A 42444-nucleotide genomic window follows, 5' to 3' on the forward strand; every position below is an offset into this window, starting at 1 on the left:
AACGGTTACGCTGACCTGGCGCGTCCTGATGCTGCTTTCGCGGCGGCGCTCTTTTTCAGTCCGAACCGTGTAGTAGATCGCCCGTTCCGTCACCTTGAAGCGCGCCGCAAGTGCCTTTGCGGAAACGCCTTTTCCGCTCTCGCGGACGATGACGAGCCGTTCTTCACGGGTTAGACGGCGGCGCGACGACATACTGAACATACACTCCTTATTTCCTGCCACCTTCATACAGACGAATAGGCTTCGACGCAATCCGGGGATTGTGTCGAGTGTCGAAGCCGTTAAGTTCGGCTGTATTCCGCATTAGGCACGGCTAGCCCGTGCCGTGATCGAACCCTGGTTCGATCTGGGCCGCTCCGGCCCACCCCTCTAAAAATGCCCCGTGAGGCGCTAGAAGCGCCTCTCCGCACCCCTCCCCCTCAGAAGCCTCGGAAGCACCCTCAGCGAGCCGCTGCGGCGCTCCTGTGCGCCATGCCGTCCCCGACCGAAGCAGACAGTCCCAGCGAAAGGTCTGATTGCGATGAAGAAGAGAGGCAGCACGCCGGCCCTTTCGCCTCCTTAACGCTCCGCCCCGCACGCAACACGCAACACGTAACACGTAACAATGAACAGTTGCCACGCGACAAACAACACGCAACACGGAACATACCACAGGCAACAAGCGGCACTGGACACTGGACACTGGCCACTGGACACTGGATAATTAACACTTGACCCGCAACACGCAACAAGGGACAAGTAACAGGCGACAGTTGAAACGCGACAAGCGACAAGCGACAATCAGCCCGGAACACCGGACAAGCAACACTGAACATGAGGCCGAGCAATGCCGAACGAAAACATGAAAGTCATCACGGTCATGACACGCAAAGGCGGCGCCGGAAAGACGATGCTGACCCGTGCCCTGGCGAGTGCAGCTATGAACACAGGCAAGAAATGCCTTGTCCTAGATGCTGACCCGCAACAAGCCTTGTTTCGATGGGCTGAGAAGCTGAAGATCGAAGATCCGAATTTCACCATCGAAGAGCTGAAGTCACCCGAAGCATTCGAGGCGCGGGTGGATGCTGCCTGGGAAGAAGGGTCAACGGATTTCATCTTCGTTGACACGCTCGGGGCCGCTGGTGCTTGGGCCGACGATCTCGCGGCCTTCAGCGACATTCTTGTGGTGCCCATGATGCTGTCCAACGACGATATGGAAATCACGCAAGACACCCACAAATGGTATGTTGACCTCCGGGGAAGGACCGAAGATCCCGAAAACCTGCCGACCTTCCATGTCGTTCTTTCCAGCGTTCCCGCACGGATGAGTAAAACCGAACAGCAACTTGAGCTGGAAGCGGTTCAATCCTTCCCCGTCGTCCAGAACTACTTCATGGAGCGCAAACAGCATAAAGACGCCGCCAGCCTCGGATTTCTCCACTATCTCGCTGAGGCACGGCGCAACGATCCGAACCCTCTGCTCCGCACCCACGCAAAGCACTATGAAGAGGCTCTGGACGAAGCACTGGCGATCCTTCAGGACATTGGAGGGATCGCATAATGGCCCGAAAGCAACGCCCGAACATCAAGGGCTTCAACCCTGAATACACCACCAATTTCGGAACCACTCGCGAAAGCACCGGAACCTTCGCAGCGGAAATCCCGAAACCCTCCGCTCCGGCGGAACCGGCGGCTAAACAAACGCCAACTCCTCCGAAGCCCGATCCTGAAACCGACACGCCCTCTGCCAGCAAGCCTAAAGCTGACAAGCCCGCTCGCCCGCGCGTGGAGAAAGAGCGACAACCGCAGGCCCCAAAGGCACCAAAGCCCGCCGCAGAAAAACGGGAAACGCGCCTCGACGCTGCTGTGAAGGTCGATCAGGGCAAGAAACTCGATGCTCTGGAAGGGCAGGGGATCGCGGCCCGCGATGTGATCGTGCTTGCCGGACGCCGAGCAACGGCCAGGTTCGAGCTGAAGGCCAAATACATCGAAAAGCCCGAGGCAGATCGCCTCCCGATGCGTGAAGGCTACCACACAACGAAGCGGCTCCCCGCGAACATCCTGGACGATCTGCGCGAAAAGCATGATCCGCTTCGTCTCCAATCCGATAGCGCGATGGTGCGGGGCCAGTTCGAACCAGTGTTCTGGACCTGCCTTGATGAAGTCATCGAAGAGCTTCGACAGAAGAAAGATTAGAAGACGCGGCAAGCCGCGTCACGTTATTGCGTAGAAGGGGGAAGGAGTTTCGGCTTCCTTCCCCCTGAAGCAAAATAGACAGGGCCGTGTCCTCGGCTGCGCCTGCGGGCCGCACCACCCCTGTCGATTTTGCTTCACCCCCATCCTCTCACGCTCGCCGCTCGGCAGGGGTAAGCGAGCGCTTACCCTCCCTTCAATGATGAAGAAGGCGCGGGAACGGGGCGCTCCGTGGATCAAAAAAACGGAGTGAAAACCATGCCGAGGCAAAAAAGACTGGAAGCGAAAGCAATCAAGCGCATCCTCGATGCCAGGACGCGCGAAATCGTCGGATGGCTCTACGAGTGGAACACCGGCGAGATACTTCCGCGCTGGAAGGACGGGCGTAGGGAAAATGTCATCTATGAGTAAGACACCAATGTTTTCGCTGTCGGCCGAGGAAGACGGGCGAAGCCTTGGCACGGTCTACTCGACCAGCTCGAAGACCCTGCGCGAGTTTGGCGCGGCTTACATGCGCGATCCGAAGACGCGCGGGGAAATTACCTTGAAGAACCCCGAGGGGCGCGTGGTTGCCTCTTTCGACGTGTGGCAAGACAAATGGTCGGAAACCGCCGAAACCTTTGAATAATCTTCCCTTTTTGTTCTCAAAATGCTAGGCTGGCTCCCAAAAGGAGGCAGCCTATGCAGTTTCATAAAGCATTGATTTGCAGCACAATTATTCTGACGGCATCGCCCGCTGTGGCAAGTGCCTGGGAACATGAGCATGAACGCGGGGTCGATCTCTACCGCACGGAGAATGCGGGCATGGTGGTCTCGCTGGTTTGTGATCCGAACACGGTTTACGGGACCTCGGAAAGCGCCGTCCTGATCGAAGCCGGCAACAACCCCGACCTGTCGGCCGAGGTGGGCTTCAGCTTTCCCGATGGCAACAGGATCGGCGCGGCAATGGTGCATGGGCGCTACGGAAAAGCGACGGCCAACCCCGTGGAATGGGAAACTCTGATCGCCGGATTCCGCGCGCATCAGACAGTCACGGTTATGATTGGCGACAGCTCGACCGAGGTTGAGCTTGGCGATCCCATGCCCTTCACCTGCCTCTGACCTTGCGCCTGCGAAAGCAGGCTCGGCGCGAAGCGCCGGGCGGGGCCGGGGCCGCGCGCAAGCGTGGCCCCGGCCCCGTCAAACATAGCACCAGGGCAAAGGAAACCCCCGCCGGGGGCAGGGGCTGACAGGTTCAAAGCTCGACGCCGGGGCGCAGATTGCCGTCTTGGTCCAGCCATTGCCGCGCCTCGGCGCAAGCGTAGCAGATGCAAGAGCCCTCGCCCTCGATCGCCACCGGCGCGAAATAGACCGGCGGGTTTATCCTGCCGCATTTGCGGCAGGACAGGCGGGGCAGGGTGTGGGGGCCGCTCATGCGGCCACCTGCTTTTCACCCTCGGATACGCGGGCCTTTTCGTTGATGTAGTCCACGGCCTTCTGTGCCTCGGCAGCAGCCTTGAAAATCATTTCCTTGTCGGATTTCAGGGCCTCAAGCCATCCTTCGACATAGGCCGCGCTCTGGTCAAACTGCGGCTCGACGCCAAGCTGAACGGCAAGGAAACATGCGCCGATCTCCGCGACCAGCTCGTCAAAGGCGTATTCCTTCCGGTTCGCACGGGCCTTCTGAGTGGCAAGGCGCTTTTCACCGCAAGCCCAATGGGTCAGTTCGTGGGCAAGTGTCCCATAGTATCCGGCGGCGCTGTAAAACGTCGCAATCGGAGGCATATGGATGTGGTCTTTCGTCGGATGGAAATAGGCGCGCGGTTCCTCCGTGGTGATGATTTCCGCCCCGCTGCGGGCAAAGAAAGCGTCAAGTTCGGCGTCGGCCTCGGTGCCAAGATCGCGGGGCGGTTCCGGGCGGATGTAATAGGCTTCCGGCAAGCCCTCGATCTGGTCGGCATTGAAAACATTGTTGGTCTTGGCAAACCGGATGCGGCGCTTGCCGTCCTCGCCCACTGCCGCGTTCTCGTCCTCGCGTTCAATCGAGCCATAGAAAACAGATTTCGTCGCCTTCTCGCCCTTCTTCACGCAACCGCCAAGCTCAAGGGCCTGTTTGAAGGTCATCCAGCGCGCGGAATTGTAGCCGCGAACATGCGCCGTCGCCCAAAGCATCAGAATGTTGATGCCTTGATAGGAATCGCCATTGTGCCGCAAGGGAAAGCTCGCGCCGCTCATGTCGCCCGTCCACGGCTTGCGCCACGGCGGGGTGCCCGCCTCGATCTGCGCAATGATCGTGTCGGTGACGTGCTGCTTGATGTCAAAACGCTCTTTAGCCATATCTGGCCTCCTTGTGGTGATGCCCTATCGGTCTGGTGCCGAAAATTGGGGCGGGGTTTCTGGCGAGGTCCGCTGCAAGCGGCCCTCTCCTGAAAGCCTGCCTCCCGGCGAGGGCAGGAGGGGGGCCCGCGCAAGCTCCATGACAAGGAAGGGGGGGAGGGGGATCACCCGGCCACGCAGCTCGGCCCCCGGCCGAGACCGTGGTTGGGGACACCCCCCCTGACGCCGCTCATGGGGCTTGCGTGGGGGAACCGGCGGTTCCCGATACGGACAGGGCGCGCTCGCGCGGCCTGGCCCAAGGATGCAGGGGGCGTTCGGCTTGCCCGAATCCCCCCTGCCAGTGTGATCGCCGCGCAAGCGCGGGGATCTCCGAACCCCTGTCTATCCATTGGGCGCCTGCGCGGCCGGGGGGCTGTCTGCCCCCGCGCCTTGCGGCGCTCTCCCGAGGATATTTAAGGTAAGATGAAAGGGCGGAGCTGTCGCCCATGAGCTGACGTTAGATCAGGCCGCAAGCTGAAGGCGTAGCGTCGTCTTATCACCGGCGCGAAGCGGGAAATGCACAGCGGCGAAACCGCAATCGGAAAGAAAGGAGATAATCCCGGTAGCGGTCTTGAACTCTCTCACCTTGAACCCGCCCCGCGTGGCATCCATCCGGGCAGTCACCAGCATCTGAACCTCGCCGGACGGATCGATACTCTTCATGAACCAAAGGCCGTGCCAGCTCGGCCCCTTGCGGAATGGTTCTTCACGACATTCAATTTCGAGCTGGCCTCCATGTTTTAGGCTTAGCCGTAAGCCCTGCTCGTTGATGACATTCGGGGTAAGCTGGATCTTATCGGCCACGGAAATTCCTCGTCTGCTTCATCGCAATATTATAGCATCGCTGACATTAAGCGCATCATCGAATGGCGGTTTCCTGCCACTGGAATGTGCAGGCTAGGAAGGACGTAGGGGGCTGTCTGCCCCCGCGCCTCACGGCGCTCCCCCGAGGATATTTTCAGGAAGATGAAAGAGGCTAGACCAGATCGCTCTTGATCGGGTCGGTTCGCCCTGTCGGCCGCCAGCCTGAATCGAAAAGGGATATGCGGCCATAGATCGGCCATGCAATTTTGAGGCGGGCAATACGGCGAAGCCGTGTCGCCTGCTCGGTGATGAGCTGTGCCACGTCGCTAACCGATGCGCCGTCTCGAAGGATATACCATTCCCGATTGCGGGTCCGGTCTCGTCCAGCCAGACGCCCCACCTTGGCGTGACAACGGGCCTCAAGAGCGAACGCATGGGGCATTCTCACGGTCTGGACAATGACCATTCGGCCTTGAACGCTGCGCGAAAGCTCCTTCCTCCGATCAACTGTCTTGCGCTGCGTGAAGCCGATCTTGATGCGGCAGGGGTCTTCCTCGTCACAGGTAAGATAGACTGTTCCCCAAGCCACATTGCGCCGAAACCAGCGGATACGGGTGAAGCCCCGAGATCGGCGGGCCATCAGGCCCGCTCCGACTCGGGTGCGATGCCGTAAGGGTATGCGGGACCGTAGCGAACGCCGCCCTGTTCAAAAAAGCCCATGCTCCCGAGTAGCCATGCGCGGTGAAACTCGGTTCCGGCGATCAGGCGGCGAATCGAACGGGGGATATGCCGGCCCGCGTAGCCTGCCAGATAAGCGCGAAGATAAATGCTCTGCATCATGTCGAAAATTCCTTTGTAGCCAGAATACTAGGTGGAAGGGCGGGCCGGAAGGCCCGCCCGACGATCAGGCGCGGGGCTTGTAATAGACACAGTATCCGGTGGGGATGTTCGTGCCGGAGCTGGCGAAGCTGCCCACAGGCAGATCGCGCCAGTCGCCAATTGTGGTGCCGTGGTCGTAGTAGGCGGACGCGGGCAGGATGCAGACCAGACAGCCGCCGGGCTTCAGGAACTTTACCGCATGATCGAGGTGTTTCTTGTAGTGCCGCCCATAAAAAGGGGGGTTCATGACCACCTTATCAAACCGCGGATCGGGCGCGACCTGAAGGAAATTCGCGGTCATGACGTGATGGCCCTTCGCGCGGGCCAGGTCGGCACGGGCGGCGTCGTATTCAACGCCTGTGACGGACACGGCCCCGCTCATCCGGTTTTCGCGCAGATCGGCGTTGCGCCGGGCCAGCTCGTCCATCAGTGCGCCGTCGCCACAAGACGGTTCTAGGATTTCCTCGCCGCCGCTAAGGTGCAGGGCGTCGATCACGGTTTCTGCCACGGGCCGGGGGCTGGCATAGAATTGCAGATCGCGGGCAACATCTGTGCTTGGCCGCTTCGCTTCGGCCTCGTTTGGCGCGTCGGGCAACACTTCGCCATAGAACTCGGCCAGGGCGTGGTTGATGTCTTTTCGGCCCTCGGGGTCGAAAATCAGGTGGCCGTTGCCATTCTTGAAAACGCGGATGATGCCACCGCAGAAATCAGCCTCGCCGTGGCGCTGCACCTCGTCCATCGTGTCTTCAAACTCGCGGTAGGTATAGCGCGGCTGGCTTCGATAGACGCGCAGGGCGTTAAGGGTATCTTTCACCCGCTCCCGGCCCCAACTGTTCCAGCCGGTGACATAGGAAACGATGATCCGTTTCGGCAGGCCCTCAACGCCGATTTTCACTTTGGAATGGCTCTTATAGGCCGGGTCCAGATCGGTGAAGCATTCGGCCAACCCCTTGAGGACGTGAAAGCGTTGATCGAGCAAATAGCTCCCGAACACCTCAGCGATATTTTCCAAGGTGAAGGGCAGGGGTTTGGTCAGCTTCAAGTCGAGCTGCTGCCGGTCCTTGGCGCTGGCGATGTTCTCGATATTCAAGCCTTCGTAGACGTGTTTCCATGCGGATCGCAGCAGGGTCAGGCGCACGTCGCGCTCGTATAGACTCGGATCGGTCGCAAAGACGCGCCCGCCGTAGGTGCCGCCGATGCAAGCGGCGGCATTGATCGCGGTTTCGGCCCTCTTGAAAGCCTCGATGGCGCCGGGGATGCTTTCGGCCTTTGCATCATACTCCGCGACGATCTCGGACAGGCTGCGCCGGATTGCCGGTGCGCCGTGGTCCTTCTGGTCGGTTTCGCCAATCTTTGGAAATTCGCTGTGAAATGTCATGCTCTCGTCTTTCATCCTTGGCCCAGGAACCGCTCGCCAGCGTTCGGGCCATATTCGATCACTTCCCAAACCTCGTGCCCGGTGCGGCTGGCGTAGCGCCATGCCGTTGCCTCGTCCTTGTGGACGCGGGGCAGGTCGTCGGGGTGTTCGCGGGTCTCGAAGGTGCGCCAGCTCATGCCTCGGTTCCCCGAGGCATGGCTGCGAAAAGGTCGTCGTTGTCCCAAGCCGGGTGCGACTTGGCGGCGGGCAGGGGATCGACACCCTTGGTCTCGATCACAAGGCGGGCCGTGCGCTCGCAGGGACAGCCATAATCGTTGCGGTAGTGCTCGCGGATTCGGACTTCGTAGCGGTTCGTCGTCTCCGGGATCGGCGCGACGGTGTATCGCTTGGGCGAAGATTTCCGGCCCAGCCAATCCGCGCCCCATGTGGCGGGATGCTTGTCGCGCTGATACTCGATGCAAGCCAGAATATTGCGCTTGTCGGAGGCGGTCAGGTGCCGCCCCTCGATGAGTGAAATCTGCGGTTTCATTGGGCCTTCTCCTGAAGGTAGGTGCGATACCCCTTCTGATCCGTGCTGCCGAAACAGATCACATGCTGATCGGCCAGATGGCGCAGGTCGCAAAGCGCATACTCCATCAGATCGGCTACCTGGCCGGAGGCGTCAGGATAGAGCGCGGTCAGTGCATCAAGGATGCGCGCTGCCTGAATGTCGGGGGTGTTGTTGGGGGCACTCATGCCCCCATCTCCGTCCAGTCAGTCGCCCAAGTATCCATCGTTGCGACGGTTTTGCCTTCGGGATCGAGCAAGCGTAGATCGGGCTTGTGCGTGGCGGCTGCGTGATGATCGCGGCCCATCTTGCGCAGCAGGTCGGGATTGGCGGAATAGACCACTTCCGCGCCGGGCAGACCGTCATATTCGGACCATAGAGAAAAAAGACGTGCGGACATAAATCGTCCTCCTTGTGGTGATGCCCTATCCGGTCTGGTGCCGAAAATTGGGGCGGGGTTTCTGGCGAGGACCGCTGCAAGCGGCCCTCTCCTGAAAGCCTGCCTCCCGGCGAGGGCAGGAGGGGGGCCCGCGCAAGCTCCATGACAAGGAAGGGGGGAGGGGGATCACCCGGCCACGCAGCTCGGCCCCCGGCCGAGACCGTGGTTGGGGACACCCCCCTGACGCCGCTCATGGGGCTTGCGTGGGGGAACCGGCGGTTCCCGATACGGACAGGGCGCGCTCGCGCGGTCTGGCCCAAGGATGCAGGGGGCGTTCGGCTTGCCCGAATCCCCCCTGCCAGTGTGATCGCCGCGCAAGCGCGGGGATCTCCGAACCCTCTTCCGCCAGAGCTTTCCAGACCGCCCCGGCCAGGGGGACGGGGCAGGGGCCTTGCAGGCGACCTGTGGTAAGGTCTGGCGCTGCGAAAGCGACCGTTACCCGGATGGGCCGAGACTGGCCCCCTGACAGGACCATGCGCCGCGCTGCCCGGTGGCTCGGGACGAGACGGCGGGCGGCGCACCTTGGCGCAGGGACGAGCAGGGGGGAAGGCTCGGGGCGCAGGCCGCTTGCCGGCCGAAGCCTAGGGCGCGGTCCTGGGCGGGCGTGTCCTCGAGCAACCGCACGAGGTCACGAACGACCGGGATTCGCCACGAAATTCAACAATCGAAGATACTAGCACTTGCGGGATATACTTTTCGGCTATATTGTATATCCTGAAAGGATATGCACATGCCCCTCTACATCAAAGACCCGGACGTAGATAAGCTCGTTGACCGCTACCTTGCTGCCTCTGGCGCAAGGAACAAAACCGAAGCGGTTCGCACGGCCTTGCTCAATAGTATAGCGGCGTTGGAGAAGCAGGAAACCCTCGCGGAACGTGTAGCGAAGGTTCAGCGAAAGGCAGCCGAGGCAGGTCTGAAACCGCGCGAATCCGACGACAAGCCGTTCATGGATGAGCTGTGGGGTGATGACTGATGTTCATCGACGCCAGCGCGCTTTGCGCCGTGCTGCTGAATGAGCCGGAAGCCCCGGCGATGCTCAAAGCAATGGAACAGGCCCGAGGCAAGCTGATGATTTCGCCGGTTGTGCGGGTAGAAACGACGCTCGGGATCGCACGGGATCTGAAGGAAAAGGATGGCGTAACGCATATCAGCGAGGCGCACTTCGACAAGGCGAGCGAGCTTGTCGCAGACCTGCTCCAATCACTCGGCGTTCGTGAAATGCACCTCACCGAAAGCATGGGCTCGGCGGCGATCGCGGCGTTGAGGAAATACGGCAAGGTGGCCGGTCATCCGGCGAAACTCAACATGGGTGACGCCCTCGCCTACGCCGCCGCTAAGGCGTTTCATGCCCCCTTGCTCTACAAGGGCGATGATTTTGCGAAGACCGATCTCGCATGAGGTCGGAAGAAAGGAGCTTTCGATGAAACTGATAGCGGCAAACGTGATGCGCAGCCTGCCAGCGGCGGCATACCTGGTTGGCGCAGCAGCAGCCCATGCGCAGGAAGGCTCGGCTGACGATTGCGAGCTTGTGAGCGCGGCCATGTCGCAGATGGTGCAGGCGAACATCGCCAACATCGAAGTGACCGGCAACATGCTGCAAAACCAGGCCGCCATGCTGGCGCATCTGGCGACGAGCGGCGATGGCGACGCCTTGGCGGCGGCGGCGGCCGTGACCGAGAACCTGGGCCAGCTTCAGGTGCCCAACGGCCCGGCCATTACGGATGGAATGGCCGCGCTGCGGCGCATGTGCCCGGAGCGGTGAGGGGGCTGTCTGCCCCCGCGCCTGGCGGCGCTCCCCCGAGGATATTTCAGGGNCCTCGCATGAGGTCGGACGAAAGGAGCTTTCGATGAAACTGATAGCGGCAAACGTGATGCGCAGCCTGCCAGCGGCGGCATACCTGGTTGGCGCAGCAGCAGCCCATGCGCAGGAAGGCTCGGCTGACGATTGCGAGCTTGTGAGCGCGGCCATGTCGCAGATGGTGCAGGCGAACATCGCCAACATCGAAGTGACCGGCAACATGCTGCAAAACCAGGCCGCCATGCTGGCGCATCTGGCGACGAGCGGCGATGGCGACGCCTTGGCGGCGGCGGCGGCCGTGACCGAGAACCTGGGCCAGCTTCAGGTGCCCAACGGCCCGGCCATTACGGATGGAATGGCCGCGCTGCGGCGCATGTGCCCGGAGCGGTGAGGGGGCTGTCTGCCCCCGCGCCTGGCGGCGCTCCCCCGAGGATATTTCAGGGAAGATGAAATGCAGAAAGGCCAAGCCCCGGAGGGCCTGGCCGTTGCAGCCGCCCTACTCGGGGCGGCGCTTGAGGGTGATCCCGACCTTCAGGAAGCCGAGGTTGATCGAGATCGTAAGGCTGAGGTCGATTGCGCGCAGCAGCTTGCGGATGGCTCGGAGCCGGCGAGCGGCGATGCGACGAAGTTTGATGGAACGCTTGCGAATGAATTTCATGGTCTGTCTCCTGATTGAAAAAACGAGGCTCGGTGACACGGCGGGAAAGGCGGGCCGTCAACACGCGCGCAGCGCCCCGAAGGGCTTGGTGTTGACGGCTCGCCGCGCCGTGTAGAGTGGCCGCTGTTTTTCAAGGAGGCAGACCCTGCACCTTCGCAGGGGTCCAGTGTCGCATTGCCGCTTGTCGGCGGTTCGGAGCTGAAGGCTGTGAAGCGCGATCGGCCGCCCTCTCGATGGGGGCGGCCGATTGGTCGGGGCGCAGCGCCGCGCCCGAAGGGCAGGCGGGCCGTGAGGCCCGCCCGGGCGGTCAGCCCGCCTGTTGCCGCTCCATCTGCTTGCGGATCATGTGGGCCAGGTTGGCGAAGTTGTCGCAGGCCAGTTTCACGCCGTGGCGGGTTTCGCCGCTATTGGTCTCGTAGCTCTCGGAGCGGATGGTGCCGGTCGCGCGAACCAGGTCGCCTTTGACGGTGTTTTCCTTGACCCATTTGATGACGTTCTCGTTGAAGATACTCACGTCGTTCCAGAAGGGTTTCGACTGAAAGTCGCCGTGATTGTCCTTGCGGCCATACTCGGCGGCGATGGAAACCCAGAGGACGCCGTTGCCTTCCTTGATCTGACCGACCCGACCGATGATTTCAAACTCAGCGAAGGTATTCATTTTTTGTCTCCTTGGTATCTTAGTGTTTCGATGAAAAACGGTCATGCTGGTCCTCGATGCGATCAAGCCAAAAATCGGAGGGTCCGCAAAGCGGAAACCGATTTTTTGATTGAAGGGCGGGGCGTTAGCCCCGGACGGTCGCTAAGAGAGGAACAAGCAATGTTCCGTTTGAGAAACCCGGACCAAGGAGACGGGTGAATACCTGGGTTGCACGAATTTCAGTGTCGGTTCCAGATCAAGGAAGGCAGCGGCGTGTGGATCTCGACAGGGGCTCGATTCATACTGCAAGGACAATCACGGCGACGGTCGAAACCTGGGGCGACGGATGCTCATCTGCGCAGCGGCAAATGGGTCAAGGGAAACCCGATGGCGGCCTAGCGACAACCGGCACAGGAACAGAAGAGGGCAGAGCGGCTTGCGAAACTGGCTGCGAGAAACTGGATCGAGACGCGGACAACATGCGCGACGCAGGCGCTTGTTTGGAGTTGCGGCAACAGGTGCGATGATCGTCGCGGCCTTGCTGTCGATCGACACCGGGACGGCGGCAGAGCCGATCAATCCGGCTTCAGTCTATGTGATCGACGGCGACACGATTGACCTGGGCGGTGAGCGGTTCCGGCTGGTCGGTCTCGACACGCCGGAAACCTACGATCCGCAATGTGCATATGAAAAGGCGCTTGGTGACGAGGCGACGAGGCGCTTGCGCGAGCTGATCGGCTCGGGCGAGTTGGTGGAACTGATCGTGTTGCCGGGCCGCGACCGAAATGACCGAGGGCTAGCGCGGCTTTACATCGGTCGTGCGGACGTGGCCGGTATCCTGATCGGGGAAGGGCTGGCGCGGGAATACAATGGGGGCAGGCGGCAGGGTTGGTGCTGACGGCCAAGCCGCGCAGCGGCCCCTGCGCGGGTAGCGCAAGGCCGGTGCGTCGGGGCGCAGTCCCGGCGCACCGGGCATCACCCTCGGCGCGGTCCCTTTCGGAACCAGCCCATGACGATAATCGTGATGCCGATGGCGAGCAGGTAGAGAACGGCAATCATCCAGATCAGCATGAACGCCTCGCCAAGCTGCCGGGTGAATGTCCGATCCGCGCCGAACAGGAAATGCTCGGACCCGCTCATGGCCCATCCCATGACGATGCCGAATCCGAGGGCAGGCAGGAACACAGTCAGGAAGGCCAGCATATAGCGGTTGATCGTCGGTCGCCCGCCACGCCAGCAGGCCCGGACGACACGGCCCGGACAAAAGACGATCTCGGCCATGCGATACTGAACCAGATCGAGCCTATCCTTGAAGGTGGTTTCGTCGTCGTCGTGCATGATCGTCCTGAATGTCGGTCCCTGGAAAAAAGAGGCCCCGCGCGAGCGGGGCCAGTGTTATCCTCACCACAAGGATATTCTCAAAAAGCTGGCCTGCCCGGCGTCAAAGATGCGCGCGGCGGCTCCGAATTTCGTTCGACAGATTGGCGGCTTGTGCGAAGCACCCGAAGGCGATGGCTGTGCCGATCCAGTAAATCAGATTGGGGACGTTGACCCCCGCGAAGAACGCGATGCAAGCGGCGATCACGATAGCCGCGCCAGCAGCTCCGATAAAGAACCAGTTCCACATCTTGCCGATCAGTTCGGCAATGATTTCTTCAGCGTGAGCGCGGCGATCAAACATCTAAGTTCTCCTTTAGTTCCAGTCGTAGCACAGTCGATCAGTTCTCGCCAGCGCCATGAATATCCCTCAGAACAAAGCCAGTTGCTCGGGCTGAGGCCGAATGCCGACGCGCCCGCGTGGATCAATGATCCATCCGTCGCCGTCGCGCAGGATGCTGGCGTCAGGTCCGTGCTGGTCGATGAAGACGCGATCCGCCTCCACCTTGCGACTGTGATGAAAGTCGCTCGCCATGTGGCCGCTCGGGCGACGGCACCAGACGCCGGGCGCTCTGCCGCAATCGGGGCAGCGCACGGCAAGGACCGGATGACGGTGGGCGGTGAAATCAGGCATGGGCGTTCTCCAATTCTCCGAGGCGAAGGAATAGCTGCGAGGCCAACACGCGATTCTGGGCGGCGCGGTCGCGATCCTTGTTCTTCGATGCCGCCAGTTGAAGATGGTGATAGGCTGCGTGACGTTCCGCCAGCGGGTGACGGTCAGGATCGGCGGCAATCTCCCGCGCCTTGAGGATCGTCACGAACAGGTCAGATGAAGCGAACAGGTTCGCGATCCTCGCGCCCGAGGCGTCGGTGCGCGACAGCGGGAAAGGCGGGCTTTTCAAGTCGATCCTGCCTTGGCTGTAGCTGTGCAGGACGCTCAACAGATAAGACGGGTCGGCGGGGTATGGGGCGCAGTCCCATGCCCGCCGCACAGCGCGGCGCTCATCTTCGGGCAGGGCGTCGATCTGGCGGCGGGCTTCATGCCACTTCTCTGCCCGAGCGCGACGGTCCCTGATTTCCTGTTCGGACCATGCCAGTGCGCGGTCTGCCATAACACGGTCCTCGCTCGGCTGTGCCTCGGCAATCTGATCGGCCAGCAACGGAAGGGCCTCGCGCTCAAGGCGCTGTTTCCGGCGCAGTGCGGCCCGCTTGCGGGGCGTGTCGGTGAACGGGTGTCGGGGTGAACGCTTGAATCTCATGGGAACCTCCATCGGTGGGCGGGGCGCTGCCGCCCCGCCCTCGATCTCACTTCATGCCTTCGGGCAGCCATGCCCCGATCTTCGCGGCCTGCTCGTCGGTGACGCCAAGGGCGCTGCGCAGATCGTGGTCGCCACGGAACAGGGCTTCCAGCTTGTCGGCCTTCTCGCCCTTTTTCAGCTTGGCGAAGGTCGTGGCGGTCGGGTGATCGTCGGACAGGTCCAGCAGATCGCGCCACAGATCGTTGAGGTAGGGGCCTCCGACGCGAGAAAAGAAGTTCGCCGCATTGGGGGTCCAGACTTCGCGGATATTCGGCTGCGTCTCCTTGTCGATCATCGCGGACAGCTTCTCGTCGCCGCCCCGATATTGAGCGGCAAGGAACCGGACCAGTTCACCGCGCACATGCTCCGGGCCTTTCTTGCGAAACGCGCGGAAGGATGCGCCAAGGTCTTTCGCATCCCACATATCGCGCGGCGGGTTGCTGGTCAGGCGCTCGTCAAGGGCATAGCCCTCGGCCTCGGTCGAAGGCCAGTTCGGAACCTCGGTCGTGGCGATGCCAAGCGGATCGTTCCAGCGCAGGGCGTGGCTCAACTGGTAGGCCAGAAGGTCAATCAGCAGATCGGGATCGCGCAACACCGCATGTTGCCGTGCGCCCTGTGCGACACGGGACAGGTCGTCGCGCAGCTTCTGGCTGATGGGGGATTTCGGCTCGGCCTCGGCGCTCGAATGGCTGGACTTGCGCAGGAACCCGGCCTCGATGGCGGCGGCCCGGTCCTCACGCCTCACCAGCCCCTCGGCGGTCTGAACCTCGCCGCTCTGGTTGACGTAGACAAGGACGCCCGAAACGGCCTTCTGCTCGGCGCTGAATGCACCATCCAACACGGCTTGCAGCGCCGCCAGTTCGGCCTCGCCCTCGGCGTCCAGAACCTCACCTTCGGCCAATTCCGCCAGTTCGTCGTAACGCTCTGACTGCTCTTCGGTGAGCGTCCCTTCATCCCGATAGATGCGGTCCAGCTTCCGTTCCTCGATCTCGTAATAACCAAGATAGGTGGTGTCCATCGCCTCGGCCCATTTCCAACCGTCGCCGGTCATGGCCTCGGCGGTGGCGTTCAGCTTCGCCTTGAACAGTTCGTCCAGCAGGGCAACATCATCGAAATAGGTCTGGTCTGCGAAAAGGTCGCCAGTGACGCGCCCGCCCTCGGCCTCGTAAGCCTCAAGGCCAACAAACTTCACGCGCCGATCCGTGCTGCGCACCGAGTCCGGTTTGAGCATCTGCTTGATCTGGTGATCGCTGTAGCCCTCGCCCCGCACCTTTTCCAGCACGGCCAGCGTGTTCGCCTCGTCCTCGCTGACGGTGAAGGCGGCGGCGTTCGACAGGGTGATTTCCCCGGCCTTCAAGGCGTCCAGAACCGACACCGGCAGGCTTGCCAGCTTCAAGCGGCGATAGACGTGCTTTTCATTGACGCCGAACGCGATGGCGATGGAGGGAACCGGAACGCCCCGCTCGGCCATGCTGCCATATTCGCGGATTTCATCGGCGGCATGGGGTTGTTCGCGGTGGTGGTTCTCGCTCGATGCCCAAATCTCGGCGGTCGCCTGATCGGGCGCGATCTTCACGGAAACCGTAGCGAAGCGCGGATCGTCTTGCAGCAAAGCCAGGGCGCGAAGCCTCCGGCCTCCGGCCACGATGCCAACCTTGCCGGTTTCATCGCGCAGCCCGGCGAGGTTCTGGATCAGGCCAAGCTGGCGGATATTCTCTGCCAGTGCCTCGATCCCCTCGGGGCTGAACACGGTGCGCGGGTTCAGGTCGGAAACATACAGATCATCGAAGGGAACCTGTTCGATGGGGGCGATGATCGTCTCTTGCTTTGTCATGGGTCTTATCCTTGTCGTGTGGTGAGTTTTTGTGTTATCGGTGCCCCAGCCCTGACGGGCTGAGGCGAGGGGGCTTAGATGGCCCCGTGCTGGATCAGGAAGCGGCGTCCGATGCCAAAGTGATCGCCCTTCCTGAGAAGCGCCCAAGCCTCGGCAATGCGGCGCTTCATGGTTTCATTGCTCATTGATTTCACCTTCCTTTCCGTTGTGGTGAGGGGGTGGGAGAGGCGCTTGCCGCCCCTCCCTTGGGCCTGCTCGACAGGCCAGCCTCGGCGCGGGGCAGGGAGAGACCCCGCAACCGAACTCAGTATTCCTCGGGCAGAAGGATGGTCAGCACGCGGCGGGTCTTAGTGGTGTCCGCGCAATCGTCGGAACCGAACTCATAGCCCGCGTCGTAGAGGTCGATTTTCCAGTAAAGCCGAACCTCGCGTTCGCCTTCGGCCACGGTGAAGATGCCGAAATCGTGGGTGCCGTAAGGGTCGTTGTCCTCGGTGAACTCGGAAAACTGCATGACCGCGACCATGATCGCCACCTGTGCCTCGTGCGACAGTGCGGCCACGCCGCGCGTCATGACAATCTGGCCGGGAACGGTGAAGTCAGCGCCCCATGTGGTGCGGAACCGGTCGTTCTGTCTTGCGATAAGCGCGACCCGCGCTGCCTCGACAGCCGCCTCTGCGGTGTTTTCCGAATGAATATCAGCCATGTCTGGCCTCCTTGTGGTGATGCCCTATCCGGTCTGGTGCCGAAAATTGGGGCGGGGTTTCTGGCGAGGACCGCGAAGCGTCCCTCTCCTGAAAGCCTGCCTCCCGGCGAGGGCAGGAGGGGGGCCCGCGCAAGCTCCATGACAAGGAAGGGGGGGAGGGGGATCACCCGGCCACGCAGCTCGGCCCCCGGCCGAGACCGTGGTTGGGGACACCCCCCCTGACGCCGCTCATGGGGCTTGCGTGGGGGAACCGGCGGTTCCCGATACGGACAGGGCGCGCTCGCGCGGCCTGGCCCAAGGATGCAGGGGGCGTTCGGCTTGCCCGAACCCCCCCTGCCAGTGTGATCCCCGCGCGAGCGCGGCGATCACAGATTATCGTCCAAGGCCCAAAAAAAGGCCAGCGCGAGGCTAGCCTAGTCTGCGGGGATTTCCGCACAGGAAGTTCAATTGAACGAGGCGTCGGGGCAAACTACGTGCCTCAGGACAGTCCTCAAGCAAGCATATCCTTCAACGCCGCCACCACCAAATCTGCATGCTCGACTGTGATCTTGTTGGATGACAACCGCACTCCCTCTATATGTCCTCTGGGAAGCATATAAAGCGGGGTATGAGACCCCTTTATGCGCCAGGCAGCAATCCGGTGCTCTCTGAGGTTCCTCACCACCTCTTCGGCGGGAATCTTTTTATGACGAAACGAAAATATACCTCCACGGTTCCTACCAGGATCGATCGGTATGACCCCTTCAAGAGCGGAAACGCCTTCGCGAATTCGGAAAATGCCATCGTTTAGCCGATCCCCGCCATGCAGAGCCTCCTCGATGGCCCGTGACAAGCCGATGATGGCCCCGCAATTACGCTCCCCCATTTCGAGGAAGCGCGCATTTCCCATGTCTTTTTCGATCCGGCCATCGGCTTTGATATCAGAAAGGTGAAGATCGACAAATCCGGGAGACATCCTGGCTCTCAGCTGTGCTGAGACAAAGGCAAACCCGGTGCCCCGGGGGCCGCACAGGAATTTACGCCCGGCACCAGTGAGCACATCGCAACCGGTTGCGTGGACATCAATCTGAACCTGACCAACAGCCTGGCAGGCATCCACGATGTAGACAGCTTGGTATCCCGAGAGGATTTCACCGATGGTCGCAACAGGATTTATGATGCCACAGCAAGATGGAACATGCACGACGGACACGAGCCCAACGTCATTTCCCATGTTTGATTGCAGCCATTCTAGGTCGATTTCACCTTTATCAGTACAGGGTATCGTGATCAGTTCGAGTCCTTCCCGTTCCGAGAGATCCTTCAGATACTGAAGGTTCCCAGCGTATTCGTATTCGGTTGTAAGGATGCGGCGCGCGCCTTTAAACGAAAGTCGGCTCACGACTTCCGTCCACGCCCGGGTAGCGTTGTCGAAGATCGCGATGTCAGCCGCAACGCACCCTAAGAGGGTGCCAAGATTTTCGTAGACGCGCTCGTCAAGCTCGACGTGATGATCGAGCTCAGTGTCATAGGCCCCGACCTGCTGCTCGATTTTCAGGTATGTCGTAGTTGCGGCCAGAACCTCATCAGAAACGGGCCCCGATCCGGCCATGTTCAGATATGCGGTTGGAACGCGCGGTGAGGTGAGTGCCGTCATCTTCAGTAGTCCGCGCCGAAGACAACCCGGTCTGGGTTGTAGAAATCTGCCAGCGCCTGCAGGGCATTCGGCGGATGCTCGGCAAGCCGGTGCAAGAAATGAAGAAGCCATTCTTCCCCGTAAACGCCGGTTATGCGGCACCGATGCCCCTCGTTGTTCAGTGTGTGGAAAAGACTTGGGTTACATCCATGTAGCCCCTCCAGCTCTTCGGCCGCATCCAGGAGGCCGCGGGCATTCAACATGTCGATGATGGCAGGGTCATGCGTTGCGACAGCGAAACGAGACCCGGCCTCGGCGAGCTTCTCGATGCATTCCACATATCGAACATCCAGCTCTTTCCCGCGCGGCAGCGTCAGCGACGAGTGCTCATCATAGACACCCTTCACAAGGCGGATCTTACGCCTGGTCTTGATTAGCTTGGGCAGATCAACCTCGGTACGATGCATGTAGGCTTGGATAGTCAGACCAAGATTTTCATGCGAAGGGGCCAGCTGGTGAAAAGCATCCAGAATGGTGTCGGTCTGGGTGCTGCGCTCCATGCTAATCATAATCGTGGCACCTTGCTCGGCAGCCACCTTCGCAATGCGCGCCGTATTCGTCATCGCGAGTTCGCGGCTTATAAGCATGCCGACACTGGAAAGATCAAAGCCAAGCTGTAGCCCATCCGAAAACGGGCGCCCGCGCGCATGTAAGAGGAAGCGGATGTTTTCCTCCACAACCTGCTCGACCTGACCGCCATCGGATATCTCCTCACCAACAAACTCGACGCCGGCGAGGTATCCCTTTACTGACAAAACGTCGAACTTATCGGCGGCTTCGGACATTGACTTGCCGATGATGTATCGCGCCACCGTTTCGGTGAAAAACTGCTTGATGAATGGGTCGGCCGAGAACTTCTCACGGATTACAGGGTGAGCAGCGATTTTCCTGAGACCCTTTGCGACATCCTGATGCAAAGCATGAAGATTTTGCGATGAAGCTTGACGGAATTCTGGCTTGGTCATAAATCAGGCTCCTTGTGCCAGCGGATGTTGGAGAAGGATGCGCTGAGCAAAGCTCGGTCGATTTGGATCGCGTTCCTCGCGCGAGATTTCATCCTTGTACTTTCTGACGTAGGAGATCAGCGTCTCTTCTTCAGGATGTCTCCGCGTGAAGATGCCGCCCCACATTGCATCCCACTACCGATAGGACGGGTCCTCAAGGAGCACTTCGTGCGCCCTCTTGAGGTTGTAGAAGGGGATCGTCGGAAAGATGTGATGCACCAAGTGGTAGCGATCATAGTGCCGGCCGAAGAGGAAATTCTCGACTGCCCAACCATGGCGGTTACGCGTCATGAGAAGGCGCTTATTCTCTGCCTCCGGCAGCGGGTAGTGCTCCGCGAGTTCAGCACACCAACCGATCGCGATGTAGGTTGTAAAACACGGTACGATCCAGAAAAGTAGGAATTCGAGCCAGATGTTGAACCAGGTCACCAGTCCTAAGACGACGATCCAGGTCGCAGCAAACATGATCCGGTCGCTCGTGACCGAGATCGGCATGCGGATGACAATCTTGTCCTTCGTGAAGAGAATGCGGTCCTGATAGATATACTTGATATACTCCCAGGATCGATACCCGATCAGAGCCAGAACGAGGTTCTTCAAGATGAACCGGCTGTGGCTTTCTTTGGCCTCGTATAGGCCCAGCAGAATGTGAAAATTGTAATCTGGGTCATCTTCCGGGTCGCCGAAATGACGATGGTGAAATCCCACGTGAGAATTTCTATAGGGCGTAAACATGTGGAAGATCAGGTAAGACGTCAGAACCGTCCCGCCCAGGAAATTGAGCAGTTTGTTCTTGGCAAAGTGAAAATGCGCAGCCTCGTGAAGAATATTGGCAAAGGTGCGCTGCGCAGACCCGATGATAATGATGGCAAGCGGATAGAACCAATAGGATACTCCAACGCACAGATAAATCGACCCTGCGATGAGAGCATATTCAAACGCGAGGGTGCGGACGGCGGCGACGTTGCTGGGCTCAGAGAAATGCTTGAGCTGGCGAAGAACATCCTTGCGTATTTCAAAATCGTGTTCGGCGTAGTCCATCATAGCCTCCGAAAGTATTTTTTTACAGTAGGTTACTGACCAAAGCGAAAGTGATGACGCCCCCGATCATGGTCAGCACGACATTGTTGGTGTAAATCGCGATCATCAGGGTGATCGCCGCAGCCAGCCATCCAACTTGAGTGATGCTGGACAGGGATGAGGCAACGAGCGCCACAATCAAGAGCCCTGGAAGCTCATCGAGCACCCAAGCGAAGCGGGACCTCTGGATCATGTTCCCCGTGACCAGGCCAAGCACGCGGATCGCATAGGTAGCGACTGCCAGCCCCCCAATCAGATACAGAATGTCATGGTTCATGGTTCTGCCTCCTGACGAAGCGCAGTAACTGCATGAAAAGCAGTCCCCCGATCGTTGCGATGACGATGGAATTCGCTGTCGCAAATCCCAATCGGGAAGCAAAAATAGCAATCGCGAACGTGACAGCCCAAGGGGCTAGGTCGGACCGGCCCCGCCACATGCCTCGGCCCATAGCAATGAACGCAGCCGTAAAGGCGAAACCCAGGCCAAGTTTCTCAAGATCCGGCACTGTGGAACCAGCGATGGCACCCATAGTCGTCGATGTCACCCAGGTCAGGATCATTACCGCCCCGGCTTCAACCAGGAAGCGTGCGCCGATAGATCGGTCTTTGTTTGCTTCGGAGACCGTTAACGCCCAGCTTTCATCACTGGTGATATGGATAGAAATGAGCTTCGCCCAAAGCGGCATCCCCTTGAGCATGTCGGCAATGGAAGCAATGATTCCGATGTAGCGCAGATTCAAAATAGCCCCTGCGAAGACTGCCCCCACGACACTTGATGTCGCAGCATACTGGTCAACTGTGACTATCTGCGCCGATCCGGCATGGACCAGCCCGCTCATGACAGGGACTGACCACCAAGGTACGCCTAACTGAACAGCTAGGAACCCGAAGGCGAACCCGTAGAGGGCGGCACCCACGGCCAGGGGGAGGATGGCAACGAAGCCAGATTTGGTGACTGCTGCGGTGTACATAAACCGCATAATTTGGTGGATTATATCAATATCATATAGCTTTTTTCCCCCAATATCGATTTTTCATTACACTTTATATGTGGCATGTGATCATACTCGATCATGGATGGTTTGGATCGAAAAATTCTTGCTCTTGTTCAAAGCGACTCACGGATCACGATCCAGGAACTCGCGGAAAGAACGGGCGCTTCCACCGCTTCTGTTCAGCGCCGACTTCGCGCCATGCGCGAGGCCGGTACCATCAAACGGGAGGTCGCATTGCTCGACCAACAGGCCCTCGGCCTTGGGATTACGGCAGTTGTCTCGGTGGATCTTGAGCGGGACAGCGTCGAACAGACGGAAACCTTCAAGCGGAAGGCCAAAAACGACCCTCACGTCACAAATTTCTATTGTATCGCAGGGGACTCGGACTTCGTCATGATCGTCGTAGCGAAAAACATTCAAGACTATGAAGCCTTTACGCAGCGGTTTTTCTTCGCTGATAAGAATGTCAGGAAATTCCGGACTTCCATCGTTGTCTCCACAGTCAAGGCCACTTTGGAGATGCCGCTTTGAATGGATAGTCACTTTCGCTGCTGCGAAAGCGACCGTTACCCGGATGGGCCGAGACTGGCCCCCTGACAGGACCATGCGCCGCGCCGCCCGGTGGCTCGGGACGAGACGGCGGGCGGCGCACCTTGGCGCAGGGACGGGCAGGGGGAAAGGCTCGGGGCGCAGGCCGCTTGCCGGCCGAAGCCTAGGGCGCGGTCCTGGGCGGGCGTGTCCTCGAGCAACCGCACGAGGTCACGAACGACCGGGATTCGTCATGAAACTACCCTTTCTCGAAGAATCCCGGATGATCCTGATGCACCCCATAGCTGACGACTCTCTGACCAAACCGGCGATTGATCCGGTCAATGGTTTCCGCCAGCTTTTCCCGCTTGTTCGCCTCACCCGGCGCCAGCGGCAGAAACAGCTCGCCCGGCCGTTCGGAAAGCGGGATGACTTCGCCCAGGTGAACGCCGATTGACAGCACATAGCCGTGACGCTCGTGGCGAAACTGCACCCATTCGGCTTCGAACAGCTTCAGGAAAATCGCGGAATCCTGACTCGGCGTCAGGGTTTTCGCGCGAGACCAACCGCGGCCTTCAGGAAGACGGATCATAAGGGAAAACCGCCGGGCGCAAAATCCGTCACGGCGCATTCGCTCGACCGCTTTTTCAGTCAGCCATCGGCCAACCGGTCGCGCGGCATCGGGCCGACGATACTGCGGAGCGAGAACCTTCGAGTTGCCGTAGCCGTTTCGCTGCGTCGGCAAGAGCGGAATCTCCATGCCCTGCAAGGCTCGAACGAAACGCTCACCTTCGACGGAGCGCCAAATCTGCCGGGCGTGGCGAGGATCGAGCGCATAGAGTTCCGCGACGCCCCAAACGGCTGCACGCTGCAACCGGGCTTTGATGCCGTGCGAAATCCCCGGCAGATCGTCAAGCGACAGATGCGCGATACGGTCGGGCATGTTTTCCGGGGCAAGCCATTGCAACCCGTCCGGTTTTTCGAGCTTGCCCGCGATCTTCGCAAGCAGGTGGTTCGGCCCGATGCCCACGGAACAGCGCAGCTCCGATCCGACCTGTTCGCGAATTGCGGCCTTCAACCGGCGGCCGAGATCGAGCGCGGCCGACAGCTCCGCTGTCTGGCCGCCGAGGGCGACCTGAAATTCATCGACGGAGCGGACGGCTTGAAGCTCTGCGATCTGGTCGATGACGCCGGCGATCTTCTGGTTCACGCGAACGTAGAGGCGGTGGCGGCTCGGGCGGAAAATGATGCCTGGGCACAACCGGCGCGCGTCGTAGACGCGCGTTCCGGTTTTGACGCCGAAGGCTTTGGCCTCATAGGACGCCGCGACACAGGCTCCCGATTCGGCGCTGATAGCGGTAATGCCGACAGGTTTACCGCGCAGCGACGGATCGGCCTGCTGCTCCACGCTGGCGAAAAAGCTATTCATATCAATGTATAGAGACCGCATCGGGGTCATGCGTCACGATCCTGCTTGTCGAGAAATGCCATATGTTCTTATTTTGTTCTCATGGTAGAACGCAAGGATCAGCTTCGGAACGTGGCCTTCGGCGGCAATTGGTCAGAAGAAATTCTGATCGTGGGCGAGCTGCGCCAGGTGCTTGCCCTTGTCGAGACGGCCGCGGCCGATTGCGCGGATCGAGATGTGGAAACAGAAGAATTTCTCGCGGCCATGCTCTATGTTCGGAAGAACATCGAGAAAGGGCCGATGCTGACAGGTGCCTTCTTCAAGGCGCTGCGGATCGAAAATCAAAGCCTGCGCCGGGCCGAGGCCCTGCGCGTGGCGAAGATGATCCGAGGATGGGCCGGACTGTAGGGGCGCGGAATGTGCAATCTCTATGCGAACATCGCCACGGCAGAAGCCATGCGTCGGCTGTTTCAGGTCTCGGCCGACCTTGATCGGCTCGGCAACGCCGAACCGAGGCCGGCGATATTCCCGAAGGGGCTGGCGCCGGTGGTGCGCCTCGATGCTGACGGAAAGCGCGAGCTGATCGAAATGCGATGGGGATTTCTTACGCCGCAGGTGTCGAAGAAAACCGGCAAGCCGATCAAGCCCGCCGCCTGGAACAATGCGCGCGACGACAAGCTGCGAAAAAGCGGTCTCTGGCGAGGCAGCTATGAGGATCGGCGTTGCCTGGTCCCAGTCACGAGCTTCAACGAGACCAAGGGCAGGCAGCCGGCGACGGATTACTGGTTTGCGCTCACCGGCGAAGATCCCGATGGACGGCCACCCTTTGCTTTCGCGGGGCTCTGGCGCGGGGAAAACCCGGAGCTGATCGAAGAGGATGAGACGGAGCTTCGGCATACCGTGGTCACGACCGAAGCGAACGAGCTGATCCGGCCTATCCACGCGAAGGGGCGAATGCCGGTCATCATCGAAGCTCCCGATTATGAGACGTGGTTGTCAGGCGATCCGGATCAAGCCGCCGCGCTGATCCGGACCTTCCCGGCTGACAGGATGCGGATCGCTCTGCAAGGTGTCGGGGAAAAGGCGGATCGCGGCTCAGACGGTTGACCGAGCCGCAAGCTGATCGTCGCGGAGTCGCGTAATGGTCTCGCGGCTGACCGCCAGCCGCTTCGCGATCTTGGAAATGGATTCGCCCGCCGCCAACGCGGCCCGCGTTTACTCTTCGGCTTTGGCCGAAAGGGCGCGAGGGTGGCCGAGACGTTTGCCCTTAACCTTCGCAGCTTCCACCCCGGCATGTGTTCGCCCCCGCGCCTTACGGCGCTCCCCCAGAGGATATTTCAGGAAAGATGATGGGCAGCCGAACCGCTTTGTCCGCTCATGCTTAAGTGGTACCGTCGGGACTATTGGTTGGAACGGGAGCAAGGGGAACTAGATGCAAATTGGAACGGGCCAAGCTTGTCCTATTATCGTTGGACGTGAGGGGGCGCTGATCTTGGTTGGCGCGGCCGTAATACTGCTCAGCATCTCGTCCCACATAGAAATTCCGATGGTACCCGTCCCTATAACGGCTCAAACCTTTATGGTATTGACTGTGGGGGCCGTTTTGGGACCGCTACTCGGCGCTGTCGGGACCGTTATATGGCTACTCTGCGGCGCTATCGGTTTGCCTGTGCTTGCGGGTGGCGCAAGCGGCATCGGTCATTTTGCGGGACCGACCGCCGGATTTCTCTTCGCGTTTCCCATTGCCGCCCTCACTGTCGGCGTCCTGGTTTCCAGACGGCAGGGCCAGGGGTTTGCCTATCGGGCATGGTGGGTATTCCTGGCAGGTATCGCAGGGCACATCATTTGTCTCGGGCTCGGCGTGCTCTGGTTGAGCACGTCGATCGGCATAGGCGCAGCGCTCGAAAATGGCTTCTTTCCTTTCATCCTGGGGGGCATCATCAAGTCGGCCGCTGTTGCCGCCGTGGTGATCGGGATTGAGCACCAGAGGGGCAAGGCATCGTGATCGAACTGCGCGCGCACCATTTGCTGTGCATGCTGACGTTTGCTGGAAAGGGCTACTCACCAGGGTTTGTAGCCAAATTTCACTCTGTTGCCAGAGCCATCAACCAGGGAACCCCGGTCAAAATCATCGCAGGCCCCGATGAACTCTGCGCGTGTGTGATCGCGGAAGACCCCGAGCCACATTGCCATAACGCGTCCGTCACGGCCCGAGATCTGACCGCTGCGCGAGATGTCGGTGACAAGCTCGGTATCGTAATCGAACCCGGTACCATTCTCAGCTTCGACAACCAAACCATTGCTTTGATGCGATCATGGTTTCGCAGCGGAATAACACGAAGGGCCTGCATTGAATGCCAGTGGCATGAACTCTGCACGCGGCTGGCAGAAGACGACTTTGCCGGCTGCGAACTGGAAGGAACGCGCGGCTAAAGCGGCGACCGTGCCTGGATCGCCTCGGCGATTTCATCCCCAGTTTTTAAAGTCCGGACGACCAATGGGACAAGGAGAGCCTTCACGCTACGATCAAGGCCCCGGGCCTTCTGCGCCATGCGCACCTCGTCCAGCGTTGCGCGCACCAGTGGGATGAATCGGAGCGCAAGGGATATGGCGAGGGCGATGTGATCGGCCGGCACCCAGGAAGGAGCATGTTTGAGCCCCGCTTGAATGCCGTCGACAAACTCGCTCGTTTTCGTCGTCATGGTGATGAGCGACGCCGCGAGGATCAAGATTCCAAAGCGCACGACAACGAAAGCAGCAAGTTCGAGCCCCGCGAGAATGATTTGCGCGATGAAAATGATGGCAAGAATCCACAAGGCAGGACGGATCGCCCGATAGGCATGTGAGAACCCGATTCCAGCCAGCCAGTAACCTATGGCGACCAGGATCGCGCCCACAGCCAAGGGCACCCATCCCGACAAAACGAATAGAAGGGTGCAGAAGAGCACGAGCGCCAGGATCTTATAGCCGGGCGATATGCGATGAAGTGGGCTATTCCCGAAGACATAGAGGTCTACGATCATGCTGATCTCGCGATATAGTCTTCGATGACGGCGTTCGGCTCGCCATCCCCAACGATACGACCTGCCTCGATGTGGATGACCCGATCAAACTCGCGCAACAAATCCAGATCGTGCGAGACGAGAACAACATGCTCCTTGAGGTCCGTAATCGCTCGCATGAGGCGCTTTTTGTTCCAGAGATCGAGCAATGTGGTCGGCTCATCGAAAACGATCATCTGAGGCTGCATGACCAGGACCCCGGCGAGCGCAACCATCTGCCGCTCTCCGCCGCTCAGTTGATGTGTGAGACGATCTTTCAGGTGTTCGATCCGGAAGCGCGCCATCACCTCGGCTATGCGTTCTTTGATCGTCGCGCTTGGCAGCTTCAGATTTTTCAGGCCGAAAGCGAGGTCTTCGTCCACGATCGGATAGACGATCTGGTTGTCTGGGTTCTGGAACACGAACCCCACCTTTCGGCGCAACTCCTTCAGCTCGGTCGATCCTTCGAAAGTAATCGTACCCGAGCTGGGCTTTTCCAGTCCATTGAAGAGCCGGGCAAATGTGCTTTTGCCCGACCCGTTCCGTCCGATGATCCCAATGCGCTTTTCGTTGAGATCTATGTTGATATCGCTCAGGATCGGCCGGTCGCCTTTCTCGACAACCACTTGCGAGAAGGAGAGCATTGCTGATGTGCCCCCTACTCGGTCGTAGCGGCCTGGCGCTTGCGGGGCGTAATGATCGGATAGGACTTCTTTACGATCACGATCACGGCAGCCGCGATAAGGCATTTGATGATGTCACCGACGAAGAACGGGAGGGAACCGACGAAGGCGGCCCAAACAGAGATTTGGGCAACGAACGCGCTCCAGGGAATACCGATCGCATAGAGCACGACAATTCCCCCCACCACCGACGCCAGGAAGGCGTTGAGGTAGTTAAGCTGATGCCAGAAGCGCTCCACGAGGAAACCGACCACGAAGGCAGTGAAGATCCAGCCAATCAGATATCCCCCCGTAGGGCCAAGGAAAACACCAAAGCCCCCACGGCCTCCCGGAAGCAGGGGAAGCCCGATCGCAACGAGCAAAAGGAACAGAATCATCGACAAGCCGCCGCGTGTGGCCCCCAACACGCCGCCGGCGAGCATGGCGCCGAGAGATTGAGCGGTGATCGGAACGCCGACAACGGGCAGGGTGATCGGCGGAAAGACCGCCAGCGCGGCCATGATGGCCGCGAAGAGTGCGATAAAGACGATATCACGCGTTTCCATGTTTGCCCCCTTAAGCCAACTCACGTCGCACGAAGCGCTTGTCCCGGTCCGTAAAATACTCGCTGTCGGTCAACAGCGAGCCGTCTGGCAGACCGATTTCCATATGGGACCGCGTGAAGGCTTTGTGACCGTATTTTTCTGCCGGATATTCCAGGTTCCGGGCGCGTTGAAGATCGTAATGCGACCCGTCCTCGACGAAGCGCATCACAAAGGCAGCTCGCTTCGGCAGTGGTCCATCCTCCAGCATTATACTGCGGTGAACAACATATTTGTTGAACACGAGAACATCGCCCGGCTCGAAGTCATCCTCGACCTGATGATATTTGAGGATTTCGGCCATGGTGGGCGAATTGAGAATGCCCGAGCGCATGGCAAAATAGTCATCCATGGTCGTCTTTTCGCCCGCCTGTTCCTTGGCTTCGAGCGTGGAAATCATGGCTGGTTCGATCTGGTCATAGATGAACTTGCCAGATACGACCCGCTCAGGCACGTAGGCCATACCACCACGTTGGCCTGACTTGTGAACGGGATGGAGTGCTGCCCATATCGTGCAGCCAAATTCATCGGCAACCTGATAGCCAAAGCTTTGAACGCCGACATGCCAGGGGAATCCTTTGCTGATGTTCTTTTCCAATTCGAAGCAGAGCTCGAAAGTCAGGAACAGGTCCTTCTGCACGAGCGCCGTCAATGCCTTGCGAAAATACGGCCGGGCGATCAGCTCATAGATATCCGTTTTTTCGGTCTCGAAATCGTATTTGAGGCGGCTGAACTCGCTTTTAAAGTTCTCCGGCGCTCGGCTCATTTCCACCTCAACCCGATTGAGCAGGGTATGCACGACGTCAGGATTGAAGAATCCGTCCAACTTTACAAACCCGTCACGTTGAAATTGCTCAACCTGCTGGGGCGTTACATGAAAGTCGTTATCAAAAGGGTGTTCCTGCATCGCTGCCTCCGCTCTAACACCATGCTCGCGTCAGACTGCACCATTTCAAAGCTGAATGCTACCGGAGGATTACACGCCCAACTACTAAGGATGTCGGGCTGAGACCCGGTTAAGGGGCGATCCAGATCAAGCCTTGGCACTTATCCGAACCTTCTCGGCCGACAGGATGCGGATCGTCCTGCAAGGTGTCGGGAAAAGGCAGATCGCGGCTCAGTCGGTTGATTGTGCCGCTAGCTGATCGTCGCGGAGTCTCGTGATGGTCGCTCGGCTGACTGCCAGCCGTTTAGCGATCTTGGAAATGGATTCGCCCGCTGCCAACGCGGCCCGCGCATCCTCTTCGGCCTTGGTCGAAAGGGCGCGGGGGCGGCCGATGCGTTTGCCTTTGGCCCGCGCGGCAGCAAGCCCGATCTGGGTTCGCTCTCGAAGCAGGTCACGCTCGAACTGAGCAACGGCGTTGATGACATTCATGGTCAATGTTCCCGATGCACTTGTAAGATCCAGCCCAGGAAATGCGAGACAGTGAACGCGAACGGGAATTTTGGCCAACTCCGCAACTGTCGATGACACGTCGATCGCATCGCGGCCGAGGCGGTCGAGCTTCGTCACAACCAGTATGTCGCCCGGTTCCAGCCGATCGACCAGCCGCGCGAACTGGGGGCGCTGTTTCGCGGGGACGCTGCCGGAAATCGTCTCCGTAAGGATTCGATATTCCGGCATCTGGAAGCCCGCCGCCTCGATCTCGTGAACCTGCGATGCGACAGACTGCTCGACGGTCGAAACCCGAACATAGGCAAAGGTTCGGGGCGGGTCGGCCTGGGCCGGTGCGAGGGGTAAAGCTGAAGGCAATGAACACGTCCCTAGAGTGACCGAAATATCTGGCCGAAAAGTAGCATGCGTTCAAAACCCGAGAAAGGTAGTTTTGGACAGGTCCAGAGGCATGTTCCATAACGGTTCCTTTGTGGACACGGTTATATTAGAGATTATTGACGGCTTTGAGCTCAGCAGATTCGTCTTCGGACATGCAACGGGCTTGATCTGGATCACCCAAAGGAAACAGCGCACCTGCATATCCTTCGTTCGCGCAGATACTCGTGATGATTTCCCCGAAAGCTCTGCCATGCTGAAGGGCAATTTGGTGGCGCACGGCAAAACCCAAAGCGGTGCCGGTGATGAAGATCAAGAAGCCTATAGTCGTGGCCTTCTGTGCTGTCGTCATGTTGTGTTCTCCAAACGTTGGAAACAGTGTTCAGTGGGGGCTGTCTGCCCCCGCGCCTTGTGGCGCTCCCCCGAGGATATTTCAGGGAAGATGAAAGGACGGAAATCATCGCGATGTTGTTGTTCTGAGTCCATCATTATGATATTGATGGCCTTGCGATACAGGCAGGGATGCCGATGGTCGCGGAAGGTGAAAGCGTCATGCGCTGTTCTCCAAGAGGGTCGGGACCGCGAGGTGCCGGCCCTCTCTCGTAGAAAGGGTCTCACATGAAAATCATCCTGATTTTGGTGCTGTTCAACATGCAGTCGGGTTCCGAGGTCATCACGGCCGAGTTTGACGATGTGGAGGCGTGCGAGCTGGCGGCGCTGCGCACGTTCCAGGGCGTCAGCGCCGAGGTCGAAATGCGGGGGCTGGAGCCAGCCGGGGCAACGATCGCCGGCACGGTCATCGCGCACGGCGATGATGGTGCGGAGCTTGGCATGTATAGCTGCAATCCGTCGCGGTCGGATCGACGGAACGGTTAACCGCTGCATCCTAGTATCCTCGCCGGCGCTGCAAGCCGATCACGCTGCCGATGAGGTTGAGGTTGCCGCGTTTGTGCGCCCGGATCATGCCGCGCAGCGCACCGCCGGGGTTACGCACCGGGGTTTGCGGGTGGTCGCGGTTCGCATCGAGGACCAGGACGCAAAGGGTGGCGCCGAGGCGGCCGAGTTCGCCGCACGCGGATCGCCATGCGGAATAGTTGATCCCGAGCGGCGAAAGCATGTCGTGGGCGGCGTCGATCATAGTTTCCTTCGTGATCTGATTGGATCTTGCCTGAAGGGTCATCTGGAAGTCGGGCGATGCGAGCTTGAAAAGCTGCTCCGGTTCAAAAAGCGCCTCAAGTTTGGGGTTGATAACACCGCTATCCGCTTCACACTTATTTTCTCTGCAAATATCGGGGCCGGAAGGCCCCGATCTAAGGAATCCAGTGTGCGCGGGCTTGCCCGCGCTCCTTTCATCCACGCTAGCGTTACAGGATACAGAAGGATTCTGCTGGTTGTCCTCTTGTATAAAGGACCGGAAGGTTTCTGCCGGTTCACAGGAAGAATTAGGTAGGTTTTCAATGATCTCTTCGAGTTCCATGCACAGCTTGGCAGTGGCTTCGACATGGACTTCGAGGCGGTCCAGTCCGAGGGAATGAAGCCGGTCGGAGCGCGGCCAGGCATCAAACCGGGCGAGGACCGAGGCGACTGCCTCATCTTCCAGTGCTTCGGGGGCGAGCCGCGCGATTGCTTCCTTCATCCGGCGCAAGCGAACGCTGCGAAGGCTCTTCAGCTCCTTGATGCGCTTGGTCACGGCGCGCTTCTGGTCGCGCAGGGCCAACAGGTCGGCAAAGCAGGCTTTGAGCGGGGTGAAAAGCAAGCCCCGCCCGGTCCCGGCTTCGCGGGCACCGTTCGCCTTGGTGTCACGCTTCAGGATGTTCTTGCGCTCGAAGTTCCGCTCATGGCTGCGGAGCTGCCGTGCGGTCATTTGAAGGCGCTCGGCCATCGTTTCCTGGGTGCCGTAGAAGGTCGGATCGGCACCGGGTTCGATCCAGTCCTTTTCGCTCGTGCTGCCGATGAGCTTGGTCAGCACGAAGATTGCTGCGCCGCTCAGGTTTAGGTCGGGTCCGATCTCGCTGATAACCGCGATCACGTCGCGGCGGGTCATGCCCTGCGGCAACGCGACTTGTGGTGAGTGGTTCATTTCCTTGTCCTTTTCTGCTCGTTGGACAAGGCGGCAAGGCAAAGTTCTCCTGTTCGCACAGGTGCGTTTTTTGCTTGTTTGGCTGTCGGGAGGGTGGTAGAACCAGTCCTGAAAACAGATTGTGTTGGACCGTTCGGAACGCCAATTCCTTGGTTCTTAGACCCCCCCTCGCTTGGTTGCCGCCTTGCGGGGGGTTTGCTTTTCGGGGTGTCTGCTCTCCTTGCCTGTTCGATTCTTATGATCGTTCACGACAGGCATACTCTCTTTAGTTGCCTGTCGCAATTATAGTATTGAACGGCCTTCCTCGGCACTACTCTTAGTAGTTGACCTGCTCGAAACCATAGTTGCCTTGATAATCACGCCATTCCACGAAAACCGAACGGTGCCAGATGCCAGGGCAGTTCTCGCCAAACCGCTCCATTCCCGTGTGAGCTTCAGGCAAAGCGCCAACCGATGAATTGCGCCAATAGAAGTCTCCTTGGGTGCCATAAGACCCCATGCGGACGTTCGCCATGCGCGAGCAGTCGTCACGGGTCTCGCGCTGGCGGGCATAGGTCACATTGAAGACGCGGATCGAACGGACGAAATCGAACTCCGACCCGCTGATGTCGATGTCGGCCGTGCCGTTGTCGTCGCTGTATTCCCCTTCCTGCACGAAATGCAGGGCGAAGCCTTCAGGCAACCGCCGGGCAGCCCCGCCGCTCTGGCGAAGAACGGCGGGTTGCGGCTTAAGCGCGGCGTCCGTGAGTGGTGCGCTTGGAAAGGATTGCAGCGGCGGGGGGGCGCTGTCCTGCATAAGAATGTCAAAGAAGCGGGCCCGGTTCAGCTCGGACGGATCGACGTTGAAGGACGCGCCCATCGGACAGCGCCAGATTTGCAGGGGCGGCTCGACCGGCCAGGGTGTGATCCTGCGAATGAACTCTGCGCGGGCACGAGCACAAGGCTCTGAGGCTGGCCAGCCGCCCGAAAGGCAGAGCAGAATGGCACAGTCGATCTGATAGCTTTGTGCTTGTGCCCGCTCCGGGGCCGCGACAAAGCTGGACGCCGCGACGGCGCAGGCCAGTGCGGTTGTTCGGAGCAGCTTCAACATGGTATCTCCTTCGATTAATGGCGGTGCTATAAGGAAGAGCGCACTCTTATAATCTTGTGATAGGGCGAATGCAGGCCGATTGGCAACATATTCCGGTTGAAAATCATCTTGCAGGCCGGGGCAAGGGCGGTTCGCGCCAGCTTCTCGCAGGCGTTCATCTGCTCGGTTCGACCGTAAGGGTATCGACGGCCACAAGCGGAAACCCGCTCAACTATAGAGGTATCAGTCGTCGGAGACCACTTGATCGAAGAAGCGTCGGTATTCCTCACTGACCTCCTGCCCTTCCTGGAAGGCCCGCGCCCGCTCTTGATCGAGACATTGCAGGTAGACGCTGAAGTCCTCGAAGTAGATCTGGAAGTCGTCATAGATCAGGTCGCGATACTCCCTTGCGGACTCGATTTCGGCGGGAACGAAGGGCCGTTCAGGGGGAAAGCAGGTATTTGCTTGCACCCCGGAAGCCGAAAAAATAGACGACATTATAAGCATGTAGGCCGGTAGCTGCGTTCTCGGCATCCTGCGCTGTCCCTTTAGATCACTTGGGAATTTGGTTGGTGATGTGTATTGGTGCCTTAGAGCAGAACTTTCTGCGAGGCGCAACATTACAATGTTGCGCCCCATCTTATAATGTCGTAGGACTGAAGAGCCCGAGAAGGGTTCACGGTCCGTTAACCAGAAGGGAAAGCGCCGATCGTGAGGACAGACCTAAACAAAGAAGCGCCTAATGTGGTTACAGAGACGCAATTCAGGGTCCTCTTGCAGCAGGGGTATCAAGCTGAGGTTGTATGTAAAACCCCAGCGTTCCGAAAAAATGCAGTCTGGTATGGGGAGTGGTTCATCCGGGCTGTCACCGAAGACAGATCGGTTGAGAAGCTGCTTGTGCCGGGGCGTCGCTGGAACAAGCAGGAAGAGGAAATCCAATTGCGGCTCTTCAAGACCGCGAACGGCCTCATCTCCTTCCTCGAAGGGTTTGGCTTCGATCCGATCCACATCCCCCTGCGAAAAGGGGGCCGCGCCCTCCACGTTCTGCCGAACGGCAACACGCTATCTGACGACGACTAGCGCCGCTCTGGCGCTGTCCTGCACCGTTGCTCTGGCTCAGGGCATGGTGCTGGTGATGGAGGGCGATGGATCGCTTCGACCCTCCACCCCGCAAACCAACTTCGCCCGAAATTACAATGATGGTGTCGGCCAAGGATCGGCTTCCGACGAGCTGACGCTGTTCGGCCGTGACCGGGATGCAGCCGAGGAAGGGGACGGTTCGTTCCGGGTGGCTGCTGTGGCGCCTCGCGCCGTGGCACCCCGACCCGCGATCCTGAATGCCATCGACCAGACCGCCCTTCGCTACGCGAGCCATCCGGCTTTGCGCCGCGCGAACATCAGCGTGACCGAATGGCGGCTGCTCTATCAAGCGAACATTGAAATTGAGAGTGCCTACAACCCGAGCGCCCGAAGCCATGTTGGCGCGATCGGGTTGGGGCAGCTCATGCCAGCGACGGCGGCCAATCTCGGCGTCGATCCCCACGACTGGCAACAGAACCTCGACGGGTCTGCTCGGTATCTCCTGATGATGCTGGCCCGCTTTGGGGACGCTCGACTTGCTTTGGCCGCCTACAACGCGGGCCCCGAGGCGGTGGAGCGGCATGGCGGCATCCCACCCTATCGGGAGACGCAAAACCACGTCAGCCGCGTGCTGGCAGTTTTCAACAGGCTCGAAGGAGAACATTCATGAAGCCTAATCTTAACGTCTTCGTCGCGCTCTGCGGGGTTCTGCTGATGCTGGCAGAACCCGCTCTGGCGCAAAGCATCGACCTATCGCCAGTCCAGGATGTGCTTCAGGGCATCGTGGACGCGATCACCGGCCCCCTTGGGATCGTGATCGGCACGCTGGCGCTGATCGGTGTTTTCCTGTCGTGGCTCTTCGGCATTCTCGATTTCCGTCAGGCCATGTGGGTTGTGGTGGCAATCGCGGGTATCGCTGCCGCACCGACCATCGTTTCCGCAATCTGGTCTTCGTAAGGAGCTGGCACGATGGCGGAACAGTCTCGTCTTTTCCTTGGCCTTGTCCGGCCTCCCAAACTTCTCGGGCTGCCGATCATGTATGCGATGGTCTGGCTTTTCGGGTCTGTTCTGATCTTCGTCTGGCTTCAGCATTGGGCAGTCGCGGCTATCGCGGCGGCTGCCTATCCCCTGCTGTGGAAGGCGGCGGATTGGGACGAAAATTTCCTCGACGTGGTGGTGACGGCCTTGCAGGTCACGCGCCCGACCCTCAATCGCAAAATCCACGGCGGAGACAGCTATGCCCCGTGATACGAATTATGACCCCCGGTCCCTGCTGCCTGGCTGGTTCGGGCGTGAAGTGAAGCTCGCCTCGATGCTGCCCTATATCAGCCTCGTTGACGACAAGACCGTGCGGACGCGGGGCAATGAACTATTTCAGTGCATCCGTCTGGACGGGGTGAACAGCAACACCACCGACGACGAATATCTGGACCGCACACGGGCGCTCTTTGCGTCCGTGGTCGCGCGGATCGGGCCGGAATGCTCGTTCTATGTCCACAAAGTTTCAAAAGCGATCACGCCCGATCTTGTTCCGGTCGAAGGCGATAGCTTCGCCGCGGCTGTGGATCGTCGCTGGCGGCAGGCTCTCGGTCAGCGCCATTTGCGGGACAAGACGCTGACGCTTACCGTCATGAACCGCCCGGCTGTCGGCTCTAAGCTGCCGCTGCGCGCGGCCAAGTCGGCCGAGCTGCTGCGGGCGCAAACGGAAAAGCGGATGGGCAGGCTTCAGGAGGTTGTTCGCTTCCTTATGTCGTCCTTCGCAGACATGAACCCCCGGCTGCTCAATGAGCCTTCGGGCGAGCTTCTTGGCTTCCTGGGCGCGTTGAACACTGGCCAAGAGCTGCCGCTGTATCGCGGTGCCCGCACGACAATCGTTGCCGAAAATGTGGCGAACACGCGCGTCACCTTCAAAGGCGACAAGTTCTTTCTGTCCGATGGGGCAACCGGCCCGCGCATCGGCTCGATCTTCGCGGTGAAGGACTATCCCGAGAAGACGCATTGCACGATGTTCGATGAGCTGAGCCTGCCGGTCGATATGATCGTGACGCACAGCTTCACCCCCATCAACAGCAACTGGATGGCAGGGCGGATCAAGCGGCAGATGCGGCTTCGGGCCTCGGCTAACGATGGCGCCGTGTCGCTGCTCGAAGAGCTGCCGACCGCGCTCGATGATCTTGAATCGAAGCGTCTGAGCTTTGGCGATCACCATATGTCGGTGGCCGTGTTCGCGGACAGCGAAGAAAAGCTGGCAAATATCGGCGGCGAGATCAAGAACACGGCCTCGACCGAAGGTGTGAACCTGATTGCAGAAGGCTTCGCCAGCGCCACCCATTTCTTTGCCCAACACCCCGGCAACGGGCACGCGCGGAGCCGAAAGGGGGCGGTGACGAACCGGAATTTCGCGGACTTCGCCGCGTTCCATCGGACACCGCTCGGCAAGACAGCGGACCAGGTGCCGTGGGGCAAGGTTATCACCATGTTTCCCACACCGGAACGCTCGGCATTCTCCTTCAACTACCATGAACAAGGCTCCCCGGACAAAGAGCCGACCGGCGGTCACACGCTGATCCTTGGGCGTCCTGGCTCGGGGAAGTCGGTTCTCTCGGCATTCCTGATGACGCAGGCCCGGCGGGCCGGGGCACGTCTTTTCGTGTTCGACTATCGCTTGGGCATGGAAATGGCGGTGCGCGCAAACGGTGGCCGCTATTCCTCGATCAAAGCCGGTGACGCGACGGGGCTCAACCCGCTGTGGACCGAGATTGACGAACGCGGGCAGGCATGGCTCTCCGACTGGCTGGCCTCGCTGATCCATCGTTCGGACAAGCCGCTGACCCCCGCGCAGACGAACCTTATTCAGCAAGTGGTTCGGCAGAACGCGACGGCCAGCGATGCGAACCTGCGCAACTGGCACGATCTGGCCTCGCTTTTTATCTCGGCCGATGATGGCGGTGATCTTCATGAGCGCCTGCAAGAATGGACTGCCGAGGGTCGATATGGCTGGATTTTCGGCCAGAACCGTGAAGATACGTTCTCACTCGACGGGGAAGTTGTTGGCTTCGATCTAACCGGCATTCTCGACAGCGAAAGCGAGAAAGAGCGGATGGCTGTGCTGTCCTACCTCTTCCGCCGCGTTGAGCGGGTTATCGAGGACCGCAAGCCAACCATCATTGTCATTGATGAGGCGTGGAAAGCTCTCGACAACGGCTATTTCGCTGAACGCCTCTCGAACTGGCTCGTGACGGCCCGGAAGCAAAATGCGGTCGTCGTGATGATGACGCAGTATGCCAGTCAGCTCGAACAGACGCGCACCGGCAAAACCATCGTTGAAGCGGTGCCAACGCAAATCCTTCTGCCGAACATCCGGGCCAAGGCATCGGACTACGCGATGCTGAACCTTCATGACAAGGAACTGGACGTGCTGCTCACGTCCAGCCCGGCGTCCCGCATGGGGCTGGTTCGAGATGACCAGGGATCGGTCGTCATCAATGCAGATTTGAGCGCCCTCGGGCCGCTCCTAACCGTCCTCGGCGGGATGGAAAAAGGTGAACAGTTGGTGGGTGCCGATTACCGCCAGCGTGAAGATTTTTGGAGGGTCGAATGAAACCTACTGCAATCCTGATTATGCTGACCGCTCTCGGTGTCGCTGGCTGTGCCGAGTATCGGCCGTCCGAAGCGAATTGTTTCGACACGGTGACGCGCAGCAGTCACAGCATGGCCTTCCTTCCTACGAGTGAACCGCAACCGCAGGCCCGGATTTCGACCAAATCAGCACCCTGCACCTTTACCGCGATCGGCGGCCCGGAGGGCCTTGGTGATGGGTAAGACGGCTGCACTGACGGCCATCGCCTTCCTGTGGGGAACCAGCGCGATCGCGCAGGGTGTCCCCACAGTGGACGGTAGCCTGATTATCAGAAACGAGGCGTCGAACGCTCATCGGGAAAGCGATCTCGCCACGCAGCGCGAAACGCTCGCGGTGCAGGAAGAGATTGCGGCAATCGAGCAAGAACAGCTCTCCATTCTGCAACAGATCCTCGACGCCCAAACCAGCCTCGGCGGCCAGGGCATTCCGGGCATGGTCTCCGCGTTGGAAGATGGGGCAGACCCCGAGGCGTCGGCCGATGTGGTCTATGACCCGGATGACAGCAACCCCAGCGCTGCGCAGATGTTCGGGGACGCGGCAAAGAACGTTGAAGAGCTGATTATCCAGGTCGCGCAGGAAACGCATGGCCGCTCGGGTGTCAATCAAGCGGGGTTCTCGGTCAGGGAATGGCGCTACATGTTGCAAGCTCTGATTTGGCAGGAAAGCCGGTTCTCCATCGGCGCACGGTCGCCGGTCGGGGCCTTTGGCCTGACGCAGATCATGCCCGGCACCGCCGGCGATCTCGGCATCTATCCCGAGTATTACGACAGCCCGTATTTGCAGGTTGAAGGCGGCGCTCGCTATCTGGCGCAGATGCTTGCCATGTTCGACGGCAACATCATCCACGCCCTCGCTGCCTACAACGCCGGTCCCGGCAACGTGCAGAACTATGGGGGAGTGCCGCCGTTCCAGGAAACGCAGCACTACGTTCAGGTGATCCCGGCGAAATACAACGAATATCTGGCGCGTGGCGGCGGCGGCGATGCCGTTGGCACCATCGACCCGGCGCTGCTCGCGAACTCGAACCTCTCCTTCACCGGCGCCGGGGCCAGTTTCTACGCGAACAACAGCATGGCAACGGTCGAAGCTGCCGCGCGACGACTTCAAAGCATCATCCAGCGGATCAGCGAAACCGAGGATGTGCAGGAGGCTATGGCGCTGAACACCTATGCCCGTGCCGAGTTTGGGCGGCTCAGCGCCATCATGGCCCGGCTCCTTGCGGCCAGGGCACGCCCGGCAAGCGCCGAGTCGATCGCGCTCGCGGCCGACCGCCAGCAAGAACAGCAATTCATGGACTTCAATATGGAGGATTTCGACTGATGAAACCGTCGATGAACATCAACGCGGTGATCCGCAAAATCGCAACCGCCGGTTTCCTCGGCCTCGGCCTCGCTGTTGCGCCCGTTTCGCTGCTCGGGACCACGGCACCGGCTGCCTATGCGCAAGGCGTTCCCACCGTGGACACGCAGAATATCGCGCAGGAAATCCGCCAGCTTCAGCAGATGATCGAAGATGAAATCCTTCAGAACGATCAACTGCTTCAGCTTCAGGAACAACTGACAACGCTGCAAGAGCAATACGCGCAACTTCAGGACACTTATGCCGCCCTGACAGGCCTCGCCGAGCTTCCCGAGATCATTTCGACGGAAATGGAAGACTGGCTGAACGGGCTGCTCGATCAAGAATTTGGCGACATTACCGGCACCATCGCCGCGATCCAGCAAGGCGATTGGAGCGGCCTTACTGGCTCCGGTTCCAGTCAAATCCGAACACAGATGGAGCAAGTTCTGGCCGAACACGGTTTCGATGAAGACACGCTTTCGGAAATGGCGAACAGCGGCAATGGCGGCGCGGAACGGGTTGCCACCCGAGCCACGACTGGCGCGATGGTCTCTGCCGCCGCACAGAACAGCTACACCGAAGCCGGGCAGTCGCTTGAGCGGATCGACCGCCTCGTGGACCTGACGGGTGACATGGAAACCCTGAAGGAAAGCATCGACCTCAACACGCGCGTCGTGGCTGAGAACGGCATCATTCTTGTCTCGATCATGCAGCTTCTCGCGGTTGGCACCGTGGGCGAGGGCCAGGCCGGCGTCATCGAAGCAGCGGATCGGGCGGAAGAAGATCGCTACATGGACTTCACCATGCCCGATCTTTCGGCAGACTAAGAGAGGCGGGCAAGTGGTTAAGGATCAAGAAATCATTGAGGAAGAGCTGATTTACGGTGCCCGTCGCCGTGAAAAGCTCTGGCAGAAGCTGGCCTTCGTCGGTTTGGGTTTCGGCGTGTTGGGATGCCTTGGAGGAATGGCGGTCGCGGTCCTCGATGTTGATCCTGCGCCGGTTGTCGTTCCCTACGACCCCAATTCCGGCATGGCCCTGCCGAATGCCTCTGTCGGGGCCGTGCGCGTCACCGAGAATCAGGCGGTCATTGAAGCTGCGGTCTTCCGCTATGTCACGCAGCGGGAGACTTACAACCAGCTCGACAATGACCTGCGCGTTCGCGGGGTGCTGGCAATGTCGGACGGCAACGCCGCTGCCTCGCTGCGCCAGCTCTGGAACAGCGCAAGCGAGAACTATCCGCCCAACGTCTACGGCCCGGATGCCCGGCTCGACGTTGAAATTCTGAGCATCAACCGGATCGGGGACAACCGGGCCACTGTGCGCCTTCGCAAGCGGCTCACGTCGCAGCAGGGCGTCCAAGCTGGCCTGTTCACGGTCACGTTGATGTTCGACTTCCGGCCCGAAGAGCGGCGGCAGATTGATGAGGTCTGGACGAACCCGTTCGGCTTTACCGTCACCGAATACGCAATTCGCTCGGACAGAATGGAGAACTGATATGAAGATGCTTAAAACCGGCCTTCTGTCCGTCGCTCTTGCCCTGGCAGTTGCTCCGGCCTTCGCGGAAAGCAACCCGAGAGCCGGAAGCCACGACAGCCGCGTTCGGATCGCAACCTACACCGATGGACAGGTCTACCGCCTTCGCGTCAGCCTGACCCATGTTACCAGTGTGGAGTTCGGTGAAGGGGAAACCATCCGCTCGATTATTGCTGGTGACACGGAAGGCTTTCAGCTCGACGGCGTTCCGGGTGGCCGTGCCTTCGCCGTGAAGCCCTTGGCTCGGGGTGTCCACACGAACATCACGGTCTATACGAACCGCCGCAGCTACTATTTCAACGTCACGGAATCGTCCTCCCCGACCTACTACGTTGTCCAATTCCGGTATCCGCAGGATCGAACGCGCCCGACGAACGCCGTCGCGCAAAGGGCACCGAATTACAACTATGCGGCGTCGGGGCGCTCGGAAATCACTCCGACAGCCGTGTGGGACGATGGGACATTCACCTATTTCCGCTTTGCTCCGAACGCCCCGGTCCCTGCGATCTTCCAGTATTCGGCAGGCCGCGAGCGAACGGTGAACAGTCAGCAGATCGAGGACGGCGTTCTTCGCGTGTCAGGGGTGAACCGCCAGTGGGTTTTGCGCCTGGGCGATACCGTCATCTGCATACAGGAAAATAGCGCCGGAGGAACCGGATCATGAGCGACGAAAAGGATCTTGAAGAGCGCCTGTCCGCGCTCGAAGCCGGAGGCGAAAGCGGGCCCAAGAAGGAACGACCGTCGCCCAAGGTGGCGTTGGCCGGTGTCGGCGCCATCGCGGCCATTGGCCTGATCGCATACCTGGCCCTGCCGTCTGATGAACCGGAAAACCCGCTGCCAACCGCGCGGCCTGCCGAGTTTCAGGAAGAGGGCGATGGCTTCGGTGCGATCGAGCCCTTCGTGCCCCCTGCCCCGCCTGAACCGGAGGTCGTCGAGGTAGAGAGCGAGATTGAGTCTGCGCTTCGGGCTCAGCTCGAAGCTCTTCAGGCTGAAATTGCAGAGCTGCGCGATGCGCCGGACGATGATGGTGAAGCGGCTGCGGCATTGGAGGCCCTAACGGCACAGGTAGCCGCGCTTCAGGAAGCATCGGATGCCGCAAGATCGGAATTTCAGGAAGAGTTGGCGGCTCGGGATCGCGAGCTTCGTCGCCTTCAATCTGAGCTCGAAATCGCGCGGCTCGATCAAGAAAATCCAATGGCACCGCCAAGCAATGAAGAGGACGCGCGACTTGCGGAACTGGAACGCCGGCGAGCGGAGGCGGCCGCGTTTCAAGAAGCCCGGATCAACTCGCCCATGATCGCCTTTGGCAACTCCGGTGCAGGGAGCGATGAAAGCGCCCTGTCGGAAAGAACGCTCGGAGAAGTGACAGATTTCGTTCTCAATGGCGCATCGCCTTCGCAGGTAACGCAGGCTGAGGTCATCGCCAACCCGTCGAACACGGTGGTTCAAGGCACGATGATCCAAGCCGTCACCGAAACGGCGCTGGACAGCTCTCTGCCGGGACAAATTCGGGCGATTATCTCGGAGGACGTGCATTCCTATGACGGGTCGCGCGTCCTGATCCCTCGCGGCTCTCGTCTGATCGGGCGCTATCGCTCGGGCCTCAATGTGGGCCAGCAACGTGTGACCGTCGCATGGGACAGGATCATTCTGCCGACGAACCAGACTGTCACCATCAGCTCGTTCGGTGGCGATGAGTTGGGCCGGTCGGGCGTAACGGGCTTTGTGGATACGCGCTTCGGTGAACGCTTCGGTTCTGCCGCCCTGATCTCGATCCTCGGCGCGGTGCCTGCGGTAGCAGCAAACCAGATTGATGACGAAGTATCCTCTGACATTGCTGAGGACGTTGGCGATGATCTGCAAGACGCGACCGACGATGTGATGAGCGATTACCTGTCACTCGGCCCGGTGATCTACGTCGATCAAGGTGCGCGGATCACCGTCATGGTGGATCGGGACGTGGAGATCTTCTGAATGACTTCCAGCTACCTCCAAGCATCGCTCGACAAGCTGCCTGACGCCATGCGGGATGATGTGATCGAGATTTGCATCA

General features: G+C 59.8%; 60 protein-coding genes and 1 pseudogene. 27 read left to right on the forward strand and 34 right to left on the reverse strand.

The genetic code is table 11. From position 1 onward, the window contains the following. Positions 1 to 192 (reverse strand): annotated as a pseudogene (locus EP376_RS20105) (plasmid mobilization relaxosome protein MobC); the annotation flags it as partial. A gap of 634 nt (positions 193 to 826) precedes the next feature. On the opposite strand from EP376_RS20105, the gene EP376_RS20110 reads away from it, so the two are divergent. The 5 genes from EP376_RS20110 to EP376_RS20130 all read left to right on the forward strand — a co-directional run bounded on the left by EP376_RS20110 (position 827) and on the right by EP376_RS20130 (position 3273). After that, on the forward strand, positions 827 to 1540 hold the full coding sequence (locus tag EP376_RS20110; RefSeq protein WP_088716861.1) for an AAA family ATPase: 714 nt from the start codon (positions 827 to 829) through the stop codon (positions 1538 to 1540). Further along, positions 1540 to 2175, forward strand: coding sequence for a hypothetical protein (locus EP376_RS20115; RefSeq protein WP_127562611.1), 636 nt, complete (start codon positions 1540 to 1542; stop codon positions 2173 to 2175). The genes EP376_RS20110 and EP376_RS20115 overlap by 1 nt, the downstream gene beginning before the upstream one ends. A 228-nt stretch (positions 2176 to 2403) precedes the next feature. Continuing rightward, on the forward strand, positions 2404 to 2583 hold the full coding sequence (locus EP376_RS20120) for a hypothetical protein (protein ID WP_127562610.1): 180 nt from the start codon (positions 2404 to 2406) through the stop codon (positions 2581 to 2583). Further along, positions 2576 to 2800, forward strand: a complete 225-nt coding sequence (locus EP376_RS20125; RefSeq protein WP_127562609.1) for a hypothetical protein — start codon at positions 2576 to 2578, stop codon at positions 2798 to 2800. The genes EP376_RS20120 and EP376_RS20125 overlap by 8 nt, the downstream gene beginning before the upstream one ends. A 53-nt stretch (positions 2801 to 2853) precedes the next feature. After that, positions 2854 to 3273 carry a hypothetical protein gene (locus EP376_RS20130; RefSeq protein ID WP_088716858.1) on the forward strand — a complete coding sequence of 140 codons (420 nt, stop codon included), beginning with the start codon at positions 2854 to 2856 and terminating at the stop codon, positions 3271 to 3273. Positions 3274 to 3406: 133 nt separating this feature from the next. On the opposite strand, the gene EP376_RS20135 is transcribed toward EP376_RS20130, so the two are convergent. From EP376_RS20135 to EP376_RS20175, 9 genes are all read right to left on the reverse strand, one after another. After that, complete coding sequence (locus EP376_RS20135) at positions 3407 to 3586, reverse strand: hypothetical protein (RefSeq protein ID WP_088716857.1); 180 nt, start codon at positions 3584 to 3586, stop codon at positions 3407 to 3409. Continuing rightward, positions 3583 to 4488: an ArdC family protein gene (locus EP376_RS20140; protein ID WP_088716856.1), complete on the reverse strand. Its 906-nt coding sequence runs from the start codon at positions 4486 to 4488 to the stop codon at positions 3583 to 3585. The genes EP376_RS20135 and EP376_RS20140 overlap by 4 nt, the downstream gene beginning before the upstream one ends. 501 nt (positions 4489 to 4989) lie before the next feature. Further along, entirely contained in the window at positions 4990 to 5331 is a 342-nt protein-coding gene (locus tag EP376_RS20145; protein WP_088716855.1) for a hypothetical protein, read from the reverse strand. Positions 5332 to 5503: 172 nt separating this feature from the next. After that, entirely contained in the window at positions 5504 to 5971 is a 468-nt protein-coding gene (locus tag EP376_RS20150) for a GIY-YIG nuclease family protein (protein WP_088716854.1), read from the reverse strand. After that, positions 5971 to 6171, reverse strand: coding sequence for a hypothetical protein (locus EP376_RS20155; protein WP_088716853.1), 201 nt, complete (start codon positions 6169 to 6171; stop codon positions 5971 to 5973). Before EP376_RS20155 ends, EP376_RS20150 begins: the two co-directional genes overlap by 1 nt. 64 nt (positions 6172 to 6235) lie before the next feature. Next, positions 6236 to 7690 (reverse strand): class I SAM-dependent methyltransferase, encoded by a 1455-nt coding sequence (locus EP376_RS20160; RefSeq protein ID WP_238928929.1) that lies wholly within the window; start codon positions 7688 to 7690, stop codon positions 6236 to 6238. Positions 7691 to 7760: 70 nt separating this feature from the next. After that, positions 7761 to 8117 carry a hypothetical protein gene (locus EP376_RS20165; protein WP_088716851.1) on the reverse strand — a complete coding sequence of 119 codons (357 nt, stop codon included), beginning with the start codon at positions 8115 to 8117 and terminating at the stop codon, positions 7761 to 7763. Continuing rightward, positions 8114 to 8323 (reverse strand): hypothetical protein, encoded by a 210-nt coding sequence (locus EP376_RS20170; protein ID WP_074647538.1) that lies wholly within the window; start codon positions 8321 to 8323, stop codon positions 8114 to 8116. The genes EP376_RS20165 and EP376_RS20170 overlap by 4 nt, the downstream gene beginning before the upstream one ends. Further along, complete coding sequence (locus EP376_RS20175; protein WP_088716850.1) at positions 8320 to 8535, reverse strand: hypothetical protein; 216 nt, start codon at positions 8533 to 8535, stop codon at positions 8320 to 8322. Before EP376_RS20175 ends, EP376_RS20170 begins: the two co-directional genes overlap by 4 nt. A 769-nt stretch (positions 8536 to 9304) precedes the next feature. Here EP376_RS20175 and EP376_RS20180 point away from each other — a divergent pair. The 4 genes from EP376_RS20180 to EP376_RS20195 all read left to right on the forward strand — a co-directional run bounded on the left by EP376_RS20180 (position 9305) and on the right by EP376_RS20195 (position 10766). Further along, on the forward strand, positions 9305 to 9550 hold the full coding sequence (locus tag EP376_RS20180; RefSeq protein ID WP_074647545.1) for a type II toxin-antitoxin system VapB family antitoxin: 246 nt from the start codon (positions 9305 to 9307) through the stop codon (positions 9548 to 9550). Next, positions 9550 to 9975 carry a type II toxin-antitoxin system VapC family toxin gene (locus tag EP376_RS20185; RefSeq protein ID WP_088716897.1) on the forward strand — a complete coding sequence of 142 codons (426 nt, stop codon included), beginning with the start codon at positions 9550 to 9552 and terminating at the stop codon, positions 9973 to 9975. The genes EP376_RS20180 and EP376_RS20185 overlap by 1 nt, the downstream gene beginning before the upstream one ends. Positions 9976 to 9997: 22 nt before the next feature. Continuing rightward, complete coding sequence (locus EP376_RS20190) at positions 9998 to 10339, forward strand: hypothetical protein (protein WP_088716896.1); 342 nt, start codon at positions 9998 to 10000, stop codon at positions 10337 to 10339. A gap of 85 nt (positions 10340 to 10424) precedes the next feature. Further along, positions 10425 to 10766 carry a hypothetical protein gene (locus tag EP376_RS20195; RefSeq protein WP_088716896.1) on the forward strand — a complete coding sequence of 114 codons (342 nt, stop codon included), beginning with the start codon at positions 10425 to 10427 and terminating at the stop codon, positions 10764 to 10766. A 105-nt stretch (positions 10767 to 10871) separates the two neighbouring features. Here the strand turns inward: EP376_RS20195 and EP376_RS23080 are convergent, their stop codons facing one another. Both EP376_RS23080 and EP376_RS20200 read right to left on the reverse strand, forming a co-directional pair. Beyond that, entirely contained in the window at positions 10872 to 11033 is a 162-nt protein-coding gene (locus EP376_RS23080) for a hypothetical protein (protein WP_157903891.1), read from the reverse strand. 307 nt (positions 11034 to 11340) lie between these two features. Then, positions 11341 to 11691 (reverse strand): single-stranded DNA-binding protein, encoded by a 351-nt coding sequence (locus EP376_RS20200; RefSeq protein WP_074647520.1) that lies wholly within the window; start codon positions 11689 to 11691, stop codon positions 11341 to 11343. 475 nt (positions 11692 to 12166) lie between these two features. Here EP376_RS20200 and EP376_RS20205 point away from each other — a divergent pair, with 475 nt between their 5' ends. Then, complete coding sequence (locus EP376_RS20205) at positions 12167 to 12568, forward strand: thermonuclease family protein (protein ID WP_164744780.1); 402 nt, start codon at positions 12167 to 12169, stop codon at positions 12566 to 12568. Positions 12569 to 12645: 77 nt separating this feature from the next. Here the strand turns inward: EP376_RS20205 and EP376_RS20210 are convergent, their stop codons facing one another. The 11 genes from EP376_RS20210 to EP376_RS20260 form a co-directional block, all read right to left on the reverse strand. Beyond that, a complete protein-coding gene (locus EP376_RS20210; protein ID WP_088716893.1) occupies positions 12646 to 13008 on the reverse strand; it encodes a hypothetical protein in 363 nt (120 codons plus the stop codon). A 103-nt stretch (positions 13009 to 13111) separates the two neighbouring features. Further along, complete coding sequence (locus tag EP376_RS20215; RefSeq protein WP_088716892.1) at positions 13112 to 13351, reverse strand: hypothetical protein; 240 nt, start codon at positions 13349 to 13351, stop codon at positions 13112 to 13114. A 66-nt stretch (positions 13352 to 13417) separates the two neighbouring features. Further along, positions 13418 to 13681 carry a zinc finger domain-containing protein gene (locus EP376_RS20220; protein ID WP_088716891.1) on the reverse strand — a complete coding sequence of 88 codons (264 nt, stop codon included), beginning with the start codon at positions 13679 to 13681 and terminating at the stop codon, positions 13418 to 13420. Beyond that, the gene (locus EP376_RS23225; RefSeq protein ID WP_203331169.1) at positions 13674 to 14207 is read right to left on the reverse strand and encodes a hypothetical protein; all 534 of its coding nucleotides are present in this window, start codon (positions 14205 to 14207) and stop codon (positions 13674 to 13676) included. The genes EP376_RS20220 and EP376_RS23225 overlap by 8 nt, the downstream gene beginning before the upstream one ends. Before the next feature lie 145 nt (positions 14208 to 14352). Then, a complete protein-coding gene (locus EP376_RS20230) occupies positions 14353 to 16179 on the reverse strand; it encodes a ParB/RepB/Spo0J family partition protein (RefSeq protein ID WP_088716890.1) in 1827 nt (608 codons plus the stop codon). A 304-nt stretch (positions 16180 to 16483) separates the two neighbouring features. Continuing rightward, positions 16484 to 16882: a DUF3768 domain-containing protein gene (locus tag EP376_RS20235; protein ID WP_088716889.1), complete on the reverse strand. Its 399-nt coding sequence runs from the start codon at positions 16880 to 16882 to the stop codon at positions 16484 to 16486. 490 nt (positions 16883 to 17372) lie between these two features. Next, on the reverse strand, positions 17373 to 18518 hold the full coding sequence (locus EP376_RS20240) for an aminotransferase class V-fold PLP-dependent enzyme (protein ID WP_157903889.1): 1146 nt from the start codon (positions 18516 to 18518) through the stop codon (positions 17373 to 17375). Between the two features lie 2 nt (positions 18519 to 18520). After that, positions 18521 to 19522: a proline dehydrogenase family protein gene (locus EP376_RS20245; protein ID WP_088716887.1), complete on the reverse strand. Its 1002-nt coding sequence runs from the start codon at positions 19520 to 19522 to the stop codon at positions 18521 to 18523. Between the two features lie 174 nt (positions 19523 to 19696). Beyond that, positions 19697 to 20602 carry a fatty acid desaturase family protein gene (locus EP376_RS20250; RefSeq protein WP_164745013.1) on the reverse strand — a complete coding sequence of 302 codons (906 nt, stop codon included), beginning with the start codon at positions 20600 to 20602 and terminating at the stop codon, positions 19697 to 19699. Positions 20603 to 20624: 22 nt separating this feature from the next. Next, a complete protein-coding gene (locus EP376_RS20255; RefSeq protein WP_088716885.1) occupies positions 20625 to 20918 on the reverse strand; it encodes an AzlD domain-containing protein in 294 nt (97 codons plus the stop codon). Further along, complete coding sequence (locus EP376_RS20260; protein WP_240661715.1) at positions 20908 to 21621, reverse strand: AzlC family ABC transporter permease; 714 nt, start codon at positions 21619 to 21621, stop codon at positions 20908 to 20910. The genes EP376_RS20255 and EP376_RS20260 overlap by 11 nt, the downstream gene beginning before the upstream one ends. Before the next feature lie 93 nt (positions 21622 to 21714). Between EP376_RS20260 and EP376_RS20265 the strand changes: the two genes are divergently transcribed. Next, complete coding sequence (locus EP376_RS20265; protein ID WP_088716884.1) at positions 21715 to 22167, forward strand: Lrp/AsnC family transcriptional regulator; 453 nt, start codon at positions 21715 to 21717, stop codon at positions 22165 to 22167. Between the two features lie 256 nt (positions 22168 to 22423). Here the strand turns inward: EP376_RS20265 and EP376_RS20270 are convergent, their stop codons facing one another. After that, the gene (locus EP376_RS20270; protein WP_088716883.1) at positions 22424 to 23623 is read right to left on the reverse strand and encodes a DNA polymerase Y family protein; all 1200 of its coding nucleotides are present in this window, start codon (positions 23621 to 23623) and stop codon (positions 22424 to 22426) included. 51 nt (positions 23624 to 23674) lie between these two features. Between EP376_RS20270 and EP376_RS20275 the strand changes: the two genes are divergently transcribed. Next, positions 23675 to 23980 carry a hypothetical protein gene (locus EP376_RS20275; RefSeq protein ID WP_088716882.1) on the forward strand — a complete coding sequence of 102 codons (306 nt, stop codon included), beginning with the start codon at positions 23675 to 23677 and terminating at the stop codon, positions 23978 to 23980. 9 nt (positions 23981 to 23989) lie between these two features. Continuing rightward, positions 23990 to 24679 carry an SOS response-associated peptidase gene (locus tag EP376_RS20280; protein WP_088716881.1) on the forward strand — a complete coding sequence of 230 codons (690 nt, stop codon included), beginning with the start codon at positions 23990 to 23992 and terminating at the stop codon, positions 24677 to 24679. On the opposite strand, the gene EP376_RS23675 is transcribed toward EP376_RS20280, so the two are convergent. Next, positions 24668 to 24775, reverse strand: coding sequence for a helix-turn-helix domain-containing protein (locus EP376_RS23675; protein WP_121497624.1), 108 nt, complete (start codon positions 24773 to 24775; stop codon positions 24668 to 24670). The two genes, EP376_RS20280 and EP376_RS23675, sit on opposite strands and share 12 nt — an antisense overlap. 229 nt (positions 24776 to 25004) lie before the next feature. On the opposite strand from EP376_RS23675, the gene EP376_RS20290 reads away from it, so the two are divergent. Together EP376_RS20290 and EP376_RS20295 are read left to right on the forward strand one after the other, a co-directional pair. Then, entirely contained in the window at positions 25005 to 25577 is a 573-nt protein-coding gene (locus EP376_RS20290) for a biotin transporter BioY (RefSeq protein ID WP_088716880.1), read from the forward strand. Beyond that, the gene (locus EP376_RS20295) at positions 25574 to 26005 is read left to right on the forward strand and encodes a DUF1284 domain-containing protein (RefSeq protein ID WP_088716879.1); all 432 of its coding nucleotides are present in this window, start codon (positions 25574 to 25576) and stop codon (positions 26003 to 26005) included. The genes EP376_RS20290 and EP376_RS20295 overlap by 4 nt, the downstream gene beginning before the upstream one ends. Here EP376_RS20295 and EP376_RS20300 read toward each other — a convergent pair. The 6 genes from EP376_RS20300 to EP376_RS20325 form a co-directional block, all read right to left on the reverse strand. Next, positions 26002 to 26595, reverse strand: coding sequence for an energy-coupling factor transporter transmembrane component T family protein (locus tag EP376_RS20300; protein ID WP_088716878.1), 594 nt, complete (start codon positions 26593 to 26595; stop codon positions 26002 to 26004). The genes EP376_RS20295 and EP376_RS20300 overlap by 4 nt on opposite strands. Continuing rightward, positions 26592 to 27257 carry an energy-coupling factor ABC transporter ATP-binding protein gene (locus EP376_RS20305; RefSeq protein WP_088716877.1) on the reverse strand — a complete coding sequence of 222 codons (666 nt, stop codon included), beginning with the start codon at positions 27255 to 27257 and terminating at the stop codon, positions 26592 to 26594. The genes EP376_RS20300 and EP376_RS20305 overlap by 4 nt, the downstream gene beginning before the upstream one ends. 14 nt (positions 27258 to 27271) lie before the next feature. After that, a complete protein-coding gene (locus tag EP376_RS20310; protein ID WP_088716876.1) occupies positions 27272 to 27841 on the reverse strand; it encodes a biotin transporter BioY in 570 nt (189 codons plus the stop codon). Positions 27842 to 27851: 10 nt separating this feature from the next. Further along, entirely contained in the window at positions 27852 to 28784 is a 933-nt protein-coding gene (locus EP376_RS20315) for a phytanoyl-CoA dioxygenase family protein (protein WP_088716875.1), read from the reverse strand. A 210-nt stretch (positions 28785 to 28994) separates the two neighbouring features. Beyond that, positions 28995 to 29630 carry a recombinase family protein gene (locus EP376_RS20320; protein WP_231017865.1) on the reverse strand — a complete coding sequence of 212 codons (636 nt, stop codon included), beginning with the start codon at positions 29628 to 29630 and terminating at the stop codon, positions 28995 to 28997. Between the two features lie 127 nt (positions 29631 to 29757). Beyond that, on the reverse strand, positions 29758 to 30000 hold the full coding sequence (locus EP376_RS20325) for a hypothetical protein (RefSeq protein ID WP_088716874.1): 243 nt from the start codon (positions 29998 to 30000) through the stop codon (positions 29758 to 29760). A 266-nt stretch (positions 30001 to 30266) separates the two neighbouring features. Here EP376_RS20325 and EP376_RS20330 point away from each other — a divergent pair, with 266 nt between their 5' ends. Next, positions 30267 to 30524 (forward strand): hypothetical protein, encoded by a 258-nt coding sequence (locus EP376_RS20330; protein WP_088716873.1) that lies wholly within the window; start codon positions 30267 to 30269, stop codon positions 30522 to 30524. Between the two features lie 10 nt (positions 30525 to 30534). Here EP376_RS20330 and repC read toward each other — a convergent pair whose 3' ends face one another. The 3 genes from repC to EP376_RS20345 all read right to left on the reverse strand — a co-directional run bounded on the left by repC (position 30535) and on the right by EP376_RS20345 (position 33331). Beyond that, the gene (gene repC / locus EP376_RS20335; RefSeq protein ID WP_088716872.1) at positions 30535 to 31728 is read right to left on the reverse strand and encodes a replication initiation protein RepC; all 1194 of its coding nucleotides are present in this window, start codon (positions 31726 to 31728) and stop codon (positions 30535 to 30537) included. A gap of 316 nt (positions 31729 to 32044) precedes the next feature. Then, on the reverse strand, positions 32045 to 32587 hold the full coding sequence (locus EP376_RS20340; RefSeq protein WP_420837137.1) for a hypothetical protein: 543 nt from the start codon (positions 32585 to 32587) through the stop codon (positions 32045 to 32047). A gap of 453 nt (positions 32588 to 33040) precedes the next feature. Next, entirely contained in the window at positions 33041 to 33331 is a 291-nt protein-coding gene (locus EP376_RS20345; RefSeq protein ID WP_338068414.1) for a hypothetical protein, read from the reverse strand. Positions 33332 to 33541: 210 nt separating this feature from the next. Between EP376_RS20345 and EP376_RS20350 the strand changes: the two genes are divergently transcribed. Genes EP376_RS20350 through EP376_RS20400 form a run of 11 tightly spaced genes read left to right on the forward strand, consistent with a single transcriptional unit; the run spans position 33542 to position 42365 of the window. After that, positions 33542 to 33877, forward strand: a complete 336-nt coding sequence (locus tag EP376_RS20350; RefSeq protein WP_088716870.1) for a hypothetical protein — start codon at positions 33542 to 33544, stop codon at positions 33875 to 33877. Between the two features lie 43 nt (positions 33878 to 33920). Further along, a complete protein-coding gene (locus EP376_RS20355) occupies positions 33921 to 34547 on the forward strand; it encodes a lytic transglycosylase domain-containing protein (protein WP_074647465.1) in 627 nt (208 codons plus the stop codon). Next, positions 34544 to 34834, forward strand: a complete 291-nt coding sequence (locus tag EP376_RS20360) for a TrbC/VirB2 family protein (RefSeq protein ID WP_074647466.1) — start codon at positions 34544 to 34546, stop codon at positions 34832 to 34834. The genes EP376_RS20355 and EP376_RS20360 overlap by 4 nt, the downstream gene beginning before the upstream one ends. Positions 34835 to 34846: 12 nt before the next feature. After that, the gene (locus EP376_RS20365) at positions 34847 to 35125 is read left to right on the forward strand and encodes a VirB3 family type IV secretion system protein (protein ID WP_074647467.1); all 279 of its coding nucleotides are present in this window, start codon (positions 34847 to 34849) and stop codon (positions 35123 to 35125) included. Beyond that, positions 35115 to 37478: a VirB4 family type IV secretion/conjugal transfer ATPase gene (locus EP376_RS20370; protein ID WP_074647468.1), complete on the forward strand. Its 2364-nt coding sequence runs from the start codon at positions 35115 to 35117 to the stop codon at positions 37476 to 37478. The genes EP376_RS20365 and EP376_RS20370 overlap by 11 nt, the downstream gene beginning before the upstream one ends. Next, positions 37475 to 37699, forward strand: coding sequence for a hypothetical protein (locus EP376_RS20375; RefSeq protein WP_127562614.1), 225 nt, complete (start codon positions 37475 to 37477; stop codon positions 37697 to 37699). The genes EP376_RS20370 and EP376_RS20375 overlap by 4 nt, the downstream gene beginning before the upstream one ends. Continuing rightward, positions 37692 to 38837 (forward strand): lytic transglycosylase domain-containing protein, encoded by a 1146-nt coding sequence (locus tag EP376_RS20380; protein WP_088716869.1) that lies wholly within the window; start codon positions 37692 to 37694, stop codon positions 38835 to 38837. The genes EP376_RS20375 and EP376_RS20380 overlap by 8 nt, the downstream gene beginning before the upstream one ends. Beyond that, positions 38837 to 39685, forward strand: a complete 849-nt coding sequence (locus EP376_RS20385) for a type IV secretion system protein (RefSeq protein WP_231017864.1) — start codon at positions 38837 to 38839, stop codon at positions 39683 to 39685. The genes EP376_RS20380 and EP376_RS20385 overlap by 1 nt, the downstream gene beginning before the upstream one ends. 13 nt (positions 39686 to 39698) lie before the next feature. After that, a complete protein-coding gene (locus EP376_RS20390; RefSeq protein WP_088716868.1) occupies positions 39699 to 40352 on the forward strand; it encodes a VirB8 family type IV secretion system protein in 654 nt (217 codons plus the stop codon). Positions 40353 to 40359: 7 nt separating this feature from the next. Further along, positions 40360 to 41055 carry a TrbG/VirB9 family P-type conjugative transfer protein gene (locus EP376_RS20395; RefSeq protein WP_231017867.1) on the forward strand — a complete coding sequence of 232 codons (696 nt, stop codon included), beginning with the start codon at positions 40360 to 40362 and terminating at the stop codon, positions 41053 to 41055. After that, on the forward strand, positions 41052 to 42365 hold the full coding sequence (locus tag EP376_RS20400; RefSeq protein ID WP_088716866.1) for a TraB/TrbI/VirB10 family type IV secretion system protein: 1314 nt from the start codon (positions 41052 to 41054) through the stop codon (positions 42363 to 42365). Before EP376_RS20395 ends, EP376_RS20400 begins: the two co-directional genes overlap by 4 nt. Positions 42366 to 42444 lie beyond the last annotated feature (79 nt).

It is taken from the genome of Alexandriicola marinus, assembly GCF_004000435.1.
Classification (GTDB): Bacteria; Pseudomonadota; Alphaproteobacteria; order Rhodobacterales; family Rhodobacteraceae; genus Alexandriicola; species Alexandriicola marinus.

Bases quoted from the DNA above. Each gene is read 5' to 3' on its own strand.
- EP376_RS20290 (WP_088716880.1), top strand. From the start codon at position 25,005: ATGCAAATTGGAACGGGCCAAGCTTGTCCTATTATCGTTGGACGTGAG.
- EP376_RS20375 (WP_127562614.1), top strand. From the start codon at position 37,475: ATGAAACCTACTGCAATCCTGATTATGCTGACCGCTCTCGGTGTCGCT.
- EP376_RS20250 (WP_164745013.1), bottom strand. From the start codon at position 20,602: ATGGACTACGCCGAACACGATTTTGAAATACGCAAGGATGTTCTTCGC.
- EP376_RS20125 (WP_127562609.1), top strand. From the start codon at position 2,576: ATGAGTAAGACACCAATGTTTTCGCTGTCGGCCGAGGAAGACGGGCGA.
- EP376_RS20395 (WP_231017867.1), top strand. From the start codon at position 40,360: ATGCTTAAAACCGGCCTTCTGTCCGTCGCTCTTGCCCTGGCAGTTGCT.
- EP376_RS20275 (WP_088716882.1), top strand. From the start codon at position 23,675: ATGGTAGAACGCAAGGATCAGCTTCGGAACGTGGCCTTCGGCGGCAAT.
- EP376_RS20345 (WP_338068414.1), bottom strand. From the start codon at position 33,331: ATGCCGAGAACGCAGCTACCGGCCTACATGCTTATAATGTCGTCTATT.
- EP376_RS20180 (WP_074647545.1), top strand. From the start codon at position 9,305: ATGCCCCTCTACATCAAAGACCCGGACGTAGATAAGCTCGTTGACCGC.
- repC (WP_088716872.1), bottom strand. From the start codon at position 31,728: ATGAACCACTCACCACAAGTCGCGTTGCCGCAGGGCATGACCCGCCGC.
- EP376_RS20380 (WP_088716869.1), top strand. From the start codon at position 37,692: ATGGGTAAGACGGCTGCACTGACGGCCATCGCCTTCCTGTGGGGAACC.
- EP376_RS20355 (WP_074647465.1), top strand. From the start codon at position 33,921: ATGGTGCTGGTGATGGAGGGCGATGGATCGCTTCGACCCTCCACCCCG.
- EP376_RS20300 (WP_088716878.1), bottom strand. From the start codon at position 26,595: ATGATCGTAGACCTCTATGTCTTCGGGAATAGCCCACTTCATCGCATA.
- EP376_RS20260 (WP_240661715.1), bottom strand. From the start codon at position 21,621: ATGCGGTTTATGTACACCGCAGCAGTCACCAAATCTGGCTTCGTTGCC.
- EP376_RS20310 (WP_088716876.1), bottom strand. From the start codon at position 27,841: ATGGAAACGCGTGATATCGTCTTTATCGCACTCTTCGCGGCCATCATG.
- EP376_RS20270 (WP_088716883.1), bottom strand. From the start codon at position 23,623: ATGACCCCGATGCGGTCTCTATACATTGATATGAATAGCTTTTTCGCC.
- EP376_RS20325 (WP_088716874.1), bottom strand. From the start codon at position 30,000: ATGACGACAGCACAGAAGGCCACGACTATAGGCTTCTTGATCTTCATC.
- EP376_RS20220 (WP_088716891.1), bottom strand. From the start codon at position 13,681: ATGCCTGATTTCACCGCCCACCGTCATCCGGTCCTTGCCGTGCGCTGC.
- EP376_RS20340 (WP_420837137.1), bottom strand. From the start codon at position 32,587: ATGGGCGCGTCCTTCAACGTCGATCCGTCCGAGCTGAACCGGGCCCGC.
- EP376_RS20110 (WP_088716861.1), top strand. From the start codon at position 827: ATGCCGAACGAAAACATGAAAGTCATCACGGTCATGACACGCAAAGGC.
- EP376_RS20115 (WP_127562611.1), top strand. From the start codon at position 1,540: ATGGCCCGAAAGCAACGCCCGAACATCAAGGGCTTCAACCCTGAATAC.
- EP376_RS20330 (WP_088716873.1), top strand. From the start codon at position 30,267: ATGAAAATCATCCTGATTTTGGTGCTGTTCAACATGCAGTCGGGTTCC.
- EP376_RS20195 (WP_088716896.1), top strand. From the start codon at position 10,425: ATGAAACTGATAGCGGCAAACGTGATGCGCAGCCTGCCAGCGGCGGCA.
- EP376_RS20155 (WP_088716853.1), bottom strand. From the start codon at position 6,171: ATGATGCAGAGCATTTATCTTCGCGCTTATCTGGCAGGCTACGCGGGC.
- EP376_RS20130 (WP_088716858.1), top strand. From the start codon at position 2,854: ATGCAGTTTCATAAAGCATTGATTTGCAGCACAATTATTCTGACGGCA.
- EP376_RS20235 (WP_088716889.1), bottom strand. From the start codon at position 16,882: ATGGCTGATATTCATTCGGAAAACACCGCAGAGGCGGCTGTCGAGGCA.
- EP376_RS20215 (WP_088716892.1), bottom strand. From the start codon at position 13,351: ATGTTTGATCGCCGCGCTCACGCTGAAGAAATCATTGCCGAACTGATC.
- EP376_RS20190 (WP_088716896.1), top strand. From the start codon at position 9,998: ATGAAACTGATAGCGGCAAACGTGATGCGCAGCCTGCCAGCGGCGGCA.
- EP376_RS20360 (WP_074647466.1), top strand. From the start codon at position 34,544: ATGAAGCCTAATCTTAACGTCTTCGTCGCGCTCTGCGGGGTTCTGCTG.
- EP376_RS20230 (WP_088716890.1), bottom strand. From the start codon at position 16,179: ATGACAAAGCAAGAGACGATCATCGCCCCCATCGAACAGGTTCCCTTC.
- EP376_RS20240 (WP_157903889.1), bottom strand. From the start codon at position 18,518: ATGACGGCACTCACCTCACCGCGCGTTCCAACCGCATATCTGAACATG.
- EP376_RS20305 (WP_088716877.1), bottom strand. From the start codon at position 27,257: ATGCTCTCCTTCTCGCAAGTGGTTGTCGAGAAAGGCGACCGGCCGATC.
- EP376_RS23080 (WP_157903891.1), bottom strand. From the start codon at position 11,033: ATGAAATTCATTCGCAAGCGTTCCATCAAACTTCGTCGCATCGCCGCT.
- EP376_RS20140 (WP_088716856.1), bottom strand. From the start codon at position 4,488: ATGGCTAAAGAGCGTTTTGACATCAAGCAGCACGTCACCGACACGATC.
- EP376_RS20165 (WP_088716851.1), bottom strand. From the start codon at position 8,117: ATGAAACCGCAGATTTCACTCATCGAGGGGCGGCACCTGACCGCCTCC.
- EP376_RS20265 (WP_088716884.1), top strand. From the start codon at position 21,715: ATGGATGGTTTGGATCGAAAAATTCTTGCTCTTGTTCAAAGCGACTCA.
- EP376_RS20210 (WP_088716893.1), bottom strand. From the start codon at position 13,008: ATGCACGACGACGACGAAACCACCTTCAAGGATAGGCTCGATCTGGTT.
- EP376_RS20245 (WP_088716887.1), bottom strand. From the start codon at position 19,522: ATGACCAAGCCAGAATTCCGTCAAGCTTCATCGCAAAATCTTCATGCT.
- EP376_RS20385 (WP_231017864.1), top strand. From the start codon at position 38,837: ATGAAACCGTCGATGAACATCAACGCGGTGATCCGCAAAATCGCAACC.
- EP376_RS20150 (WP_088716854.1), bottom strand. From the start codon at position 5,971: ATGGCCCGCCGATCTCGGGGCTTCACCCGTATCCGCTGGTTTCGGCGC.
- EP376_RS20185 (WP_088716897.1), top strand. From the start codon at position 9,550: ATGTTCATCGACGCCAGCGCGCTTTGCGCCGTGCTGCTGAATGAGCCG.
- EP376_RS20175 (WP_088716850.1), bottom strand. From the start codon at position 8,535: ATGTCCGCACGTCTTTTTTCTCTATGGTCCGAATATGACGGTCTGCCC.
- EP376_RS20400 (WP_088716866.1), top strand. From the start codon at position 41,052: ATGAGCGACGAAAAGGATCTTGAAGAGCGCCTGTCCGCGCTCGAAGCC.
- EP376_RS20200 (WP_074647520.1), bottom strand. From the start codon at position 11,691: ATGAATACCTTCGCTGAGTTTGAAATCATCGGTCGGGTCGGTCAGATC.
- EP376_RS20135 (WP_088716857.1), bottom strand. From the start codon at position 3,586: ATGAGCGGCCCCCACACCCTGCCCCGCCTGTCCTGCCGCAAATGCGGC.
- EP376_RS20160 (WP_238928929.1), bottom strand. From the start codon at position 7,690: ATGGCGCTACGCCAGCCGCACCGGGCACGAGGTTTGGGAAGTGATCGA.
- EP376_RS20255 (WP_088716885.1), bottom strand. From the start codon at position 20,918: ATGAACCATGACATTCTGTATCTGATTGGGGGGCTGGCAGTCGCTACC.
- EP376_RS20280 (WP_088716881.1), top strand. From the start codon at position 23,990: ATGTGCAATCTCTATGCGAACATCGCCACGGCAGAAGCCATGCGTCGG.
- EP376_RS20315 (WP_088716875.1), bottom strand. From the start codon at position 28,784: ATGCAGGAACACCCTTTTGATAACGACTTTCATGTAACGCCCCAGCAG.
- EP376_RS20365 (WP_074647467.1), top strand. From the start codon at position 34,847: ATGGCGGAACAGTCTCGTCTTTTCCTTGGCCTTGTCCGGCCTCCCAAA.
- EP376_RS20170 (WP_074647538.1), bottom strand. From the start codon at position 8,323: ATGAGTGCCCCCAACAACACCCCCGACATTCAGGCAGCGCGCATCCTT.
- EP376_RS20370 (WP_074647468.1), top strand. From the start codon at position 35,115: ATGCCCCGTGATACGAATTATGACCCCCGGTCCCTGCTGCCTGGCTGG.